Consider the following 56649-nt stretch of genomic DNA (forward strand, 5'->3'; position numbering starts at 1 on the left):
GGCCAAGGGCGCCTGGGGACGGACCAGCGTCGTGGAACGCGCGATCATCCTCAACAAGATCGCCGATCGCATGGAAGAGAACCTCGAGCGGCTCGCGATCGCCGAAACTTGGGACAACGGCAAGCCGATCCGCGAGACCCGCGCTGCCGACCTGCCGCTGGCGATCGACCACTTCCGCTATTTCGCCGGCGTCGTGCGCGGCCAGGAAGGCACGATCGGCGAGATCGATGATGACACCGTCGCCTACCACTTCCACGAGCCGCTCGGCGTCGTCGGCCAGATCATTCCCTGGAACTTCCCGTTGCTGATGGCCTGCTGGAAGCTCGCGCCCGCGCTCGCCGCCGGCAATTGCGTGGTGCTCAAGCCGGCCGAACAGACCCCTGCATCGATCCTGGTCTGGGCCGATATCATCGGCGACCTCCTGCCGCCCGGCGTCCTCAACATCGTCAACGGCTTCGGCCTCGAAGCTGGCAAGCCGCTGGCATCCAGCCCGCGCATCGCCAAGATCGCCTTCACCGGCGAGACCACGACGGGCCGGCTGATCATGCAATATGCCAGCCAGAATCTTATCCCGGTCACGCTCGAACTCGGCGGCAAGTCGCCGAACATCTTCTTCAAGGACGTGCTGGCCGAGGATGACGATTTCTTCGACAAGGCGATCGAAGGCTTCGTGATGTTCGCTCTGAACCAGGGCGAGGTCTGCACCTGTCCGAGCCGGGCTCTGATCCATGAGTCGATCTACGAGCGTTTCATGGAGCGAGCGCTCAAGCGCGTTGCCGCCATCGTCCAGGGCGACCCGCGCGATGCCGCGACCATGATCGGCGCGCAGGCCTCCGGCGAGCAGTTGGAGAAAATTCTTTCCTACATCGACATCGGCAAGCAAGAAGGTGCCAAGATCCTGGCCGGCGGCGCGCGTGCGAAGCTTTCCGGCGATCTTGCCGGCGGCTTCTACGTCCAGCCCACGGTGTTCCACGGTCACAACAAGATGCGGATCTTCCAGGAGGAGATCTTCGGACCGGTCGTGTCGGTCACGACGTTCAAGACCGATGAAGAAGCGCTGTCGATCGCCAACGACACGCTCTACGGCCTCGGGGCCGGCATCTGGAGCCGCGACGCCAACCGCTGCTACCGCTTCGGCCGCGCCATCCAGGCGGGCCGGGTCTGGACCAACTGCTACCACGCCTATCCCGCGCACGCGGCATTCGGCGGCTATAAGCAGTCGGGCATCGGGCGCGAGACCCACAAGATGATGCTCGATCACTATCAGCAGACCAAGAACCTCCTGGTCAGCTATAGCCCGAAGAAGCTCGGTTTCTTCTGATCGACTAGCAGGGCGGCGCAATCCATTCTCCCATTGCGCCGCCCTGCGTACTGGCGGGGCACGGCTCATGCACGACAAGGTCAGCGCCACGGACGCAGCGCTCGAGCTCCTGGCCGAGATCTGTGCGGATCACGGCCCCGTCCTATTTCATCAGTCCGGCGGTTGCTGCGACGGCTCGTCGCCGATGTGCTATCCGGCCGGCGAGCTCGTCATCGGTGAGACCGACGTACTGCTTGGTTATATCGGCGGCATGCCGTTCTATATCAGCGGCCCGCAATTCGAGGCTTGGAAGCACACCGACCTCATCATTGATGTCGTTGCCGGGCGCGGCGGAATGTTCTCATTGGACAACGGACGGGAGAGGAGGTTCTTGACCCGGTCCCGAATCTGTTCGCGCGGCGGCGGCGATTAGATTTGTTGCCCGATCAGCGCCAAAGATTTTCCAATATTTCGACCACGTTGCAGTGCGGCATAATGAAAGTCGTGCCATGTCGCCGCGGTGCTTTCCAAGGGCGTTTGACTTGGGTTAGAGAGGGCGAGAGTTTTCTCTGACCCGGAATTCCTATGGCCGCACCCAAGAAAGCCGCCGCAAGCACTCCACAGGACAAGACCGACGGCGGTTCGCCTCCAGAATTCACCAGGGAGCAGGAGCTCAAGGCGCTCCGCGACATGCTCCTGATCCGGCGGTTCGAGGAAAAGGCCGGCCAGCTCTACGGCATGGGCGCGATCGGCGGTTTCTGCCACCTCTATATCGGTCAGGAGGCCGTGGTGGTCGGCATGCAGATGGCCCTGAAACAGGGCGATCAGGTCATCACCGGCTATCGCGATCACGGCCACATGCTCGCCACCGGCATGGACGCCAACGGCGTCATGGCCGAGCTCACGGGCCGCCGCGGCGGCTATTCCAAGGGCAAGGGCGGCTCCATGCACATGTTCAGCAAGGAGAAGCACTTTTACGGCGGCCACGGCATCGTCGGCGCCCAGGTCTCGCTCGGGACGGGCCTCGCCTTCGCCAATCACTATCGCGGCAGCGACAATGTCAGCGTCACCTATTTCGGCGACGGTGCGGCTAATCAGGGCCAGGTCTATGAGAGCTTCAACATGGCGGAGCTCTGGAAGCTGCCGGTGATCTACGTCATCGAGAACAACCGCTACGCCATGGGCACCTCGGTCTCGCGCGCCTCGGCACAGCAGGATTTCTCCAAGCGCGGCGCGTCCTTCAACATCCCCGGCAAGCAGGTCGACGGCATGGACGTCCGCGCCGTGAAGGCTGCGGGCGAGGAGGCGGCGGCCTGGTGCCGCGCCGGCAAGGGCCCCTACATCCTGGAGATGCAGACCTACCGCTATCGCGGCCACTCGATGTCCGACCCTGCAAAATATCGCACACGCGAGGAGGTCGAGAAGGTCCGCCACGACCAGGACCCGATCGAGCAGGTGCGCAACCGCCTGTTGGCCGCCAAGGTCGGTGAGGCCGATCTCAAGGCGATCGACGCCGAGGTACGCGACATCGTCAACGCCTCCGCCGATTTCGCCCAGCATGATCCCGAGCCGGATGCCGCCGAGCTCTGGACCGACGTTTACCGCTGAACGCGCGCAAGCTTTCGTTTGGAGAAGATATGCCAATTCAAGTGCTGATGCCCGCGTTGTCGCCCACGATGGAGAAGGGCAATCTCGCCAAGTGGCTGAAGAAAGAGGGCGAGACGATCAAGTCCGGCGACGTCATCGCCGAGATCGAGACTGATAAGGCGACGATGGAGGTCGAGGCGACCGATGAGGGGACGCTCGGCAAGATCCTGATCCCCGAGGGGACCGCCGACGTCGCCGTGAACACGCCGATCGCGACCATCCTCGCGGACGGCGAGAGCGCGGCGGATCTCGCCAAGGCGCCCGCGCCGGCCCAGCAGGAGAAAGCCGCGGAATCGGCAGCCCCGGCCGCCGCAAAGGCCGAAGCACCTCGGCCCAAAGCCGCTCCCGCGCCGCAGGCCGTCGCTGAACCCGATCCGGAAGTGCCCGCTGGCACCGAGATGATCACGCAGACCATCCGTGAAGCGCTGCGCGATGCCATGGCCGAGGAAATGCGCCGCGATGCGGATGTCTTCGTGATGGGCGAGGAGGTCGCCGAATATCAGGGCGCCTACAAGGTCACGCAAGGGTTGCTCCAGGAGTTCGGCGCCAAGCGCGTCATCGATACCCCGATCACCGAGCACGGCTTTGCCGGCGTCGGCATCGGCGCCGCGATGACAGGCCTCAAGCCCATCGTCGAGTTCATGACTTTCAACTTCGCCATGCAGGCGATCGACCAGATCATCAACTCGGCGGCCAAGACGCTCTATATGTCCGGCGGCCAGATGGGCTGCTCGATCGTATTTCGCGGCCCGAACGGAGCCGCCGCCCGCGTCGCCGCCCAGCACAGCCAGGACTATTCGGCCTGGTACTCCAACGTTCCCGGCCTCAAGGTCGTCGCCCCGTTCTCGGCGGCCGATTACAAGGGCCTGCTCAAGGCCGCGATCCGCGACCCCAATCCGGTGATCTTCCTCGAGAACGAGGTGCTCTACGGTCACACCGGCGAAGTCCCCAAGCTCGACGACTTCGTGATCCCGATCGGCAAGGCCCGCATCGTGCGCTCCGGCAGCCACGTCACCATCATCTCCTGGTCGAACGGCATGACCTACGCGCTCAAGGCCGCCGACGAGCTCGCCAAGGACGGCATCGAGGCCGAGGTGATCGATCTGCGCACGCTGCGCCCGATGGACACCGAGACCATCGTCAACTCGGTCAAGAAGACCGGCCGTGCCGTGACGGTGGAAGAGGGCTGGGCCCAGAGCGGCGTCGGCGCCGAGATCGCCGCGCGCATCATGGAGAACGCGTTCGATTATCTGGACGCGCCTGTTACGCGCGTCTCCGGCAAGGACGTGCCGATGCCCTATGCCGCAAATTTGGAGAAGCTCGCGCTGCCCTCGGCGGCGGAAGTCGTCGAGGCCGCCAAAGCCGTCTGCTACAGGTAGATCATGGCGGGTCCGAAGGAGCAGCCACTGCCGCCCGACGTCATGACCCGCGAAGACGCGGTCGAGATTTTGCGCGTGTTCGTGCTGGATGGCGGGCTGTCGATGGCGTTCCAGCGCGCCTTCGAGGAGCCCGACATGTGGGGCCTGTTGCTGGTCGATCTCGCCCGCCACGCCGCGCGCGCCTATGCGCGCGAGAGCGAATATACCGAGGAGGACGCGCTGAACCGGATCCTGGAGATGTTTCAGGCCGAGATCGAGCGTCCCACCGACACCGGCACCACGACGCCGCGCGGCAAGGGGCACTGACCGTGGCGATCGAATCCCATCATTTCGATTTCATGCTGGAGGCGATCCGCGAGGCCGAGGCTTCGATCGCGCAAGGCGGACTGCCGATCGGCGCCGTGCTGACGCGCGATGGCAAGATCATCGCCCGCGGCCACAACAACCGTGTGCAGGAGAACAACCCGATCCTGCACGGCGAGATGAGCTGCCTGCGCGAAGCCGGCGCGATCTCGTTCCACGACACGATCATGTACACCACGCTGTCGCCATGCGCGATGTGTGCCGGCGCGCTCGCGCTGTTCAAGGTCAAGCTGGTGGTGATCGGAGAGTCCGTCACCTTCGCGGGCTCCAAGGACATCCTCGACAAGTTCGGCATCCCCTGGATCGACCTTGCCGACGACCGCTCCATCGCCATGATGAAGAATTGGCGTTCCATCCCCGCCAATGAGCGCCTCTGGCAAGGCGACATCGGCAACTAAACCTGGTCTGTTCGTCTTCGGCCGTCGAAGACGAATTTTTGCAAAGTTCTTCTTGAGGTCAGCATGCCCATCAACATCCTGATGCCCGCTCTCTCGCCGACGATGGAGAAGGGCAACCTCGCCAAGTGGCTGAAGAAGGAAGGCGACAAGGTCAAATCCGGCGATGTCATCGCCGAGATCGAGACCGACAAGGCGACGATGGAGGTCGAGGCCATCGACGAGGGCACGATCGCCAAGATCCTGGTGCCCGAGGGCACGCAGGACGTCCCGGTCAACGACGTGATCGCGGTGCTGGCCGGCGAGGGCGAGGACGTGAAGGCGGCAGGTAGCGCCAAGCCCAGCGCTTCGGCCGCGCCTCCGAAAGCTGCTGAAGCACCCGCTGCGGCGCCGGCTCCCGCGCCTGCGCCGGCCGTGCCTAAGGCGGCCCCGCCGCCCGCTGCTGCACCGGGGCCGCAGGCCGCTCCGGCCGCGCAGAGCAACGGCCATGGCGGCCGCGTATTCTCATCGCCGCTGGCGCGGCGCCTTGCCAAGGAAGCCGGCATCGACGTCGGCATGGTCACCGGCACCGGTCCGCACGGCCGCGTGGTCGCCCGCGACGTCGAGCAGGCCAAGTCGGGCAAGGGCCTCAAGGCGCCCGCGGCTGCGCCGTCGGGCGCGCCCGCGATCGCGCCGACCATGTCGGACAAGCAGATCCTGTCGCTGTTCGAGCCCGGCTCCTACGACATCGTCCCGCATGACGGCATGCGCCGCACCATTGCGCAACGTCTGACGGCGTCGATTCAGAACGTCCCGCATTTCTATCTCACCATCGACTGCGACATCGGCAAGCTGCTCGCCGCGCGTGAGGAGATCAATGCGGCAGCTCCGAAGGACAAGGAGAAGAAGCCGCTCTACAAGATTTCGGTCAACGACTTCGTCATCAAGGCGATGGCGGTCGCGCTGCAGAAGATCCCGAACTGCAACGTGAGCTGGACCGAAAGCGGCATGGTCAAGCACCATCATTCCGACGTCGGCGTTGCCGTGGCGATGCCCGGCGGCCTGATCACGCCCATCATCCGGAAAGCGGAGACCAAGACGCTCTCCATCATCTCCAACGAGATGAAGGATTTTGCCGCGCGCGCACGGTCCCGCAAGCTGAAGCCGGAGGAATACCAGGGCGGCACTACCGCGGTCTCCAACCTCGGCATGTTCGGCATCAGCCACTTCACCGCCGTGATCAATCCACCGCATGCGACCATTCTCGCGGTCGGCACCAGCGAGGAGCGGCCGGTGGTACGCGGCGGCAAGATCGAGATCGCGAATATGATGAGCGTGACCCTGTCCTGCGATCACCGCGCCATCGACGGCGCGCTCGGCGCCGAGCTGATCGGCGCGTTCAAGCAGCTGATCGAAAATCCCGTGATGATGATGGTCTGAGATGGCGCATGACGACGCGCTGGCCCTGGATCTCGATGCTGGTTTCGCTGATCCTCACGCTCAATCCATACGGCATCGAGATTATTGAGGCCGCCTTCTTTGCCGGCGAGGCGCTGTCGCGCAGCATCTGGGCGCCGATCGCACTCACCATCTTCGCCATCATGGCGGCGGTCATTCTCATGGAATGGCTGATCAGAATCTACATCTTCAGACGCCGCGCCCGCGGCGCAACGACCGCTTGAGTTGAACGGGAGCCGCCATGGCCGATACATCCTTCGACGTCATCATCATCGGCTCCGGTCCCGGCGGCTATGTTACCGCGATCCGCGCCGCCCAGCTCGGCTTCAAGGTCGCGATCGTCGAGAAATCCTATCTCGGCGGCATCTGCCTGAACTGGGGCTGCATCCCGACCAAGGCGTTGCTGCGCTCGGCCGAGATCTACCACTACATGCAGCACGCCAAGGATTACGGCCTGTCGGCGGAGAAGGTCTCGTTCGATCCGAAGGCCGTGGTGCAGCGCTCGCGCGGCGTCTCCAAGCGGCTCAATGACGGCGTCGGCTTCCTGATGAAGAAGAACAAAGTCAGCGTGATCTGGGGCGCGGCTTCGATCGACGCGCCCGGCAAGGTCACCGTGAAGAAGTCCAACGTCGAAGCTCCGAAGGGCTCGCTGGGCGAGGGGACCTACCAGGCCAAGCACATCATCGTCGCAACGGGTGCGCGGCCGCGCGTGCTGCCGGGGCTCGAGCCCGACAAGAAGCTGGTCTGGACCTATTTCGAGGCGATGGTACCGGAGCGGATGCCGAAGTCGCTGCTGGTGGTCGGCTCCGGCGCGATCGGCATCGAGTTCGCCTCGTTCTTCCACACCATGGGAAGCGACGTCACTGTGGTCGAGGTGCTGCCGCAGATCCTGCCCGTCGAGGACGCCGAGATCGCGGGCCTCGCGCGCAAGCGCCTGGAGAAGCAGGGCATCAAGATCATGTCCTCGACCAAGGTCACCAAGCTGGAGAAGAAGGCCGACAGCGTCGTCGCCACCATCGACGACGGCAAGGGCAAGCCTGTGACCACCGAGTTCGAGCGGGTGATCTCGGCGGTCGGCGTCGTCGGCAATATCGAGAATCTCGGCCTGGAAAAGCTCGGCGTCAAGACCGACCGCGGCATCATCGTGGTCGACGGTTACGGCAAGACCAGCGTTCCCGGTATCTATGCGATCGGTGACGTCGCAGGTCCTCCCATGCTCGCGCACAAGGCCGAGCATGAGGGCGTGATCTGCGTCGAGGCGATCAAGGGCCTCAAGCCGCATCCCATGGACAAGAACATGATCCCGGGCTGCACCTATTGCCAGCCGCAGGTCGCCTCCGTCGGCCTCACCGAAGCCAAGGCCAAGGAGAACGGCCGCGAGATCCGCGTCGGCCGCTTCCCCTTCGTCGGCAACGGCAAGGCCATCGCGCTCGGCGAGGACCAGGGTTTGGTCAAGGTCATCTTCGACAAGAAGACTGGCCAGCTGCTCGGCGCCCACATGGTCGGCGCGGAAGTGACCGAGCTGATCCAGGGCTACGTCGTCGCCATGAACCTGGAGACCACGGAAGAAGAGCTGATGCACACGGTATTCCCGCATCCGACCCTGTCGGAGATGATGAAGGAAGCCGTGCTGGATGCGTATGGAAGGGTGCTGAATATCTAACCGCCGCCGTCATTGCGAGCGAAGCGAAGCAATCCAGGCTGCCTCAACGGAAAGACTCTGGATTGCTTCGCTTCGCTCGCAATGATGAGCAGAGAGAGCTGTTTGCAGAATAAGAAGGAAACCACCCCATGCACGACAACGACAACCTCACCATCGAACGCCCGACCTTCGTCACCCATCTCGAATGTGCGATGGAGGGCGATCACTACGCCGCCGACCAGGTCCATAATCTCTCCAAGGCCGGCAAGCCGCTTCTCGTCCGCTACGATCTCGCCGGCGTGAAGAAGGCGCTGACCAAGGACGCACTCGCGCAGCGGCCCGGCGACATGTGGCGCTACCGCGAGCTGCTGCCGGTGCGCAAATGCAAGGACATCGTCTCGCTCGGCGAAGTCACGACGCCACTGATCCGGCTGCCGAAGCTCGGCAAGAAGCTCGGTGGCGGCGAGATCATCGTCAAGGACGAGGGCCGTTTGCCGACCGGCTCGTTCAAGGCGCGCGGTCTGGTGATGGCGGTGTCGATGGGCAAGGCGCTCGGCATCAAGCACATGGCGATGCCGACCAACGGCAATGCCGGCGCGGCGCTGGCGGCCTATGCGACGTCCTGCGGCATCAAGACCACGATCTTCTGCCCGGCCGATACGCCGGAGGTAAACGTCAGCGAGATCGAGTTGCAGGGCGCGACTGTCTACCGTGTCAACGGCTATATCGACGATTGCGGCAAGATCGTCGGCGAGGGCAAGGCAAAAGTTGGCTGGTTCGACACCTCGACGCTGAAGGAGCCGTACCGCATCGAGGGCAAGAAGACGATGGGCCTCGAACTCGCCGAGCAGCTCGACTGGGACGTGCCCGACGTGATCTTCTATCCGACCGGTGGCGGCACCGGTCTGATCGGCATGTGGAAGGCGTTCGACGAGCTGGAGAAGATCGGCTTCATCGGGAGCAAGCGCCCGCGCATGGTCGCGGTGCAGGCCTCCGGCTGCGCGCCGATGGTGCGGGCCTATGAGGCTGGCACCGAGCACGCCACGCGCTGGGAGGACGCGCACACTATCGCCTCCGGTATACGCGTGCCGCAGGCGATCGGCGATTTCCTCATCCTGCGCGCGGTGCGCGAGAGCAAGGGCTTTGCCATCGCCGTCGACGACGACAAGATTTCGGCGGCGCTGAACGAGGTCGCGCGCGAGGAGGGGCTGCTGCTGTGTCCCGAGGGCGCGGCCACTTACGCCGCCTACAAGGAAAGCCTGGCCGATGGCCGGGTCTCGAAGGGCGACCGCGTGATGCTGTTCAACTGCGCCACCGGCCTGAAATACCCGCTGCCGCCGGTCACTCGCACGCTCGACCGGCACAAGCCGATCGATTATTCCCAATTTTAGCGCGGCAATACGCCACGAATGATCCCTCTTCCCGTACGCGGGAAGAGCAAAAATAATATCGACATCGCTGGGGAGAAGACAATGAAAGCCGCCTGGGCTGCGCTGTTTGCTGTTCTCGCTGTGACCGGCGCCGCGCGCGCCGACGAGTTTCCCTCCCATCCCATCACCATCATCGTGCCGTTCGCGGCGGGCGGCCCGTCGGATGCGATGGCGCGCGTGCTGGCCGAGCGGATGCGCACCTCGCTTGGCCAGGCCGTCGTGGTCGAGAACGTCACCGGCGCGGGCGGCTCGATCGGCGTCGGCCGCGCGGTGCAATCGCCGCCGGACGGCTACACCATCTCGTTCGGCCATCTCGGCACCCACGTCGCCAACGGCGCCGTCTACAAGCTCAAATACGACCTCGTCGCCGATCTCGAGCCGGTGGTGCTGCTGCCGAGCAATCCGATGATCGTCGTCAGCAAGAATGCGGTGCCCGCGACCTCCCTGAAAGAGCTTCTGGAGTGGTTGAAATCACGGCCGTCGCCGCCGACAGCGGGCACCGCCGGTGCCGGCTCCGGCAGCCACATCGCCGGCGTCTATTTTGAAAGCGTTTCCGGCATCAAGCTGCAATATGTGCCCTATCGCGGCACCGCGCCCGCACTGAACGATCTCATCGCCGGCCAGATCGACGTCATCGTCGACCAGACCTCCAACTCGATCGCCCAGGTCCGCGCCGGCACCATCCGCGCCTATGCCGTCACCGACAGCAAGCGCCTGGCCTCGGCGCCCGACATTCCGACCGCGGAGGAGGCGGGCCTGAAGGGCTTCAACATGACGCTGTGGTCGGGAATGTGGGTGCCGAAGGGCACGCCGAAGGAGATCGTGACGAAGCTCAACGCCGCGGCCGTGGACGCGCTGAACGATCCCGCCGTGAGGAAGCAGCTCGAAAACCAGGGGCTGGAGATGACACCGAAGGATCAGCTCACGCCCGAGGCGCTCGGCGCCCGACAGAAGGCCGAGATCGCAAAATGGTGGCCGATCATCAAGGCGGCGAACATCAAGGTGGATTGACGGCCGGGCGATCACCCCCTGGTTTCGTCATCTGCCGCCAGCGCCCGGTCCAGGCATTGCATCATATCCGTAGGGGCGAACGGCTTGCCGAGAAAACAGGTTGCGCCGGCCTTGAGCGCGCGCGCACGCACGCTCTCGTCCGGGAAGCCAGTGATCAAGATGAACGGCGTAGCCGAGCCCTGCGCGCGCATCTGAGTCAGCAGATCGATACCGGTCATCAACGGCATCTGCACGTCGGCGATCACGCACGAGGTGTCGGTCGAATCGGTCGACCTCAGAAACTCCTCGGCGGAGGCGAATGTGTGGACGATGTATCCGCGGGATTTCAACAGGTTGTTGATCGCGGCCCGCACATAAGGGTCATCGTCAAGCACCGAAATGACCGAAGCCACTGACAAGACGTCCGCTCCTCGTCCCGGATTACGCTTGCCGTCGCCGCGGCTGTACATAAACACGCAAGGTGGACCTGCCAGTCACGATTGGAAACTCATACTTAGGTTTGTGCGTCCGGCTTGTTGGCCCCAATCCCGAGCGCCTCGCTCATTCTCACCAGATCGGCCAACGACTTCGCGCCCATTTTCCGCATGATCTGGCCGCGATAGATTTTGACGGTGATTTCGGCCAATCCGAGTTGGGCGGCCACTTGCTTGTTCATCAGGCCGGACGTCACCAGTGACAATACGTCTCGCTCCCGAGAGGACAGTGACTCGAAGCGTGATCTCACGGTCGAGACCGTCCTGTTGAGCTCGCGGCGCTTGCGGTCCCGCTCGATAGCGGCCTGAACTGCGTCCAAGATGTCCTGGTCGCGAACCGGCTTGGTCAAGAAGTCGATTGCGCCGCTCTTCATGGCCCGAACCGTCATGGGAATATCACCATGTCCCGTAATGAAGATGATGGGCGTGTGGATGTTCGCCTTGGCAAGATCCGACTGCAGGTCGAGGCCGCTGGTTCCGGGCAAGCGGATGTCGAGCACCAGGCAACTGGGGACTTCCGGGGGCTTGGCGTGGAGGAGTTGCAGTGCCGAGCCGAATGCTTCGACCTTGAGGCCGACCGACTCGAAAAGATTGGTGAGAGCGCGGCGAATCGACGCGTCGTCGTCGACGATGAAGACGATTGGCTGGTCGCCGTCCTGCTGCGGCGCAGGCTCCGCGCGCTCGGTCACGATGTTTCCTCTCGATGGAGGGGCAGGATGATCTGAAAAGTCGCACCTCGCTCCTGGCTCGGTGCGGCGGAAAGCTGTCCGCCATGGGCCTCGATGATGGATCGACAGATCGACAGTCCCATGCCCATGCCGGAGGACTTCGTCGTAAAAAACGGCATGAACAGGCGGTCTATCGCCTGTTCGCTGATGCCGAATCCGCAGTCGGAAACGCTCACCAACATCGCGCCATCACCGCTCGTCCCTGAACGGATCGTCAGCTCGCGCGGGCGATCGTTGACGTCTTCCATCGCCTCGATCCCGTTCATGATCAGGTTGATCAGCACCTGTTGCAACTGGATTCGATCGCCAAAGATCTTCGGCAGTGCCGACGACAACTCCATTCGCACCGATACGGCGTGGCTGGCCATCTCGCGCTGAACGAGCGCGACGGCCTCCCGTACGACCACGTTGGCGTCGAGTGGAACCATCTCGATGCCGGACCGCTTGGCGAGCGCCCGGACGTGGCGGATCACGTCGCTGGCACGCGTGCCGTCCTCGATGATCCACTCTACGGATCGGCGGGCCGCTTTGAGATCGGGCGGACTGCGCTGCAGCCAGGCGAGGCAGGCGTCGGCATTTGCGATGACTGCGGCGAGCGGCTGATTGATTTCGTGGGCAATGGAAGCGGTCAGCTCACCCAGTGTCGTGACACGCGTCACATGGGCGAGCTCGGCCTGGGCCCTCCGCAGCGCCTCTTCGGCCTGATTGGTCCGGATCGCGGCGGTCACGTCGGTGCAGACGCCACGATAGCCCAGAAAAACGCCGTCCGCGTCGAAGAACGGCTTGCCGCTGGTCCGGACGTAGATCGGCTTCCCGTTGCGGTCTTTGCTGCGATACACCAAGTCGCGAAACGGGACGTGGGCGTCGAGCGCCGCCCGATGCTTTTGCCATTTTTCCGGTTCGAGATCGGCATCCGGCGCGATGTCCCAACGCGTAAGTCCGATCAGGCCCGCGGGGGCGGCGATGGTATCTGAGTGTTCCGATATCTGGGTAACGCGATGGTCTGGCCCCGTCTCCCAGAACCAGTCAGAGGCGGTTTCGGCATAGTCGCGGAAGCGCTGCTCGCTGTCACGCAGTTTGCGCTCTGCCTCCTTGGTCGCCGTGATGTCGGTCACCGATCCGACGAATTCGACGTGACCGTTCGCATCCCGCATCGCCCGGGCTACCGCTCGGACGTACTTGATCGAGCCGTCGGGCATCACGAGCCGGTATTCGTGATCGAAAGCCTTTTCCTCGCGTGCCGCCCGACCCGTGGTCCGTTGCACCGCAAGCCGGTCCTCCGGATGGATACGCTCGAGCATGAGCGGGATCTCGGGCTTCGTCCCCTCCTCGAATTGGAAGATGCGATAGGTCTCCTTGGACCAGGTGATCTCGCCGGTCGCGGCCTTCCAGCCGAAACTGCCGGTGTGGCTCAATTCCTGCGCCTGGGCGAGATAGGCCTCGCTCTGTCGCAGCGCATTCTCCGCTTCCTTTCGCTCGGTGATGTTCTCGCAGGCCACCAGGACGATCGGTCCGCCATTGGCCCGCAGCATGGTCTTGGCGTTCTCGCGCACCCATAGCACCGAGCCGTCCTTGCGAACCTTCCGGATTTCCCAGGTGTGTGATTGATCAATGGTCTTAAGGCACAGCGCGACACACGTCCGGACGAAATCGCGATCTTCCTCGAAGAAGACATCCAGCACCGATCGGCCGATCAATTCCGCGGGCTTGTAGCCCAGCTGCGCCGCGCCGAACGTGTTCACGTTGATCACGGTTCCGGCCGGATCGACCATGAAGTACATGACCGGGTTGTGTTCGAAGACCTGCTGCCACTGCTTGACCGCCTCGAGCAGACCGGCGTCAGGCTCAGTGCGCGGCCTGGCGGTGACAACCTGCCTGACACAGCCGACGAGGAGTTGCGCGGCTGACTTCCCGAACGTTGCTGCCCGGCCCGGCTTCATCGCAGACGCTCCCGGCGCTCTCTGCGTGAACACGAGTAGAGCACGTTGCCGCGAGGGGAGCAATTCCGGCCAAAGTCGGACGGGCAATCATGGCGTGCGCCTCTGAACCGACCGCTGCGCTGTCCATTGCGGCGCACCGAGTACGCCATGCCGGCGGGATCTTCACGGTGACCGTGCATCCGGAGCATGGTGCGCCGTCTCGTTGAACATGAGCCGGGGGAGCCCTGAGCGAGTACGGGACAAACCTAGGTATAGGGCCTCCATGCCTAATCATATCGGCCATTTACCTCCGTACAATTGAGCATCTCGTGCCCGGCGAACTAGCCTCATGACCAATCGGGAGTGTCGACCAGCCGATCGCAGCGAGCGCACGAGAACCGGTCTGAAGCTTGCGGCCGAGATGTTTGACCGACAGGCAACGACCGGGGGCAAACCGCCGCAATTCTCGAGATGCAGCCGCCGCCGCGACAATGCACGACCCGCATGAGGTCGAAGCGAACGAACTGGCAAAGCGCAAGCAATCAAGCGACAGAGGGAGATAACAATGTGCGATACATCAGTACTTCCTGAGCGTGGCCTATCCCAGTCCGAACGTTGCCCTTCAGTCAATGGCTGTGCGGTGTGCGGCGGCAAGTTCGGTCTGATCCGCTACTATTCCTGGCGCACCGCGCTCTGCTCCAAGAGGTGTGTCGATCGCTTCCGTACCCGTCGCGAACGCGACCGCCGGTGGTTGTTCCGGGTACAGGTTGCCTGAGGCCGAATTAGAGAACTGACATCGTTCCGAAGGTCTGACCCGGGAGCCCGTGCGTTGAAGCGCTCATGCAAGCTCTTGTGCTCGCTAGTCCTCCTCGGCTCCGCTGCGGTCCAGGCACAGGAGACTGGACAAGGTGCCGTTCATCGCCAGCATCCACCCCAGGACCAGGCGCTGCACGAGAAATTCTATTCGACCTGGCACATGCCGGACAATCCGAGCCTCAGTTGCTGCAACAGCGCTGACTGCTATCCGACCGACATCAAATACGTCGACGGCCAGATCTATGCTCGGCGCCGGGAGGACGGGAGATACATTCTGATCCCACCCCAGAAGGTGGAGCGAAACAGGGATAATCCGGACGGCCGAAACCATCTTTGCGCTCCACCACCCGCACTGTCTCCGTTGGACAGCGTTTACTGCTTCGCCTTGGGAGGTGCCACATGAGATTCGCCTTCGTGCTCGTGAACGACCGGACCCCGTTCCGGCACACCTGGTGCATGCAGTGCTGTGAGCCGATCAGCGGCGGCTATCTCCGCGAGATCGCGACCCGTCTGCCTTACTGCGACTATCAGTGCTACGCGCTGTTCTGCGAGGCGCTCGCGACAGATGGCGTGAGGGCGGCGTCATGAAATTCGTGGTGGTCAATCACGAGCCCCCGTTGCGCGCGGCCACGTGCAGCACCTGCTCGCGGTCGCTCCGCTCCGGCTATGTCCGGCATGCGCGCACACAGCGCCGTTTCTGTGACTACGATTGCTACCGGCGCGGCGAACTCGTCACGTTCTTCACGCAATGGTCGATGCCTGGGCGCACAGAGCCGGCCGCCGCGAACGTCGAGCTTGCCGCTCGCAACATGATCGAGACGATGGCGGTCCTGGGGGCGGTCTGGTGCTGGAGCTGCACGATGCACGCTTGGATCTTCGCAAGAGCTTTGACCGGCGCATCCTTGGAAGGTCGCGATCTGATCACGATGGAAGGAGGTGACATCTAGCTGCGCGACTGCACTCGCGTGGAAGCCGCAGCGACGCAACCTTGCAGGCGCCGGTGTCCAGCCCCGGCGGCGTCGACTAGGGAGCGGGCGCTGCGGCCGCCACGGGTGCCGTTGCTCCGGCCTCGTGCGTGACGACGCGCTGATCGCTCTTGCCGGCGACCATGCCGCTGCCCTCGAGCCTTGCGCGGTAGACCAGCACGTTCTCCATCACGCGCTGGACGTAGTTGCGCGTCTCCGACAGCGGGATGCGCTCGACCCAGTCGACCGGATCGACCTTGGGATCCCTGGGATCGCCGCGCGCCTGCACCCATTCGCGCACGCGGCCGCGGCCGGCATTGTAGCCGGCGAAGGTCATGATCTGGTTGCCGCGATATTCCGACAGCAGCGCGCTGAGCTCGGCCGCGCCCATCTGGGTGTTGTAGACGGGATCGGAGACCATCTTGTCCCAGTCGTAGGTCAAGCCGAAGCGTTTTGCGGTATCGCGCCCGGCTTCCGGCGTCACCTGCATGAGGCCGACGGCATTGGCGGCCGACTTGTCGCGCTGGTCGAACGAACTCTCGGTGCGCGCCACCGAATAGATCACGCTGGTCTCGATCGCCGGCGCGACCTGCTTGTGTTCGGGGATGCCGATGGTGGGGAAGGCGTAATGGTCGAGCGCGAGTCCGCGCGCCAGCGCCGTCTTGCCGACCTCCAGCATGACGCGCGCATCGTTGCGCTGGCCGGCGAGCTCGCCGAGCGCTTCAAGCGCTGTAATATCAGTGCTCTCCTTGGCAAAGTCCTCGGCGTAATAGAACACCACGTCGCGCTCGCCGATGCCGTAGAGCATGTCGGCGGCGCGCACGCGCTCGTCCGCGGGCGGCGTCTCGGCGGCGGCCAAGACGGGCGAGGGCGGACGCAACTCGATGCGGTCGAGGCCAAGCCTTGCACGCGCCAGCTGGCCGTAATAGGCCGTCGGATAGCGCGATGCCGCCCGATAGCTCATGCGCGCATCGGCAGTCGCGCCCATCGCCTCGGCGGCGCGGCCGCGCCAGTAATGGGCGCGCGATAGCGCGATCGGATTGGCCGAGCCTTCGTCGACGGCGGCGAAGTGCGCCATCGCCGTCTTGGGATCGTTCAGAAAGCGCAGCGCGATCCAGCCGCACATGAAATGATAGTCGACGCGATAGACTTCCTTCTCCGGCACCGCGGCTGTGCGCACCACGTCATAGGCGGTCCTGGACTTGCCCTGGTCGAGCAGCTTGCGGGCGAGCAGGCGGCGCTCGCGCCACCAGGCATCGGTATCCTGCGCCGCCATGGTCTCGGGCGCTGCGGCCAGGATCACCTCGGCGGCGTCGTCGATGCGGTCCTTCTGCAGGTGCCATTGCGCGCGGCACAGCACATAGCCGAGATCGCGGCGCGCTTCGCTCGGCACATCCTCGAGATAATCCTTGGCCTTGCTGGCCTTGCCGGTCACGGCGGCGCAGGCCTTGACGATCGCAAGCGCGTCCTCGCCGAGCCGTTTTGCGGCGCGCCGCGCGCCGGCGTAGTCCTTGGCGCCGATCCGCTTGTCCATGCGGGCGCGATGATCGTCCGCGGTGAGGAGATCGCGGAACGCCTCGTAGGAATCCTCCTCGCTGCGCTCGGACAATTCATCCGTGCGCCAGGCCTCGCGCACCAGCCGCGTGGCCCGGTCGGTGTCGCCTTCGGCGAGCAGCACGCGGGCGAGCGCGAACTTGCCCTTGGCGCTGGTCGGACGATCCATCGTGAATTTGTGCACAATGGCGGCGTCGCTCTTCTCCTGCCACAGCCGCGCCTCGGCACGGCGGCGCAGCAGCGCGCGGCTCGGCCAGTCCGGATTGGCCGTGAGGAAGGCGGCGTAGCGCTTGAAATTCGCGGTGCTCTCGGAATGGCGCAGCATGAACCAGTCCGCGAGCTTCTGTCCGGCGGGATCGATGATGCGGTCGCGCGCCGCGCTCGCGTCATCGCTCTTGCCCTTGCGCGCGAGGTCGATCGCGTCCTTCAGCGCGGCGAGGTCGCCGGTCAGCGCCGGTGCGGCCGGCCTGTCCGCAGGCAAGTCGTCGGTCTTCTTCGACCTGCGCTTGGCCTCGGCATGCTTGCCGTGGCGCGATTTTGCCGAGGACTTGGCCGCCGCATGACGCGGCTTGCCGGCTTTCGCCTCATGCGACTTCTTCGGCGCGGATGATTTGTGGCTGCTCTTGGCCGCCAGCTCGGTGGGGAGGAGGGCCAATGCGGAAACGGCAACGACACACGCGAGCGAGCGTAGGCACTGGTTCATTCGATGGTCCCCCTGCGAAACCACTACAAACCAAGGTCCGCGACGACATGCGGCTTGAGAATCAAAGACGACACCAAACGATGCCACGGTATCGTCTCGCATTCCTCACGCTGTCGCAACAATGCGGCAAAATCCGGATTGGAACTCGGGAACTCACCAAGTGTCGGCACAGGCAATTCTTTAATCTTTTGTTAACGTATTGGGCCCGCGCGCCGCGCCAAACGGCTCCCGGCGTCACGGAGGCACAGATGCACGTGTTCCGGCGGCCAAATCAGGTGTATTGAGTTCCCTAGTTCCGTCCTTTCAGCCTTTGCTCCCGTACCTATGCCGATTTTCAACCAGTCGATCCGGCGCAAGATCGTCGGCATCGCCCTCGGATTGATCGTCCTGATGCTGGTCACCTCGATCCTGTCGATGGTGATGTCGAGCCAGGTCGGTGTCCTGCTCGACGAGCTGACCAACCGCTACATTCCGGCCTATAGCCATCTGGCCCGCGCCAACATCCGCTCGCTGGAGCGGGGGCTGGCGCTGCGGCGGATGGTCATGACCAGGATGGAGGCCCCGTCGGACGAGGAGGCCTATGCGGCGCGCCTTCGCGACTTCGAGGAATCGGACCGCAAGATCGAGGAGGAGGCCGAGGCCGCGCGTACCCTCGTCAACGCGATCATCGACGACCCCAGAACCTATTCCGACAATGCCGCGCTGGGGCGGATCGATATCCGCATCGAGACCGCCGTCACCGAGCTGCGGCGCGATCTCAACGAGGACCATGCAAGGCTGCTCAAGCAGGTCGATGCCAAGCAGATGGCGGAGGCCCGCGGCACGCTGGAACACATCGACGTGCTGCGCGATCAGTTCAACCGGAAGGTCGATGCAATCCGCGCCGACATGCTGACGCAGGTGTTCTTCTCGACCTCGCAGGTGATCAGCCGCCAGCATCAGGCGATCGTCGTTTCGGGCGTCGTGACGTTGCTCGCGGCGATCGTCGGCTTTGTCTTTGCCCTTCTGGTGTCCAGCGGCATCACGCGCCCGGTGCGGCTGCTGCTCGCCGGCACCCGCGAGGTCGAGGCCGGCCGCTTCGACAAGACCATCACCGTCTCCACTCAGGACGAGATCGGCGAGCTCGCCGCGGCCTTCAACCGCATGACCGAGCAGCTCAGGCACAACGAGCGCATCCGCGAAACCTTTGGCCGCTACATCGATCCCAAGGTGGTGCAGGGGCTGATCGACCGGCCGGAGGTCGCGATCGACGGCGAGCGCCGGGTCATGACCATCATGTTCTGCGACATGAGCGGCTTCACCTCGATGAGCGAGGGCATGACGCCGCGCGGCCTCGTCAAGGTGATGAACCACTATTTCACGGTGATGTCCGCCCCCATCAGGAGCAATCGCGGCATCATCGACAAGTATATCGGCGATGCCATCATGTCCTATTGGGGCCCGCCCTTCATCGAGGATGACGAGCAGGCGCTCCTTGCCGGCATCGCGGCGATCGAGATGGCCGACCAGGTCCCCGCGCTGCAGCGCCAGCTGCCCGACCTGCTCGGCATCCGCGCCATGCCCGCGCCGTGCGACTTGCGGATCGGCATTGCCACCGGCGAGGTGCTGACCGGCAGCATCGGCTCCGAACTGATGATGAGCTTCACCGTGATGGGCGATGCCGTGAACCTGGCCTCGCGGCTGGAAGCCGTCAACAAGGTCTATGGCACCCGCATCCTGATCTCACAGGCCACCGCCGAAGCGATCGGATCGCGGCTCGAGCTGCGCGAGATCGATCGTCTGGCCGTCGCCGGCCAGACCGCGCCGCAGGCGATCTTCGAGGTGATGGCGAGGGCGGGCGCACTCACCGATGCGCAGGACAGCTTGCGTATGCACTATGTCGAAGCGCTCGCCGCCTATCGCGCCCGGCGCTTCGATGCGGCGCGTGCTGCCTTCAACGCGGCGCTCGAAGCCGTCCCCGGCGACGGCCCCTCGCTCACGATGCTCGGGCGCGTCGCGCAGTTCGAGGCGAGCCCGCCGGGCGAGGGATGGGACGGCGCCTGGCGCCTCGACAGCAAATAGGCTGCCGCACCGGAAAAATTGCTTCTGCTCGATAACGATGTTCGCCGTGACCTATTTCCCGGGCTTAGGTTGGATGTCCTTGAGGCGTCTGATGGGGACACGCCGATGCCAGAACTTCAGGATAGGCTGGAACGGTTCGAGACACTCACCGCCGAATGCGAGCTGATCGCCAAGCTCGCCACCGACAGCACCAAGCGCGAGTTCTATCTGAAGCTTTCGGAGCAGTACCGTCAGCTGGCGGTGGACATGCGGCAGGCGATCGCGACCAAGGCTGCGGCCTGAGGCCGGCAGCAATCCGTTCTTAAGATTTGACGCGCATCCTTAGGCATGCGGGCGTCGCTGATCGGCGATGCCAGCGGTGGGAAGGCCGGGGCTCGCTGCAATGCAACGTGCCTCGTGAGTGCCATTTGCCATGCCTGACAGGGCGATTCCATGCGCCTCGTTGCCGTGATCATCATCGCGCTCATGACGGCGGCCTGCGACCAGGAGCAGGACATCACCGGCTCGACGCCGGTCTGCGCGCTGCGGAACTACAGCTACAACCCCCGCGACATGAACCAGTGCGTCAACGCCTGCAAAGCATGCGATCACGGCACCACCGTCACCTGCTCGACCTCCTGCACCCTCAAGGGCGCGCGCTGAGATCCCGACGCCTGCGGCGGCGGGAACGCGAGCCCGAGGTCGCCGGCTGATCGGGCGGAACTGACGGTGCTTGGGCACCGGAACGATTCACTTGGATTAATCATTGAAGGAGGCGGCAGGACGCGGAGTCCGATGGAAATGGGTATGCTCGATCCAGGTCGATTTCTGGTGTCGTGCTCGCATTGCGATGCCTGGCCGATGGCGGCCAATGTGAAGCGGTCGAACTGGTCGGCATCCCCGCATGAGGTCCGTTTTGTCTGCACGCGCTGCCGGCGCGAGGAAACCGCGATCGTCTCGGCCTCCGGCGAATTGACCCCGATCAAGCGCGTCGATGTTCCGCCACGCGATGTCGCTGTCGCCTGGGCGCAGGCCCAACGTTTGCGAGGGCGAACCTGAGCGGCCGGCACCCGTTTCGTGGACTTGCATTGGCCGGTGCGTCGATGCCGGCTCGCGGCGCCGACATCGATCGACCACTCGATTGACTCTCCGGTGGAACGACACGTAAATGATCGCGACGGTTCTCCCCATGGAGATCAAAAGGGAATGTGGTGCGGGAGGTCCCAACGCCGGGATTTGTCTCAACGCCACGGCTGCCCCCGCAACTGTAAGCGGTGAATCTTTCGTCCTGTGCCACTGGGAATCTCGGTCCTGGGAAGGCGACGCAAGGTAATGACCCGCGAGCCAGGAGACCTGCCGTCAGCCGTGGTCACACGCGAAGATGTCGGTCGGGGAGTACAGACATTGGCTTCACCGGAGCGGTTCATTGCTCCGCCGTGAAACCTCGTTCGCTGTGACGTGCCACTGACGTCATACCGAGGTTACAACATTGTCCCGTTTCGTCTCTGCCGTCCGGCGCCTCCGCGCTGGCCTGTTCGCGTCTGTCTCACTCCACTCGCTCGATCTATCCTCCGCCTCCGCCCAGCAGGCTCTTGCCGAGCAGTTGCCGCCGATCGAAGTGAGCAAGCCCGACGATCAGAACCGCACGCGGGCCAGAGCGATCGGTGAGGGCGACGCGACGAGGCCGCGGCGAACTGTGAATCTCGCGCCGGCAGGCGATGGCACCGGCTCATCCGGCTCGGAAGCTGTTGCCGCCAACAGCGGCATCATCGGGACCGCCACGACCGTCATCACGGCCGCGGATATCGCGCATTCGCCGTCGCAGACGCTTGCCGAGATCATCGCCGCGCAGACCCCGGGGGCCCAGATCACGACGTTCTATGGCGGCCAGATCGGCGCCAAGACCAGCGTGGACCTGCGTGGCTTCGGCGCCTTTGCCACCGCCAACACGCTGGTGCTGGTCAACGGCCGGCGGCTCAACGACGTCGACATGGCGCAGGTGGACCTCTCCACCATCCCGCTCCATTCGATCGAGCGTATCGAGGTCACGCGCGGAAATTCCGGAGCGGTGCTCTACGGCGACAACGCGGTCGGCGGCGTCATCAACATCGTCACCAAGACCGGAATCGGCGGACCGCCCGTGACGGCGCGCATCGAAGCCGGCTTCGGCTCGTTCAACACCAAGCTCGGCAACGTCTCGACCTCGCTCAATTCCGGTCCGTGGTCGACCTCGTTCTACGGTAATGCCGTCAGGACCGACGGCTATCGCGACAACAATCGCTATTCCCAGGAGAACGGCGTCGGCAATCTCAACTACACCACATCAGGCCTGACCGCTTTTCTTACCGTCACCGGCGACAATCAGGAGTTGCGACTGCCGGGCGGCCGCACCGTCGATCCCTCCATCGGCCTCGATGAGCTCAAGAGCAACCGCCGAGGGACCAGCACGCCGTTCAACCACGCCAACCAGCAGGGCTTTGGCGCGACAGCCGGCTTCGCCAAGACCCTGGTCAACGGCGTCGATCTCATCGTCGACGGCGGTGTGCGCGACAAGAAGCAGCAGAGTGCGTTCTTCTCCAGCCCGACGCCGGTTCCGACCTTCTTCACGTCGACTTATGTCGATTCCAATCTGACGACATGGTCGATCACGCCGCGGCTCAGTGTGAAGAGCCTGCTGCTCGGCATGCCATCGCAGCTCCTGACCGGCATCGACTATTACGATGCGAGCTTTCAGCAGAACCGCGGCGCGGGGCAGGGGCTCGCCGCTTGGCACAATTACGACCTCAGGCAGCAGACGGTCGCGGGTTATGTCCAGCACACATTGGGGGTGCTGCCCACGACCGATGTCTCCTACGGCGCACGTGTGCAGAATGTCCGTCTTGAGGCACGCGACAATTTCGACGCGGCGGCGCCGTTCAACGCCGACATCGGCGCGCTACCGCTGACGAGCGACGAGACCCAATATGCGCTGCATCTCGGGGCCGAACATCGCCTCAATGACACGGTCTCGCTGTTCGGCCGCGCCGCGCGCGCGTTCCGCACGCCTGACGTCGACGAGCGCCTGTCCTCGGGGCCTTCCTTCGATCCCCTGACCTTCGCGGCGATCCCGCAAACGTTCCAGCTCAAGACCCAGACCTCGCACGACATCGAGGGCGGTCTGCGCATCAAGGGCGGGGGGCTGCAGCTGCAGAGCAGCCTCTATCTGATGGACCTCACTAATGAGGTCCATTTCAACCCGGTCCGGTTCTACAACACCAATCTCGATCCGACCCGGCGCTACGGCTCGGAGACCAGCCTGTCCTATCGCGTCAACGAGGCCCTGCTGCTGCGCTCCGGCATGGCTTATACCCGCGCCGTCTTCCGCGAAGGCGTCTGGGCCGGCAATGACGTGCCGCTGGTGTCGCGCTACACGGCGAGTGCGGGTGTCACCTGGAACATCCGGCAGAATTATCTGGTGCTCGATGCCACCGCGCGCTTCTGGAGCGAACGGCGCATGGACAACGACCAGGCGGGCACCCAGAAGCCGATCCCGGCCAATGGCACGATCGACCTCAAGCTCAGCGGTCAGTATGAGCGCTATTTCTGGTCGCTCAGCGTCAACAATGTGCTGAATGCACTTTACTACGACTATGCCATCGCCAGCACCTTCACGGACGGCCGTTTCAGCGCCTATCCGCTGCCCGGCCGCACCTATCTGCTCAAGGCCGGCGCTACGTTCTGATCAAGGCTTTCACCTCGCCAGGGCCGTCGCACGCCCTCAAATGGACTGGAATTCGAAGAAGGAAATCACTCATGCCTCTTAGCATCATGACTCTTAGCATCATGACTCGCGGCATCCTGCCGTCTCGCGGCGACGGCTGCCGGATTCACCCGGTCGCGCCGCGCCTTGCGCCGATGTTCTGCTTTGCGCTGCTGACCGCATCATGCGCGCGTGCAAGCTTCGCATTTGCCTGTGCGACGCCGTTTGCGGCCTTCGCGGTCGTTGCCGCGGCGATGCTGCCGCTGCGCCCGGCGCTGCTCGTCGTCACCGGCGCCTGGCTGGTCAACCAGACCATCGGTTTCAGCGCGCTGCATTATCCCATCGACGGCAGCACGATCGCCTGGGGCCTCGTCATCGGCGCGGCTGCGCTTGTGTCGACCGCCGCGGCGTCGGCCGTCCTCCGCATGCTGCCGCAGGGCCGCACGCCGCCGATGATGATGGTCGCGCTCGCCGCCGCCTACGGGACTTACGAGCTCGCGCTGCTTGCCGCGACGCCGGTCCTCGGCGGAGAGGGCGCTTTCACCCTCGCCATCGTCTTGCGCATTGGGCTGACCAGCGCCGTCTGGCTGGCCGGCCTCGTCGCCGTCTGCGAGATCGTCCGCCTGATCGATCCGTTCGGGCGGAAGGGCGCAATGTCGGCCTGAGCGATCTGCAGTTACACACGTGGTGTCATCGCCCGGTTCAACCGGGCGATCCAGTATTCCAGTGGCGCCAGCGATAGAACCGAGAGGCCGCGGCGTACTGGATTCCCCGCCTTCGCGGGGAATGACAGCGTCACTTGGAGAAGCAAGCTGACGCCTCAAACGCCGTCATTGCGAGGAGCCCTTGCGACGAAGCAATCCAGAATCCCTCCGCGGAAGGATTCTGGATTGCTTCCGCCTTTGCCAAGGCTTCGGCGGACAAGTCGCTTCGCTCGCAATGACGAGCAGGAGAAAGCGCGCGGCCACTCTCCGCTCCCGTGCCCCGAACGCAGCGGGGCGCTTCTTCAGCGGTGCACTGCAGAGCCGGGGCCCATTCTTGCAGCGCGCCGGGCCGCTCCTGGGTCCCGGCTCTGCGCAGCAACGCCAAGAGGCGTTGCGGCGCGTCCGGGACACGAGAGTGCGGCAGAGGTGCCGACTCACTTGCGTGCCTCTCGTCAGTAAGCGCGAAGCCGGGCGCGCCCCTCGCATTGTGAAATCAAAGGTTGTGGAACGTCATCTTCGTGAGGTATCAAAGTAAGGTGCCCCGTGTCTTCCCGGTAACGATTGTGCCGTCTACGCAACACTCGGTTCCGATTTAACCGTCATCACCGGCGGTTCGCATCACCGCCGCTTTTTGGCCACACCCAAACATGAATAAAATCGCTCACATGTTTTAAGGGCAGCGGCGGTCCTCGACGTCACGGAAATCCCAAGGTCGATTCAAATCTTGGCTCTGATTTTTCGGGTCTGAAAGGGTTGACCGGGGAAACTGGTTTGCGATGGGCGCGAAGATTGACAAGCAGAGGCTGCCGAGCCGTCACGTGACGGAAGGCCCTGCGCGCGCGCCTCACCGGTCTTATTTTTATGCCATGGGTCTGACCACCGAGCAGATCCACCAGCCCTTTGTCGGCGTCGCCTCCTGCTGGAACGAGGCCGCTCCCTGCAACATCGCGCTGATGCGCCAGGCCCAGGCGGTGAAGAAGGGCGTGGCGTCGGCCGGCGGCACCCCGCGCGAATTCTGCACCATCACCGTGACCGACGGCATCGCCATGGGGCATGACGGCATGCGCTCCTCGCTGCCGTCGCGCGAATGCATCGCCGACTCGGTCGAGCTCACCGTTCGCGGCCATGCCTATGACGCCCTGGTCGGGCTCGCCGGCTGCGACAAGTCGCTGCCCGGCATGATGATGGCGATGGTTCGTCTCAACGTGCCCTCGATCTTCATCTATGGCGGCTCGATCCTGCCCGGCACTTTCCGCGGACAGCAGGTCACCGTGCAGGACATGTTCGAGGCCGTCGGCAAGCACTCGGTCGGTGCCATGTCGGACGAGGACCTCGACGAGATCGAGCGCGTGGCGTGCCCCTCGGCGGGCGCCTGCGGCGCGCAATTCACCGCCAACACCATGGCGACCGTCTCCGAGGCGATTGGCCTTGCCCTGCCTTACTCGGCTGGTGCGCCGGCGCCGTATGAAATCCGCGACGCCTTCTGCATGACCGCGGGCGAGAAGGTCATGGACTTGATCGCGTCCAACATCCGGCCGCGCGACATCGTCACCCGCAAGGCACTGGAGAATGCGGCTGCCGTGGTCGCAGCCTCCGGCGGCTCGACCAATGCTGCGCTGCACCTGCCGGCGATCGCGCATGAGTGCGGCATCAAGTTCGACTTATTCGACGTCGCCGAAATCTTCAAAAAGACACCATATGTCGCGGATTTGAAGCCGGGCGGCCGTTATGTCGCCAAAGACATGTTTGAAGTAGGTGGCATACCGCTTCTGATGAAGACGCTGCTCGACAACGGCTTCCTGCACGGTGATTGCCTTACCGTCACGGGCCGCACGATCGCCGAAAACCTCAAGAGCGTGAAGTGGAATCCGCACCAGGACGTGGTGCACCCGGCAGACAAGCCCATCACCGTGACAGGCGGTGTGGTCGGTCTGAAGGGCAATTTGGCGCCAGAAGGTGCGATCGTGAAAGTCGCGGGAATGTCCAACCTCAGGTTCACCGGTCCGGCCAGGTGCTTCGACCGTGAGGAGGATGCTTTCGAGGCGGTCCAGAACCGCACCTACCGCGAAGGCGAAGTCATCGTGATCCGCTACGAGGGGCCGAAGGGCGGCCCCGGCATGCGGGAAATGCTCCAGACTACCGCGGCGCTGACCGGCCAGGGCATGGGCGGCAAGATCGCGCTCATCACCGACGGCCGCTTCTCCGGCGCCACCCGCGGCTTCTGTATCGGCCATGTCGGGCCGGAAGCCGCCATTGGCGGCCCGATCGGGCTGCTCGAGGACGGCGACATCATCGAGATCGACGCAGTCGCCGGTACCCTTAACGTAAAATTGAGCGACGCCGAGCTCGCCCAGCGCAAGACCAAATGGAGCGCTCGCGCGACTAACCACACGTCGGGTGCGCTCTGGAAATATGCTCAGCAGGTTGGACCAGCGGTCGGGGGGGCAGTGACCCATCCGGGCGGCGCGCACGAGAAACAGTGCTATGCGGACATCTAGGCGTGCCATAGTTGCGTTTGTGTTGGGGGCCGCTGCGCTGGCCGCGCCGGCGCTTGCCTTCGACGGCGCTCCGGTCAACCCGAAGGACGCGGCCATCCCGGTCGTGACCACCCTGCCGGGGACCGCGGCGACCGTGCGCGGCAAGATCGCGCCGGCGGCCGTGCCTCAGGAGACCTCGCTCAGTGCGCTGCAATATGCCGCCGAGGGTGGCCACCCCATCGCGCAGTGGAAGCTTGGCCGCATGTACGCCAACGGCGACGGCGTCGCCCAGGACGATCTGCGCGCCTTCGAGTATTTCAGCCGGATCGCCAACGCGCATGCCGAGGACAGCCCGTCTGCGCCGCAGGCACAGATCGTGGCCAACGCCTTCGTCGAGCTCGGCCGTTACTATCTCAGCGGCATCCCGAACTCGAAGATCAAGTCGGATCCAGAGCGGGCGCGGGAGATGTTCTCCTATGCGGCGTCCTACTTCGGCAATGCCGACGCGCAATACGATCTCGCCCGGCTGTACCTGAAGACCCCGGACGCCTCGCGTGAGGATTTCCGCTATGGCGCGCGCTGGCTCGGTCTTGCCGCGCAGAAAGGCCAGCACGAGGCGCAGGCGCTGCTTGGCCAGATGCTGTTCAACGGCGACCGTCTGCCGCGACAGGCCGCCCGCGGCCTGATGTGGCTGACCCTGGCGCGTGACAGCGCCAGCACGGAAGAGACCTGGATCAAGGAAAGCTACAACCGCGCCTTCGCCAAGGCCTCCGACGACGACCGCGCCATGGCCCTGCAATTGCTGGAGCAGTGGGTGCAGGGCGCCGGCAATAGGCGCTAAACGCAGGCACTGTAAGGTGGGCAAAGCGCAGCGTGCCCACCAGTTCGGCGTAGGCTAGGCAGCCTCCAGATCGAGATCCGCCCACACCGGGACGTGATCCGATGGCTTCTCCCAGCCGCGCACATAGCTGTCGATTCCGACATTGGCGAGCTTGTCGCTGGCCTGCGGCGACAGCAGCAGATGGTCGATCCGCAGACCCTGGTTCTTCTGCCAGGCGCCGGCCTGGTAGTCCCAGAAGGTGTACAGCCCGCCCTCGTCGGTGACGGCCCGCAAGGCGTCGGTCAGGCCGAGGCCGAGCAGGGACTGAAAGCTCTCCCGCGTCTCGGGCTTGAACAGGGCGTCCTCGGTCCAGGCGGCCGGATTGTGCACGTCGCGGGCATGCGGGATGACGTTGAAGTCGCCTGCGAGGATCAGCGGCTCCTCGGTCTTGAGGCGCTCCTTCGAATAATCAAGAAGCCGGGACATCCATTTGAGCTTGTAGGGATATTTGTCCGTCCCGACCGGATTGCCGTTGGGCAGATAGAGGCAGGCGATGCGCAGCACGCCGGACTTCAGCGTCACCACCCCTTCGAGGAAGCGGGCGTGAGCATCCTCGTCGTCGCCGGCGAGCCCCGACTTGGTCTCGTCGAAGCGGAGCTTCGAGAGCAGGGCGACGCCGTTGAAGGTCTTCTGGCCGTGCGTCACCACGTTGTAGCCGAGGGCCTCGATCTCCAGCCGCGGAAAGGCCTCGTCGACGCATTTGATTTCCTGGAGGCAGACGATGTCCGGCTGGCACTCCTTCAGCCACGTCAGCAGCAGGTCAATCCGCTGCCGGACCGAGTTTACGTTCCAGGTGGCTACTCTGATGGTCATGACGGCGGGGCTCCGGGCAGGGGCCATGGTTAGAACAAACTGCAAACGCGCCCGTCAAGGATGCCGCAAAATCTCCCACAAAATTAACCCGGCTTAAGCAGGCGGCAGGCCATTGATCGTCAAAAGGTTCCTCGGATGGGATGGCCGGACAAGTCGATGAAGCGAACTGAGCCGCGTGCCGGCCTGATCGGCGCGTTCCTGTATTGGCTCGGCGGCTTCGAGATCGAGGACGGCCTGACCGCCGGTCTCAGCGAGCGCGAGATCCGCCGTATCCGCGCCAAGCAGATCGACGCCGTGACGCAGCTGATCCCGGTGACGATGGCGGTGACGATGCTCAACGTCGCCATCGTGCTGATCCTGTTCTGGGGCCGGGGCTGGAACGACTTCCTCGCGATCTGGGGCCTGACGCTCGCCACCACCGCCTCACTCGCGGTGCGCGCATGGCGGAGGTCGCATCAGAACCCGCCGCAGGAGGCCTCACCCCGCGCCGCGCGGCAGATGCTGCGGCAGGCGGCCTTCCTCGCCGCGATCTGGGGCGCGCTGCCGCTCGCTCTGTTCAGCCGCATCGAGCCGACCAGCCAGCTGATCCTGGCCTGCCTGATGGTCGGGATGATGTCGGGCGGCGCTTTCATGCTGTCGACGTTCCCGCGCGCCGGCCTCGTCTATCTCGCCACCATGACGGTCGCCTGCGCCGGCGCGCTGCTGCTCTGCGGCACCGGGCCCTATCTGGTGACGGCGGTGCTCCTGCTGCTGTTCGCATTTTTCATGGCGCGCAACATCGTCTCGCAGGGCAATCTGTTCCTCGGCAATCTCAAGGCCCAGCTCGAGCTCGAGCGGCAGACCGAGATCATCTCGCTGCTGCTGAAGGACTTTCAGGAGAACGCCAGCGACTGGCTGTGGCAGACCGATGCCGAAGGGCGTCTGGTCGACGTGCCCGACCGCTTCGCCGACGTCGCGCAGGTGCCGCTGTCTCTGCTGAAGGGATCGTATTTCGCCGACGTGCTCGACATGCTCTGCCCCGAGGACGAGAGCGCAGCCTACAACGTCGTTGGTCTGATGGAGCAGAACGAGCCGCTGCACGAGATGAGCCTCAAGGTCGTCGCCGGCGGCGAGGCGCGGCTGTGGTCGCTGACGGCCAAGCCCGCCTATGACCGCGAGGGACAATTCCTCGGCTATCGCGGCTTCGGGCGCGACGTGACCGAGCGCTGGCGCGCGGAAAAGGCCGAGGCCGAGAGCCGCGCCAAGTCGGACTTCCTGGCGGTGATGAGCCACGAGATCCGCACGCCCATGAATGGTGTGCTCGGGCTTGCCAGCATGCTGCTCGAAACCAAGCTCGATCAGGAGCAGCGCGAGGCCGTCACCACGATCCGCGAATCCGGCGACAACCTCCAGCGCATCCTCAACGACATCCTCGACCTGTCCAAGCTCGAGGCCGGACGCTTTCAGTTCGAGGCGATTGATTTCGCCCCGCAGACCTTGGTCGAGACTGTCGCAAACGTCGCGCGCGCGAGCGCCAAGAGCAAGAGCAAGGAATTGGCAATCAAGGTCGAGCTCGATCCAAACTTGCCGCCGACGCTGCGCGGTGACGCCGCGCGCATCCGCCAGGTGCTGCTCAACCTCGCATCGAACGCGGTGAAGTTCACCGATGAAGGCGAGGTGACGATCTCTGCGACCTGCCAGACCCGCCGCGACCTGCTGGCGACCGTCGAATGGACGGTCACCGACAGCGGCATCGGTATCGCCCCCGAAAAGCTCGGCCAGCTTTTCAGCGACTTCGCGCAGGCCGATGCCTCGATCAGCCGCCGCTTCGGCGGCACTGGCCTCGGGCTTGCGATCAGCAGGCGCATCATCGAACAGATGGGCGGCACCATCGGCGTCACCTCGACGCCGGGCGAGGGCTCGGCCTTCCGTTTCACGCTGGTGCTGCCCTGGAGCCAGGCGCAGGCATCCGACCAGGCATCCGGTCGCGACGAGGCCGACGAGCTCAAGGGCCGTATTGCCGGCCTCGATCGGCCGTTGAAGGTGCTGGTCGCAGAGGACGATGCGGTCAACCGCATGGTCGTGAGCAAGATGTTAGGGGCCTTCGATGTCGAGCTCCGTGTCGTCACTGACGGTGTCGAGGCCGTCGCGGCGGTCTCCGAGGGCGACTATGATGTCGTGCTGATGGACGTGCGCATGCCCGATATGGACGGGCTTGCCGCCACGAGGGCGATCCGTGCCGCGGGTGGTGCCTTCGCTGTACTCCCGATCATCGCGCTGACCGCCAACGCTTTCCCGGAAGATGTCCAGATCTGCCGCGAGGCGGGCATGTCCGACTTCCTGGCAAAGCCCTTGCGCAAACCGGCCCTGGCCGCCGCCCTGCTGCGTGCGCTGGATGACATGGCAGCAAGCGATGCACCCCTCCAACCGGAGCAGGAGCCGCCCGCCGCGCGGGTGCTGCGATCAGCATTTGGGCATCCGGGGGATGTCCTCGGCTGTCCGGTGGAATCCGATTCGTGATTGCTGTGCGCACATTGGCCGCGCCGTGATGCAAGCCGTGTTCCTCACTTCCCGCCGAGGGCGAGCAACCTTTTCACATACTTCGACGCGTCGCTGCCCATTTGGTAGAAGTCGTCAACTGCCGCCGCGAAGATATTGTCTGCTTTGAAGTAAGCTAAGGCGTCCTTGAAAAGCGTCGCCTTGTCAGCGCGCCCCTTCTTGTCAGCTCCGCCGAACTTGAGATTGCTGGTGGCCCGATAAGTGGGGGTGGCTTCGATACGTTTCACCAGATTGGCATAAGCTTCGGTCCAGGCCCTATCCATTCGCGCGGCGCTTCCGTCGAGGATCAACTCTTTGGCCGCTGTTTGCTCGGCCTTGTACTCCAAAAAGCTATAGTCGGGATTCGCACCGAGCGCGGCAACGGCACCCGCGATATATGCGTCAGCTTCAATGAACTTGACCGTGGAGTCGAGGTTCCGCCAATCTTGGATCGCGTGCGTGACTTCATGCACGATCATCTCGGCGCGAGCCGCAGGCGCCGCTCCCTTATACAAAACTATGCGATTGAGATCACCGCGGTAGTTGCCGAGCCGCGTGAGCAGCAGTGCCGCGTCTGCCTCGAAGACCCGGATCTTTCCGGCGTATATGAGCCCTCGGATCGCATTGTAGAGATCAGGGGCGTATGTCATTCCTGTTCCTGGACTGGTGAAATGGATCTTGCCGACATTCGCCATTCCCAGCGCGGCGTCGATTGGTTGCAAGTCGTCGCGCGTGATCAGCGGCTTCGCCGAGCCCGCGAAGAAAATATCATTGTCGTAGGCGGCGATGATGGCCGTGACCATAAAAATCCTGGCCTCGGTGTTCAATCCTTCGGTGTGGAACACCATTGCCAGAGCCTGTGCCTGACTTGCCGTGACCTTTTTGGTTAGCAGAACCGGAATAACGATCGCTTCGACCGCTTTCTCTCCAACTCTCGCGCTGAGCCTTCCTCCCGTCGCACGTTTCCAACGATCCGCTATGCCCCGATCGAGGCTCGCGAGTTTCGTAAAGAATTCGCGGTCGTCCAACGCAAATCTCCCGGGATGTCGGCTCAAGGCATGAGACGCACCGAACTTCACGCAGGCTCGATGACTAAGGCGCGCGTCGCTAAGTAGTTTAACCCGACCAAGTGGCTATGGCGTCATTCGATCGGAGGATGGGGCCGACGTGTTCGTGCGCATCAGCGCAGTTGGCAAGGTGGGCCACGCCGGAGAGCGGGCTCCACGATCGAACGTGTGACCGGGGCGCGCTAGAGGTGCGCGATGCCTATCTTCGTCGCTTCAAGAATGGACTGCGCCGTGGCTGAATCTCCGTCAGCCATTGTCGCCCAACCTCACATTCGAGTTTCTGACCGGCCGGATTGTCGCGCCAGATGCCCAAGAGCGCTCCGCCGCAGATTCCATCCCGCGCATCAGGCTCGCGTCAACGGCATGCGCGTTCGCCGATACGTGCTGAATGGCGCCGCTGATCGGATTCGAACTTTCTGGATCGCGGTGACAACGCACTTAACTGAGGCTTCCGAGCCTGAATGCACCGTCACCGTAAGTTCTGATCGGAGCACCCGTAGAGCTTACTCGGCTTCCGTAGCAGTTAACCGAGGTTAGCTTCAAATTTGGTTGCTTGCTGCGACCAGCAAGAGCGTGGCGCCAATCGCGATCATCGCGAGGCCGGGCCAATTCGATTTGATGCCAAAGCCGCCAGCGAGCCTGTCAGGTTCCAACGGGTCACTGGGTAGGCCGGCGCGATGTGGCCTTCTACCCCCTGGTCGGCCTCCCCAGATTGTCTGAAGCGTGATGTACAGCACGCCGCCGACAACCAGGAACGCGCCAAGCAATATTTGTATCACGCCCGTCTCCTGCATCGGTGAATGGCCCGAGAGGCTGTTTTCCGCCGAGAGCGCCGGTCCCTTCTGGTTGATTGCTAATTCAACGTCCGACCGGTGCTTTCGTGCCATATGTCCCAGTCCGAGTTCCAATCGGCCTAAAGACGGGCAGCCCCCTGATGGCTTTTCGTTCCCGTATTCCGAAGTGGCGCGCTGCGGCCGATGAAAATGGGCACCACTCTTTCGTTGTGGCGCCATGATGTTGTGGCCGGGGACACGATCCGGTCACCAACGCGCGGCCAGCCTTCGATTTTGCACCACGCGTCATCGGGCGATCTCCTCTCAGGCCCGGCTCCGATAAGCGCCCCGCCAGGGAACGGCATGTACGCGGTTCGCGGGACGGCGTATAATCGTGGGGGCCTTCCCGCAGGGCGATCAAGATGACGTGGAGGTGACCATGAAATATGTGCTGCTTGGTAATCTGAGCCCGGAGTGGGCAAGCAAGCAGTCGGAGCGGATTGGCAAGGCCAAGGCAAAGCTCGACAAGCTGGGCATCAAGATCGAATCGATCCACTACACGCAGGGCTACTACGATTTCATCGACATCGTTGAAGCCCCGAATTCGGAGGCGATGCTCGCATTCTCGGTCTGGTACTCGACCCACGGTCTGGGGCGGATCCAAACTATGCCGGCCTTCGACGCAAAGACCTTCGAAACCGCGATCAAACACGCCGCCGGCTAAGTGCCGCGTGGTGGCTCACAATTGTCGCGTCACGCAAGCGTGCGACCTCGCTCACGTGAACGGCATGCTTCGGCTCGCGCTTTGAGACATTCCCGCCGGACGATAACTCAATCAACCAGCACATCATCGAAGTCGAGTGGCGCGCCTGCCGACGCAAACCACTCTTTTCGGGCGGCGGCCCTGCGGCGGACACGCTCAGTGATCGGCAGGTTCAGGAGGCCGATCAGATCGCGCACCTCTTGTTGGGCCAAACGGTGTGACTGTCCTGGTTTGGTGCCGAGGGTCGCTTCGTCCAGCGCATCGAGGGCCGTGAGGCCGGAGAGGAAAAGCTGGCGATACACGATGCGCTCGGCACAGCCTTGAATATCTCTGAGCCCCAGCCTTATGCCGAGTTCGGCAATGTTGGGATACGGCAGTCGGCCGCGCGCCGAGCGATTACGGAGGACGACCCAATCGGTCTGGCATTGATCGAACTGGCGCCGATACCTGCGAGCTTCGCACACCATCTCAGCGTAGTGACCAGTTCCCGTCATCTCATGCGTGATGGGGTCGACCAAGGCCAGCGTGCCGAAATCAAGAAAACTATCAGTGACGGGCGTCACCAGCGTATCGGCTACCAAGTGAGCAAGGCGCATCAGATAAGTGTCAGTCGAGGGGGTATCGATCACGACGAAATCGACGGACTTTTTGGTATTGGAAACAGCCGCCTCGAAGGCGGCGAGTTCCTCGACTTCGTTGTCCTCCAGGTTCGTGCCCTCGGCGCGCCGGACCAAGCGGTGCAACGGCAGTTCTAGTTCGATCCGCCGATGCCAGGCCCAGATGCGCCGGTTTTCAATGTAGCGCGTTAGAGCTCCCTGATTGCTATCGAGATCGATCGTCCCGACCCGGTGGCCCCCTTTCAGAAGTGCGACGGCCAGATGCATGGCCATCGTTGTCTTCCCCGAGCCACCCTTCTCATTGCCGATGACGATGACATACGGCGATCCTGCCCCTGCGATTGGTGGCGCGTGCAGCATCGCAGGCCTTCTAAGTACTGGATTCCTCTACGGTGCTAATGCGGTTGACCCACGCCCGGTTCCAAGCCGACGTCGTTGCCGTTTGCAGACGTCGCCAACCAGAAATCCGCGCAGCAACGGCTCGAGGTCTCGGACGCCGTTGACGAACCGGTGAAAGCGCCGTCGCGAGCTCGCGCCGACGCCGTCGCAGAAGGTCTCCGAATGGCGCGCCACGGCCGATGAAGATGGGCACTACTGCTTCGCCGTGCTTGCCCTATGGGATGCACGAAGGCTCTGCCGGCATCATCGCGCATCGGCCAGGGCCTTCGGCTCGACCAGCAGGCCTTGCCGTTCATAACGGCCGCGGGTCTTGCTGAAGCGCACGACGACGGCATATCGGGGACTCCTTGCCTTCAGGCGTCGCGTCAGCATGGCATCGCCCGCCGGCAGAAATTCGAGATCGTCGAGGCCAACGCAGCGCAGGCATGCCGGGCCGGGACTGTCCATCATCAGGAGGTCGCCGGTGCCGCCACACCGATGGCATGTCCACTCCGCGTTCAATGGCCGGATAGCCACCAACTCCGGGGCTCGGCTTTGCTTCGCCGACAGACGTCACGCTTCTTTTCGGAAAGCGCAGGTGAGACCCAATGGGTGCGATATGACTCCTCGATCGCCGGATCTCCGCTACGGCTGAAACGCAGGGTCTGGCGATGCGGCGTGCGTGCGACATATTCCGTCCGGCTGCCGAGCAATCCTTGCGCGGTCGACCAGGACCGGAAGAGCCGCAGCGCTTCGGAGGTTCGCGGCACGTCGATCCGGACGACTTCCTCCAGGCATTCGACTTGCCCGCGGCGCCAACGCTCCGCCGCTTCAGGGTCAAGCCAGCCAATCCCGACAAGGATGTCGATGGCGCTCACAAACTGCTCGGCGTCAAGCGCGGCTTCAGCCGCCCTGGCGACGCGATCGGCAAGCGGAACCTTGTTCTTCCGGCCCATTGACGCGCTCTCCCGAATTCTGCCGACCCAACAGCAGCCCGATGGCTCAAGTACGTCGCGCCGGCTTGCCGGCTACTGTGCATGGGGTTGTTCTTCAGATTTTGAGTCGGATTAGATCGAGAAGCTGGTGCCGCAGCCGCAGGACGCCGTCGCGTTGGGATTGTTGACGCGGAACGAGGCGCCGATCAGGTCGTCGACGAAGTCGACCTGTGAACCCGCAAGGAACGGCTGGGAGGCGGAATCGACCAGCACCACCGCATTGTCCTGCTCGATCACGAGATCGTCGTCGGTGCGGGCACGGTCGATATCGAACTTGTACTGGAAACCGGAGCAGCCGCCGCCCTCGACCGAGATGCGCAGCATCGCGCCCGACCCTTCGCCCTTGAGGATCTCCCCAATCCGGCGTGCGGCGCGGTCACTGATGGTCACGTCGGTCGTCATGGCTCGTCTCCGATAGTCCCGCGGTCATACCAAATTCATTTGCCCATTTCATTTGGTATCCCGCGTCCGGCATAGTTAAGTGCAAGGATACGCAGAATCAAATGGATAGGGACTAAATTCGTCGTGTCCGTCGGAATGGCAGCCCCCCGCGCGCCCTATGCCTGCGATCCCGATCGCAGCCGCGGCCGGCTGGTCGCCGAGCCGCCGAGCCGGACCCGCAGCCCGTTCCGGCGGGATTGCGACCGGGTGATCCATTCCACCGCGTTCCGCCGCCTCAAGTACAAGACCCAGGTGTTCGTGTTCCACGAGGGCGACCACTACCGCACAAGGCTGACCCATTCGCTGGAGGTGGCGCAGATCGCCAGGGCCTTGGCACGGCAGCTTGGGCTGGACGAGGACCTCACCGAGACCTTGGCGCTCGCCCACGATCTCGGTCATCCCCCGTTCGGCCATGCCGGCGAGCGGGCGCTGGATGCCTGCTTGAAGGAGTTTGGCGGTTTCGACCACAACGCCCAGACGCTCCGCGTCGTCGCTGCGCTGGAGCACCGCTATCCCAAGTTCGACGGTCTGAATCTGACCTGGGAGTCGCTGGAGGGCATCGTCAAGCACAATGGCCCGCTCGCCGACCGCAGCGGCGCGCCGGTCGGGCGCTATCGCGAACACGGCATTCCCGTCGGCATCGCCGACTACATCAAGACCTACGACCTCGAATTGTGGAGCTTCGCCTCGCTGGAGGCGCAGGTCGCCGCCATCGCCGACGACATCGCCTATGACGCCCACGACATTGACGATGGCCTGCGCGCCGGCCTGTTCCATCTCGACGACCTCAAGGTGATGCCGCTCACGGCTGAGATCATCGCCGAGACCTCTGCGCATTATCCTCACCTCGAAGACCTCAGGCGCGGCGCCGAGCTGGTGCGCGAGCTGATCTCGCACCTGATCGGCGCGGTGTTCGCGGAGGCGCAGAAGAACCTCGCCGCGGTGAGGCCGCAATCGGCCCAGGACGTGCGCCGGCAGAGACGGGCCCTGGTCGCGTTCCCGGCAGAGGTCGCGGAGGAAGAGGCTGCCATCAAGGCCTTCCTCTATCAGCACATGTACCGCCACAAGCGGGTGATGCGGGTGATGGGGGAGGCGGAGCAGATCCTGTTCGACCTGTTCGCGAAATACCTGCAATCCCCTGGCGAGCTGCCGCCGGAATGGCTGCTCGGGGCGGAGGCGGACAACGAGGGCGACCGGGCGCGCCGGATCGGCAATTTCATTGCCGGAATGACCGACCGTTTCGCCCTGACCGAGCACCAACGGCTCTTTGACTCGACCCCGGATTTGCGTTAGGCGGCGGCCATGCCCCAGACATCCTCATCCCTGCATTTGTTCGCCGACGTGCTTGCACGCGTGCATGCCGCCTGCCGCGCGCTTGCGGCGGAAGCCAACTGGCCCGAGGGCATCGATTTCGCGCGCGTGGTGGTCGAGCCGCCGCGCGATGCCTCCCATGGCGACATGGCGACCAACGCCGCGATGGTGCTGGCGAAAGAGGCAAAGGCAAAGCCGCGCGATCTCGCCGAGCAGATTGCCGAGCGGCTGCGCGCCGACGCGCTGATCGCCAAGGTCGACGTCGCCGGTCCCGGCTTCATCAATCTGACCTTGAGGCCGGCCGCCTGGGCCGAGGCGCTACGGACGGTGCTGCGCGAGGCCGCCGATTACGGCCGCGTCCGCGGCGGCTCCAAAGTGAATGTCGAATACGTCTCGGCCAATCCGACCGGGCCGATGCATGTCGGCCATTGCCGCGGCGCCGTGTTCGGCGACGCGCTGGCGAGCCTGCTCCAGTTCGCAGGCCACGACGTCACCCGCGAATATTACATCAACGACGCCGGCGCGCAGGTCGACGTGCTCGCGCGCTCCGCTTTCCTGCGCTATCGCGAGGCGCTCGGCGAGGACATCGGCGCGATCCCGGAAGGGCTCTATCCCGGCGATTACCTCAAGCCGGTGGGGCAGGCCCTTGCGAAGGAGCACGGCGACAAGCTCCTCGCAAAGAGCGAGGCCGAGTGGCTGCCGGCGGTGCGCGCCAAGGCGATCGCGATGATGATGGACGAGATCAAGGACGATCTCGCCGCGCTGAACATCCGCCACGACGTGTTCTTCTCGGAGCGCTCGCTGATCGAGATCGGCAACAACAAGGTTGCCGAGACCATCGATTTCCTGAAAGCCAAAGGCGACATCTACGAAGGCCGCCTGCCGCCGCCGAAGGGCGCGCCGGTCGAGGATTGGGAAGACCGCGAGCAGTTGCTGTTCAAGGCGACCGCTTACGGCGACGACGTCGATCGCCCGCTGATCAAGTCGGACAATTCCTACACCTACTTCGCCTCCGACATCGCCTACCACAAGAACAAGTTCGACCGTGGTTTTGCGGAGATGATCGACGTCTGGGGCGCCGATCACGGCGGCTACATCAAGCGCATGCAGGCGGCGGTGAAGGCGACGACGTCGGGCAAGGGATCGCTCGACGTCAAGATCGTCCAGCTCGTGAAGCTGTTGCGCAATGGCGAGCCGGTGAAAATGTCCAAGCGGAGCGGGGACTTCGTCACCCTGCGTGAGGTGGTGGATGAAGTCGGCCAGGACGCCGTCCGCTTCATGATGCTCTACCGCAAGAACGATGCGGTGCTCGACTTCGACCTCGCCAAGGTCATGGAACAATCGCGCGACAACCCGGTGTTCTACGTGCAGTACGGCCACGCCCGCGGCCACTCGATCTTCCGCAATGCGCGCACTGAGGTGTTCCCGGAGCTTCCCGAGGATACCGGCGAACGGCTCGCCTGGCTCAGTGAGTCGGCGGTGGAACGGTTGTCGGACCCGGCCGAGCTTGAACTTCTCAAGCGCCTCGCAATATATCCTCGTATGCTCGAAGCCGCCGCCGCGGCCCACGAGCCGCACCGAATTGCCTTTTATCTCTATGATTTAGCCAGCGAGTTTCATGCACTTTGGACGAAGGGGCGCGATTTGCCCTATTTACGCTTCATTATCAATAATGATGCACATCTAACAAAGGCGCGGCTGGCCATGGTCCAGGGCGTCGTCTCGGTTCTGGCATCGGGCCTCGCCATCCTCGGCGTCCATGCCCCGAACGAGATGCGGTAGTTTGGGGCGAACTACTTAAGGGGAATTCGGGGGTAACCGGCAGAAGCCGGATCGCTTAGACTTGGTTGAAAGCCTTGTGGGTCGAAAGCCGTGCCTTGGTCGAGGGGCGCGCGGCTTTCCCGAAGGGACGCATCATCACGATGGCCGAACGATATCAGGACAGACCGTTTCCTTCCGATGACTATGGTCGCGGTGGCGACCAGCATGGCAGGGCGGAAAGCGATCCCTTGGCTGAGCTCGCCCGCCTGATCGGACAAACCGATCCTTTCGCCGCGCAGTCCCGCCCCGGCGCGCGCCCGCCGGCAGCGTCGCCGCCCGCACAGAATTATCAGGACGACGATTATCGGCAGGACGATGATCAGCAGGACTACGCCGAGCAGGCTCCGCCGACGCCGCCCGGGCCGCCCTCATGGATGCGGCGCGCCAATGTGCAGCCGCAGCCGGCGCCGGCCCCCGAGCCTGACTATCCGGTGACCGTCAATCCGGTTCATCCGTTGCATCGCTATTCGGCCCCGTCCGCCGCGCCGGAGCTTGAGCTTCGTCAACCGCATGCTTATCAGGATCACGGCTATCCGGGACAGGCTTACCAGCAGCAGGATCAGGCCTACCAGCAGCCGGCCTATCAGGAGCCGTATCACCAGCAGCCCGATCCGTCGCGCTACGACGATGCGCTCTATGGCCGGCTCGAGGCGGGCGAGCAGGACTATCAGCGTGAGCCGGCCTATCCGGACGATCCCTACGCCTATCAGAGCGACTATCCCGAGGAAGTCGAGGAGCCGAAGAAGCAGCGCGGCGGCATGATGACGGTCGCGGCGATCCTGGCGCTGGCCGTGGTCGGCACGGGTGCGGCCTTCGCCTACAAGACCTATGTCGGCTCGCCCCGCAGCGGTGAGCCGCCGATCATCAAGGCTGACAACACCCCGACCAAGATCGTGCCGGCGCCGACGGATTCCTCAGCCAAGGTGCCGGATCGCATGGTCACTGGCGATGGCACCGAGAAGATCGTGCCGCGCGAAGAGGCGCCGGTCGACGTCAACGCCAAGGCGGGCGGTCCCCGCGTGGTGTTTCCGCCGCTGAACCAGAATGCGAACCCGCCTTCGGTCGCGAGCGTGTCGCCGTCCACGGTGCCGCCGCCGGGCGCGAGCAACGGCACCATGCCGAACAACTCGCCGCGCCCGATCAGAACTGTGGCCGTGAAGGGCGATCAGACCGATAGCGCCACGCCGCAATCAGCCGCTGCTGCCAAGCCCGCTTCTGCGCCGAAGCCTGTTGCAGCACCGGCTGCGCCGCGCAATCCGCCGACTTCGGCCAATGCCAGCGCCAACCAGCCGATGTCGCTGGCGCCGCAATCGGTTCCGGCGGCCGAGCCGCCACAGCGGATGGCGGCGACCACGCCGACTCAGGTCGCGCCCGCCAGCAGCGGCGGTGGCGGCTACATCGTGCAGGTCTCCTCGCAGCAGAGCGAGGACAGCGCCGCCGCGTCCTACCGCGTGCTTCAGAGCAAGTATGGCAGCGTGCTCGGCTCCCGCTCGCCGGTGATCAAGCGCGTCGACCTCACCGACAAGGGCAAGGGAATCGTCTACCGCGCCTTCGCTGGGCCCTATGCCTCGGCGGAGGAGGCGACGCACGCCTGCAACAGCCTGAAGTCCGCCGGCTTGTCCGCCTGCTTCGTCCAGAGGAATTAACGGCGGTTTCCTTGACCCCCTCGCGGGTCAGGGTTAATCGGCCGTTATGAGCACGCGGGCCTTCATTACCGGCGTATCCGGAACGGAACTGACCGCCGTCGAGCGGGAGTTTATCCGCGACCAGCGCCCATGGGGTTTCATCCTCTTCAAGCGCAATGTCGCAACGCCAGCTCAAGTCGCTGCATTGGTTGCAGAATTGCGCAGCGTGGCAGGGGCTGCCGACGCGCCCGTCCTGATCGACCAGGAAGGCGGCAGAGTGCAACGGCTGGGTCCGCCGCATTGGCCGATCTACCCGCCGGGCGCCGTTTTCTCGACCTTGTACGACACTGATTCGGCGCTCGGGCTCACCGCGGCGCGCCTGTCGGCCCGGCTGATCGCCGCCGATCTCGCCGATCTCGGCATTACCGTGGATTGCCTGCCGCTGGCCGACGTTCCGGTAGCGGGCGCCGATGCCGTCATCGGGAACCGGGCCTACGGCACGGAGCCGGCCAAGGTCGCGGCGATCGCGCGCGCTGTCACGGAAGGGCTGGAGCAGGGCGGCGTGCTGCCGGTCCTCAAACACATCCCCGGCCATGGCCGGGCCACCGCGGATACCCATTTCAAGCTGCCGACGGTGGATACGCCGCGGGATGAGCTGGAACGGACCGACTTCGCCGCGTTCAAACCGCTGTCGGACCTGCCGATGGCGATGACTGCACATGTTGTGTTTAGCGCGGTCGACCCCGCCCATCCGGCGACGACATCTGCGACAATGATTGCTGACGTGATTCGCGGCGCAATCGGGTTCCAGGGTTTGTTAATGAGTGATGACGTGTCGATGAACGCGCTGTCGGGAAATATCGCCGAACGGACCCGCGCGATCTTCGCGGCCGGTTGCGACATGGCCCTGCATTGCAACGGCAATATCGAGGAGATGCGTGCGGTTGCCGGTCAGACTCCCGAGCTGTCGGGCCGAGCACTGGAGCGGGCGAAGGCCGCGCTCGCCGCGCGCAAGCCGCCGCAGCCGTTCGACCGGGCGGCCGCGCGCGCGGAACTGGACGCATTGATCGCACGGGCAAACACGGCTTCCGCATGACCGCAGAAATTCTATCTTTCGAAACCGGGCGGCCCGCAGAGCTTGCCGAGGGTGAGCCGGCGCTCGTGGTGGACGTCGAGGGCTATGAGGGCCCGCTCGACCTGCTGCTCGCGCTGGCGCGGCAGCAGAAGGTCGATCTCGCCAAGATCTCGATCCTGGCGCTGGCCGACCAATATCTCCACTTCATCGAAGCCGCGCGGAAGATCCGGCTCGAGCTTGCCGCCGACTATCTCGTCATGGCGGCGTGGCTCGCCTTCCTGAAGTCGCGCCTGCTGCTGCCGGAGCCGCCGAGCGCGGAGGGCCCGAGTGCGGAGCAGATGGCGACAGCGCTCGCCAACCGCCTGCGCCGGCTGGAGGCCATTCGCGAAGCCGCCAACCGGCTGATGAACCGGCCGCAATTGCAGCGCGACATCTTCCCGCGCGGCGAGCCCGAGCAGATCGCCGAGATCAAGCATCCGAAATATACCGCGACGCTGTACGATTTGCTGACCGCCTATGCCTCGCAGCGCCAATCGCGCGTGCTGGCGAGCGTGCATCTGGCCAAGCGTACGGTGTGGTCGCTCGCCGAGGCGCGCGCCACGCTGGAGCGGCTGGTCGGCAGCCTCAACGAACAGGATGACTGGGGCGTGCTGGACGATTTTCTGATCCGGCATGTCGCCGATCCCACGCAGCGCGCGACGGTGTTCGCCTCGAGCTTTGCCGCCGCGTTGGAACTGGTGCGCGAAGGTCAGTTGGAACTGAATCAGAAAGAGGCGTTTGCGCCCATCTATTTCCGGAAGGGGCGCCCAAAACCGGTCCCGGACGCAGCTCCTGCGCCTGATGCGCCGGTCGCTTAAGTGCAAGAAGGAGAATCTGCCATGGCAAGCCTGGCTGAAGTGCGGGTAGAAGAGGCCGAGCCGATGGAGAACGAATCCCAGGCACGTCCCGAGGAATTGCGGCTGCTGGAAGCGCTGCTGTTCGCTTCGAATGAGCCGCTGGACACCGCGACGCTGGCCAAGCGCATGCCCGAGGGGGTCGACGTCAAGGCTGCGCTGGAACAGCTCCAGGCCGACTATGCCTTGCGCGGGGTGAATCTCGTCCGCGTCGCCAACAAATGGACCTTCCGCACGGCCGGCGATCTCGCCTGGCTGATGACGCGGGAGAGCACCGAGACCCGCCGCCTGTCGCGCGCGGCAATCGAGGTGCTGGCGATCATCGCCTATCACCAGCCGGTGACGCGTGCCGAGATCGAGGAGATCCGCGGCGTCGTCACCTCGAAGGGCACGCTCGACGTGCTGCTGGAGACCGGCTGGATCAAGCCGCGTGGCCGGCGCAAGACGCCGGGCCGCCCGCTAACCTTTGGAACCACCGAGGACTTCCTGTCGCAGTTCACGCTCGAACAGCTCGGCGATCTGCCGGGCCTCGAGGAGCTGAAAGGCACGGGCCTCCTGGATTCGCGCCTGCCGACCGGGTTCAGCGTGCCGACGCCGTCGGACGATCCGACGCTGCGTGAGGATGAGGATCCGTTGGAACCGGGCGAGGACCTCGATCTGGCGCTGGCGCCTGCGGTCGAGCCCGAGACTTCGGAAGCGGCGCCGGAAGGCGGCAATGACGATGGCGGCGACGGTGGCGGCGACGGCGGCACCGAGGACTGACGTACCGTCCGCTCAACGGCCCCTGCGACCGGTTAACACTGGCAAGATTACGTAGCGCCCACAGCGAATTGGCGCTGCCTTGGTCCTTGTTTTTGCGACCTGCCAAGCCTAGGTTTCGGTGAAGATCGGCCGGGTCCCCGGCCATGCGCGTTTGGAGGGTTGCAGGATGGGTTCACTCAGCATTTGGCACTGGATCCTGGTGATCGCAGTGGTCCTGCTGCTGTTCGGCCGCGGCAAGATTTCGGATCTGATGGGCGACGTGGCGCAGGGCATCAAGGCATTCAAGAAGGGTATGCAGGACGACGACAAGCCTGCCGAGAAGCCCGAGCCGGCCAAGTCCATCGAGCACAACAATACGCCGACCGCGGCGCGGTCCGACGTCGGCAGCAAGGCCGTCTGAGCCGAAAGAAGCACGCCAGACGCGGGAAGCGGTCCCGATCCTGCGCGCAAGGGATTGGGCCGGTCGCGGCTTCGCGTGAACGGAAGACCTCATGTTCGACATCGGGTGGAGTGAACTGGTCCTCATCGGGGTCGTGGCCCTGATCGCCATCGGCCCGAAAGAGCTGCCGGGCGTGCTGCGCATGGTCGGACAGTGGATGGGCAAGGCGCGCAAGATGGCTGCCGAATTCCAGGGCCAGTTCCAGGAAGCGATGCGCGAGGCCGAGATGGCCGACCTCAAGAAGAGTTTTGATGAGGTCAAGGAAGCCGCGACCGGATTCAATCCGCTGACTTCGCTCCAGAAGGACGTCAGTGACGCACTGCGCGTCGATGCGCTGGACAAGCCGGCCGAGACGTCCGCGACGACTGCTGTCGAACCGCCGGCGACTTCAAGTGGAGCGCCGGCGACTTCGAGTGAAGCGCCGGCAACGCCGACCACTCCGGAGGCCCCGACGCCCGCGACTTTCATGGAGGCCGAAGCGCATGCGGCTGCGAACGAGCCACTTGCGATCACCCGTGAGGTCGAGCAGGCAAAGGTTGCGCAGGACACCGCGCCATCCGAAGCGATCAAGGACGCCAAAGCGTCATGACCGACGCCGATATCGAGGCCAGCAAAGCCCCGCTGATGGACCATTTGATCGAGCTGCGCTCGCGGCTGATCAAGGCGCTGCTCGGCTTTGGCGTGGCCTTCATCTTCTGCTTCTTCTTCGCCAAGCAGATCTACAACGTGCTGGTCTGGCCGTTCGTGTGGGTCGCAGGTCCCGAGAATTCGAAGTTCATCTACACGGCGCTGCTGGAATATTTCATCACCCAGCTCAAGCTCGCGCTGTTCGGGGCCGGCTTCATCTCGTTCCCGATCGTCGCGACGCAGATCTACAAGTTCGTCGCGCCCGGCCTCTACAAGCACGAGAAGCAGGCCTTCCTGCCGTATCTGGTCGCGACCCCGTTCTTCTTCGTGCTGGGCGCCGCGCTGGTCTATTTCGTCGTGCTGCCGATGCTGGTCCGCTTCTCGCTCGGCATGCAGCAGGCCGGCAGCGACGAGACCGCGCAAATCCAGCTCTTGCCCAAGGTTGGCGAATATCTGTCGCTGATGATGTCGCTGATCTTCGCCTTCGGCATCGCCTTCCAACTGCCGGTGATCCTGACTCTGCTCGGCCGGATCGGGATCGTCAGCTCGAAGATGCTGCGGGAGAAGCGTCGCTATTTCATCGTCATCGCCTTCGTGATCGCTGCCGTGCTGACCCCGCCCGACGTGCTCAGCCAGTGCTCGCTCGCCATTCCACTGCTGGCGCTCTACGAGGGCTCGATCATCGCGGTAGCGATGGTGGAGAAGAAGATGGCCGCGGCGCAGGCCACCACCGGTACCGACGTGTCGACGCCGGCAAATCCCGCGGAGTAGGGCGCTTTCGCTCTATCATAGAGCTGTTCAGCCCATGATTCGTCGTGCCCGGGCTTGACCCGGGCATCCACGACTTGATCTAAGGCGGCAGATACGTGGATGGCCGGGATAAACCCGGCCATGACGGGAAGACAGCCATGCACGACATCAAATCGATTCGCGACAATCCGCAAGCCTTCGACGCCGGTCTCGCCCGGCGGGGTCTGAAGCCGCTGTCGGCCTCGCTGCTCGCGATCGACGAGAAACGGCGGGCGGCGATCCTGGCGTCCGAGCAGGCGCAGGCGCGACGCAATGCGGCCTCCAAGGAGATCGGCGACGCCAAGAAGGCCAAGGACGAGGCGCGCGCGGCCAAGCTGATGGCCGAAGTTGCCGAGCTCAAGACCACGATGCCGGAGCTCGAAGCCGCGGCGAAAGCTGCCGACGAGGAGCTAGCGGAGGCACTGTCGGCGATTCCCAATTTGCCCCTTGGCGAAGTGCCCGATGGCATCGATGAGCACGGCAATGTGGAACGCCATGTGTTCGGCAACCGCCGCAATTACGCGTTCGCGCCAAGAGCCCATGACGAGCTCGGCGGCGCGCTTGGCGAGATGGATTTCGAGACGGCGGCAAAGCTCTCCGGCGCGCGCTTCGTCGTGCTGAAGAAGGGCCTCGCGCGGCTCGAGCGCGCGCTCGGCCAGTTCATGCTGAATCTGCACATCGACGAGCACGGCTATACCGAGATCAATCCGCCGCTGCTGGTGCGCAACGAGATCATGTTCGGCACAGGACAATTGCCGAAATTCGAGGACGATCAGTTCTGGGCGATCAAAGGCGAATTACTCGCCGCGCCCGATCTGGGACAATTGCGGACCGAGCGTCTCGGCATCATTCCGACGGCCGAGGTGGCGCTCACCAATTTGGTCCGCGAGTCTATCCTCGACGAGAAGCAATTGCCGATGCGACTGACTGCGCTGACGCCGTGCTTCCGTGCAGAAGCCGGTGCCGCAGGGCGCGATACGCGCGGCATGATCCGCCAGCACCAGTTCACCAAAGTCGAGCTGGTCTCGATCACGACGCCGGAGACAAGCAAGGACGAGCACGAGCGCATGCTTGCGTGCGCGGAGGAAGTGTTGCGGCGGCTCGACCTGCATTACCGCGTCATGACGCTGTGCACCGGGGATATGGGTTTTTCGTCGCAAAAAACCTATGACATCGAGGTCTGGATGCCGGGCCAGGGCGAGGGCGGGGCGTTCCGCGAGATCTCGAGCTGCTCGGTCTGCGGCGACTTCCAGGCCCGGCGCATGGATGCGCGCTCCCGTGGTCCGGACGGCAAGCCGCGCTTCGTCCACACGCTGAACGGCTCGGGCACCGCGCTCGGTCGCGCGCTGATCGCGGTGATGGAGACCTATCAGCAGGAGGACGGCTCGATCGCGGTCCCCGACGTGCTCCGGCCCTATATGGGCGGGGTGAAGGTGATCGGGCGCGACTGAAGCATTTTTGAGTGAAGTGGATACCGGTTCGCGTCAAGAGACGCGTCGAGACAAAAATCGCGTCGCCCGTCTGAAATGCCGGAAACGATCGGTTGCGAAGATCGGGCGGCCGGCTATCCTGCCGGCCCCGCAACGCGAACCCTCCGTTCATGGCCTTGCACCGCGACATCTTCTGGGTCGGCAGACAATGGGCGGTGACGGGTGCCGGCATCCAGGCCGTTGATCAGCGCCTGCGCGGCGTGCTCGACATCGACATCGCGCGGCTCTGGGACGACGATCTCGTGCAGAGCCGGCGGGCCAAGCCCGGTGTGAATGCAGCTGATTTCGACAAGGCGCTGTCGGTGGCACGCGAGCGCTTTCCGCAGGGGCCGGCGTCGAATCCGCTGGTTGCGCAATTGGAGGCGCTCGGCGTGATCGAGGCGCCAGTCGTCAGTCCGGCCGTGCCGGCGATGAAGCTGCGTGCGGAGGGGCGGCTGGCGCGCTTCCTGCCGCAATGGCGCATCCGCCGCTGACAGGACCAGGCCGGGAACCCGCCGCCAGACCGCAATCAGCCGGTTTGCCTGATTGGCTGGAGCCGGATAAGACGGCTCGACCCCCACTTTTTGGAATCGAACCTTTCGCATGCGCATTCTCTGCACCAATGACGACGGCATCCACGCCCCCGGCCTCAAGGTCGTCGAGGAGATTGCGCGCGCGCTGTCCGACGACGTCTGGGTCGTTGCACCCGAGCTCGACCAGTCCGGCGTGTCGCATTCGCTGTCGTTGAACGATCCATTGCGCCTGCGCGAAGTCGGGCCGCGGCACTTTGCCGTGCGGGGCACGCCGACCGACTGCGTCATTATGGGCGCGCGCCATATCCTTGGGGTCAAGCTGCCCGACGTCGTGCTGTCCGGGGTCAACAAGGGCCGCAACGTCGCCGAGGACGTGGTCTATTCCGGCACCATCGCCGGCGCACTGGAGGGCACCATTCTGGGCCTGCCGTCGTTCGCGCTGTCGCAGGAGTTCAGCGTCGAGACCCGCGACCGCCTGCCGTGGGACACCGCGCGCAAGTTCGGGCCGGACATCCTGCGCAAGGTGATCGCTGCGGGCATCCCGAAGGACACCGTCATCAACGTCAACTTCCCGTCCTGCGCTCCAGAGGATGTGCTCGGCATCCGCGTCACGCGCCAGGGCAAGCGCAATCTCGGTTTCTTGCGGATCGACGAGCGCAAGGACGGTCGGGGCAATCCCTATTTCTGGATCGGCTTCGAGCGCACGGCGATGATGGACACGCCCGCCGACGGCACCGATCTGGCGGCACTGCGCGAGCGCTACGTCTCGGTCACGCCGCTCAGGCTCGACCGCACCAATGAGGCGTTTTCGGAAGAGCTCAGCGCGACGCTGAAATAGCGCCTAGGTGCCGCGGAGCGCGGCTTCGATGGTCTTGCCGAGCGCGTCGAGCTGAAAGGGCTTCTGGAGCGCCGGCCGGTCGCGGTACTGCTCGGGCAGGCCGGAGGAGCCGTAGCCGGTGGCAAAGATGAATGGGCAGCCCTTGGCCTTGATCACGTCGGCGACCGGCGAGATGACCTTGCCGTTGACGTTGACGTCGAGAATGGCGATGTCGAACTCGGTCGCCTGGGCGAGCCGCATGGCCTCGTTGATGTCGCCCGCCTCGGCTGCGACCTTGTAGCCGAGCTCTTCGAGCATGTCCGCGACCATCATCCTGATCATCACCTCGTCCTCGACGAGGAATACAGAGCGGCCGGAAAGCCCTGTCGCGGTCATAGTGGAGTCCTTGCCCATTGCCAAAAACGTTCGCAGATAACACGAATCGACGCAATGCGCGTTTCGACGAACGGATGCCTGAAAATGGTCATCGCGGCTTGCCCGTGGCAAGCCAATTTGTGGTCTAATGCTTCAGGCGAAGACTATCATGAGTTCCTGAGCAGGAACACGATTCTCGCGCCCCGGCTTGACGCCCACCGGGTCCGCCAAGACAGCACAAGCAGGCAATGACCTCCCATCAGCACCCGCCGGAAAAGATGATGTTTCAGCTCACGCTGAGGCGTCGGGGCATCAGCGATCAGGCGGTGCTGCGAACCATGGAGGAGGTGCCGCGCGAGCTTTTCGTCGACGAGGCCGATCGCGACGGCGCCTACCGCGACAGCGCGCTGCCGATCGCCTGTGGGCAGACCATCAGTCAGCCCTTCGTCGTGGCCTACATGACCGAGCAGCTTCAACTCCAGAAGCAGCACCGTGTGCTCGAGATCGGCACCGGTTCCGGCTATCAGGCCGCCGTGCTGTCGCGGCTCGCCGGCCAGGTCCTGACGGTCGAGCGCTACCGCAAGCTTGCCGACACGGCACGCGCCAGGCTCGAAAAGCTCGGTTGTCACAATGTCGAGGTGATGCTTGGCGACGGTCTCAATCTGCCGCCCAATATCGGCCCGTTCGATCGCATCATCGTCACCGCAGCCATGGAGCAGATTCCGGAGAATCTGGTCGAGCGGCTGGAGGTTGGCGGCATCCTGATCGCGCCGGTCGGCCCGCATCAGGGCGTGCAGACGCTGATCCGCCTGACCCGCAGCGCGACCGGGATCGAGCGCAAGGAACTCGTCGATGTCCGCTTCGTGCCGGCACTGCCCGGGGTGGCGCGGGAGCTGTAGAATTCCGGATCGGCTGTGCGGCCAACATCTTATTGGGAGGGTTAAGCCGTTATTTACTCGGCGCGTGTTTACTTAAAACACCAGTTCTGTTGCGTACGAGTGAGTAACCATGTCCGCTGTCGCCGAGTTGCTTTACTCGCGCCGCGTGCCGCAGGTCGCGGTGCTGGCGCTGATTTCCTTCAGCTTCGCAGGGTGCAGCGCCGACATGTCGTCGCGACTGTCCCAGTCGAACTTCTCCAATCCCTTCGCGTCGGACCAGACCGGCTCGGTGCAGCAGGCACCGCCGCCGCAGCGCGAACTGCCGCAATATGCGCGGCCGCAGACGCAGCCCGGCTCTTATCAGTCGCAGCCCTTGCCGCCGCCGGCGGTCTCCGCGCCGCAATCCTATCCCGTTGCGGCAGGTGGCGGGGTGTCCGGAGGCGGGCGCGGCGTCAGCTCCTACGCGCCGCCGGCGCAGCCGCATCTGGAGACCACGGCCACCGTGCCGCCGCGCTCGGTCGCGGCTGCCCAGCCGGCCGGGGGGACCAAGATCATCGTCGGCACCAGCGATACGCTGGAGGTGCTCGCCAAGCGTTATCACGTCACGCCGCAGGCGATCCTCGCCGCCAACGGTTACAAGGGCCCGCGCGCGCTCTCGCCCGGCCAGCAGCTGATCATCCCGCATTCGGCCACGGCCGCCGCACCCGCGCCTGCGATGGCCCCGGTTGCGGCAGCTCCGGCTGCGAAGCCGGTTGCGGCCATGGCCGCACCGTCGAGCACGCACTTCGTCAACCACGGCGATACGCTCGCCAGCATTGCCCGCAAGAATCATATTTCGTCGGCCGAGCTTGCCCGTGCCAACGGTCTGGATCCCGCGGCCAAGCTCAAGCTCGGTACCAAGCTGATCGTGCCCGGCGCCAAGACCGCTGCCGTCGCGGCGCCGGCTGCCGCAGCTCCGGCCATGGCCGCTCCGGTTGCGGGGACGCTACAGCCCGTCGCAGCCGCTCCCGCACCCGCCGTGAAGATGGCCGCGGCCGGCGCGCCCGTGCAGAGCGCGCGCCTCGCCCAGGCCACCGCCAATGTCGAAGAGAAGCCCGCCGAGGCTCCCGCGAAAGCCGCGGAGACCACCAGCGCGCTGCCGACCTTCCGCTGGCCAGTGCGCGGCAAGGTGGTCACGAGCTACGGCGCCAAGACCAACGGCAAGTCCAATGACGGCATCAATCTCGCGGTGCCCGAGGGCACGCCAGTCAAGGCGGCCGAAGACGGCGTCGTCGCCTATTCCGGCAACGAGCTGAAAGGTTACGGCAATCTGGTCCTGGTTCGGCACTCCAACGGCTACGTCACCGCATATGCCCATGCGAGTGAGCTGTTGGTGAAGCGCGGCGACACCATCAAGCGCGGTCAGGTCATTGCCAAGTCGGGTCAATCCGGGGAGGTGGCGTCGCCGCAGCTCCACTTCGAGATCCGTAAGGGATCGAGCCCGGTTGACCCGCTTCAATTCCTGAACGGGGCGTGAGGCTAAAGTTGCCTCGACATTGACGCTGTCGTCGCCCGGCTCGACCGGGCGACCCAGTATTCCAGAGACAATTATTGTTGAGCCGATAAGCCGCGGCGTACTGGATTCCCCCTTTCGCGGGGAATGACAGCGGTGGGCGGGAAATAGCTTCCGCTACATCGCCGTCAGCTTCACGCCAAGCCGCCCCGCCAGCTCCTGCACGAACTGCCAGGCGACGCGGCCGGAGCGTGAGCCGCGGGTGGTCGACCATTCCAGCGCCTCGCGCTCCAGCGCCTCATCGTCGATCTTGACGCCGAAATGGCTGCAATAGCCGCGCACCATCGCGAGATATTCGTCCTGGCTGCAGCGGTGGAAACCCAGCCAGAGGCCGAAGCGATCCGACAGTGACACCTTCTCCTCGACGGCTTCGCCGGGATTGATCGCGGTCGAGCGCTCGTTCTCGATCATGTCGCGCGCCAGCAGATGACGGCGATTGGAGGTGGCGTAGAGGATGACGTTCTCGGGCCGGCCCTCGATGCCGCCTTCGAGCACGGCCTTCAGCGATTTGTAGGACGCGTCATTGCCGTCGAAGGAGAGGTCGTCGATGAACACGATGAAACGGAAGCTGGCGTCGCGGAGCTTCTCCATCAGCATCGGCAGTGTTTCGATGTCCTCGCGGTGGATCTCGATCAGCTTGAGCTTGTCGGCGACCTTGCGGTCGGCGTTGATGGTGGCGTGCGCGGCCTTCACCAGCGATGACTTGCCCATGCCGCGTGCGCCCCAGAGCAGGGCGTTGTTGGCAGGCAGGCCACCTGCGAACCGCTCGGTGTTCTCCATCAGGATGTCGCGCATCCGGTCGATGCCCTTCAGCAGGAACAGCTCGACGCGGCTGACCCGCGGCACCGCCGACAGGCGGCCGTCGGGATGCCAGACATAGGCGTCCGCCCGTTCGAACGACTCAGCGGAGACGGCCGGCTGGCCCTGCGCGGCGAGGTGCGCCGCAATGGTCTCCAGCGCGCGGACGATGCGCTCCTGGGAGAGGTCCGGAATGGCCTTGAGGGTTGCCCTGGCGGTCCCCTTGGGAGTCTCCTTGGGGCGTTTTGCCGCGACGCGAGCGGGCATTCTGGCAGGGGTACGGGGGCCTTTGCCGGCCGGGCTTTTACTTGGTTTTTTGGGCATGTCCGAAGTTCCTGAGAACGCAGCCTTATCGGGCCTGAGGGGCCGCCGCAAGGTGGCTAAAAGGGCGGTCTGGCAGCGTTGCAATTGGGGCAATGGCCGCTATAGTCCGCGCGAATTTGACCGAACCGGTCGCCTTTGAGGGCCTGACCGGCTTCCCCCGTTCTCACGAGGATCGTCCGAATGCTGATTACTCCTGCGTATGCCCAGGCCGCGGGCGCCGGTGACACCAACAGCATGTTGATGTCGCTGCTGCCGTTCGCCCTGATCTTCGTGATCATGTACTTCCTGATTCTGCGCCCGCAGCAGAAGAAGGTGAAAGACCACGCCGACCTCGTGAAGAACATCCGCCGCGGCGACACCGTCGTGACCTCGGGCGGCCTCGTCGGCAAGGTCACCAAGGTCGTCGACGACGACCAGATCGAGTTCGAGATTTCCGACGGCGTGCGCGTGCGGCAGATGCGCCAGATGATCTCCGGCGTGCGCGCCAAGGGCGAGCCGGCCAAGGAATCCAAGGAAAGCGCGAAGGAAGCTGCCAAGGACGACGCCGCGTCGAAGTGAGCGCGTCCGCGAGCATCTCAAGTCTCCTGATCTGACAGGTCCAGTCGATGTTGTATTTCACGCGGTGGAGAGCGCTCGGGATTGTCCTGACGGCGCTGATCGTGTGCCTCTGCGCGGTCCCGAACTTCTTCCCCGAGGCCCAGGTCAAGACCTGGCCCGCCTGGGCGCAGCGGCGGCTCGTGCTCGGCCTCGACCTCCAGGGCGGCTCCTCTCTGCAGCTCGAGGTCGATTCCAACTACGTGAAGAAGGAAAAGCTCGACCAGGTTCGCGATGACGTACGTCGCGTGCTGCGCGAGGCCAAGATCGGCTTCACTGGCGGCGTTACCGTGCGCAACGACGCGGCCGAGGTTCGCATCACCAAGGACACCGACCTTCAACCGGCGCTCGCCAAGTTGCGCGAGCTTGCGCAGCCGATTGGCGGCCTGATGGGATCTAGCGGTCAACGCGACCTTGAAGTCGCCGATGCTGGTGGCGGATTGATCCGCCTCAGTATTCCGGAGACCGCGATGATCGAGCGCTTGCGCAAGACCATCGAGCAGTCGATCCAGATCGTCGAGAAGCGCGTCAACGAGCTCGGCACCGTCGAGCCTATCATCCAGCGTCAGGGTAACGACCGCATCCTGGTGCAGGTGCCGGGTTTGCAGGATCCGACCCATTTGAAGGAACTGCTGGGCAAGACTGCGAAGATGGAATTCCGCATGGTCGATCCCTCAGTGCCGCCGGACCAGGCGCAGCAGGGCAGGTTGCCACCGGAATCCGAGCTCATGCCGGCCGCCACGCCGCCGCCGTCCAACTACGTGGTCAAGAAGCAGGTGCTGGTTGCGGGCGGCGATCTGATCGATGCCCAGGCGACCTTCGACCAGCGTACCAACGAGCCGGTCGTCAGCTTCAAGTTCAATACCTCGGGCGCGCGCAAGTTCTCGCAGGCCACGCAGGAGAATGTCGGGCTGCCCTTCGCGATCATCCTCGACGGCAAGGTGATCTCGGCGCCGGTCATTCGCGAGCCGATCACCGGCGGCCAGGGCCAGATCTCCGGCAGTTTCACCGTGCAGTCGGCCAACGACCTCGCGATCCTGCTGCGCGCCGGCGCGCTGCCTGCGCCGCTGACCGTGGTCGAGGAACGCACCGTCGGTCCGGGCCTCGGCCAGGACTCGATCGACAAGGGTGAGCTGGCGGCCTATGTCGGCTCGATCCTCGTCATCGTCTTCATGCTCGTGACCTATCGGCTGTTCGGCGTGTTCGCCAATATCGCGGTGGCGATCAACGTCGCCATGATCTTCGGCCTGTTGTCGCTGCTCAGCGCCACGCTGACGCTGCCCGGCATCGCCGGCATCGTGCTCACCGTCGGCATCGCGGTCGACTCCAACGTGCTGATCTATGAGCGCATCCGCGAGGAGTTGCGCGGCGGGAGAAGTCCGATCTCGGCGATCGATGCAGGCTTCAAGCGGGCGCTTGCGACCATCCTCGATTCCAACATCACCACCTTCATTGCCGCTGCCGTGCTGTTCATGATCGGCACCGGACCGGTTCGCGGATTCGCTGTAACGCTCGGTATCGGCATCATCACCACTGTGTTCACCGCCTTCACCATGACCCGCCTGATCGTGGCATGGTGGGTGCAGTGGAAGCGGCCGAAGACTGTGCCGATTTGATCATTCGAGGCCGGCTGTGACCACTACTCAACTCGTTCTCATTTCTCTCGGCGTCCTGATTGCCGTTCTGACCGTGGTCAGCGTGCTCGGTCTGCTGCCGTCGCTGCGTATCGTGCCAGACGATACGCATTTCGACTTCACCCAGTTCCGCCGCATCTCGTTCCCGATCTCGGCGACGCTCTCGATCGTTGCCATCGTGCTGTTCTTCACCCATGGCCTGAACTTCGGCATCGACTTCAAGGGCGGCACCTTGATGGAGGTGCGGGCCAAGTCTGGCTCCGCTGATCTTGCGCAGATGCGCACGACCCTTGGCGGCCTCGGCCTCGGCGAAGTCCAACTGCAGCAATTTGGCGGCCCCGCCGACGTGCTGCTTCGCGTTGCCGAGCAGCCGGGCGGCGACAAGGCGCAGCAGGCAGCCGTGGACAAGGTTCGCGGCGCCCTCGGCGAGTCCGTGGACTATCGCCGCGTCGAGGTGGTGGGCCCGCGTGTCTCCGGCGAGCTGCTGGGTTGGGGCATGGCCGGCCTGATGCTCGCGATCGGCGCGATCCTGGTCTATCTCTGGTTCCGCTTCGAATGGCAGTTCGCGCTCGGCGCCATGATCGCCAACGTGCACGACATCGTGCTGACGATCGGCTTCATGTCGATCAGCCAGGTCGATTTCGACCTGACCAGCATCGCCGCGCTGCTCACCATTCTCGGCTATTCGCTCAACGACACCGTCGTCATCTACGACCGTATCCGCGAAATGCTGCGGCGCTACAAGAAGATGCCGATGCCGCAGCTGCTCAATGAGTCCATCAACTCGACGCTGTCGCGCTCGATCATCACCCACGTCACCGTGACGCTGGCCCTGCTGGCGCTGCTCCTGTTCGGCGGCCACGCGATCCACAGCTTCACCGCGGTGATGATGTTCGGCGTCGTGCTGGTCGGCACCTACACCTCGATCTTCATCGCGGCTCCGATCCTGATCTATCTCGGCGTCGGCGAGCATCGCGAGGATGCGCCCGATACGGCACCGCCGGCGAAGAAAAGCAAGGTATGATCCGAACCGCATGCCCTCGCACGAGTTGGCGAGGGCAGTAAGCTCATTCGGACCAAGCTGATGGCCGGCGATCCCAACGCACCCCATTTCCCGCGCTCGGCGCCGATCGAGGCTTACGGCAAGGGCGGCTTTGCCTTCGCCGGCATGTCGCATCGGGGTTCGCTGCTCTGCCTGCCCGAGGCGATCTGGGCCTGGGACGTGACGGACCCCGCGAGGATCGACCGCTATTCGCTGGACCGGGTGTTCGCAGCCGCCAACGGCATCGACACGCTCCTGATCGGCACCGGAACCGGGCCCTGGCTGCCGCCGCCGGAGCTCCGCCAGGCGCTCAAAGCGGTGAGGGTGGTGCTGGACACGATGCAGACCGGCCCCGCCGTGCGCACCTACAACATCATGATCGGCGAACGGCGGCGGGTCGCGGCTGCGCTGATCGCGGTGCCATGAACAGCACATGAGCAGCGCCGCGCCGTCGCCCGATTCCATCGCCTTCTGCGCCGATCTCGTGCGCAGCCATGACTTTCCGCGCTATGCCGCGACGCTGTTCGCGCCCGCCGCCGAGCGCCGGGCGCTGCTCGCGCTCTACGCCTTCAATGTCGAGATCGTCCGCGTCCGCGACCAGGTGAGCCAGCCTTTGCCCGGCGAGATCCGTTTTCAATGGTGGACCGATCTGTTTTCGGGTCTCGTCCACGGCAGTGCCGAGGGCAATCCGGTCGCAGCCGAGCTGCTGCGCGCGATCCGTGATTTCGACCTGCCCGTCGAGCCGCTGTCGCTGCTCGTCGACGAGCACCAGTTCGACCTCTACAACGACCCGATGCCGACGCTGGCGGCGCTGGAGGGCTATCTGGCCGCGACGTGTTCGGCGTTGTTTGGTCTGGCGGCCCAGATTCTGGCGCCGCCGTCGGATGCGGTCGAACATCTCGCCCGTCATGCGGGGCTGGCGCAGGGAATCGTGCAGGTCATCATGAACCTGCCGCGCGATGCGTCGCACCGGCAGCTGTTCCTGCCGCAGCAGGTGCTGGCGAGCCATGGCTGCCAGATGGAAGACGTGTTTGCCGGCAAGCAGACGCCGGCCTTGCGGGCCGTGCTGGACCAGCTCGCGGGCGAGGCGCAGCAGCATTTGACCAGGGCTTTGTCGCTGCTGGCGGACGTGCCGGCCGCGGTGCGTCCGGCGTTTCTGTCCCTGAACCTGGTCAGGGCCGATCTCAAGCGCCTGGCGCAGCCCGGCCGCAATCCGTTCGCGCTGCAGCCGACGTCGCGGCTGCGCACGCTCTGGACGCTGTGGCGGGCTTCACGTTCCCGGGAATTTACCAAATAGCGGCTGGCTTGTCGCCTCGAACCGCCGG

At 64.4% G+C, this 56649-nt stretch carries 55 protein-coding genes and 1 riboswitch (1 of these 56 cut by a window edge); of the genes, 42 read left to right on the top strand and 13 right to left on the bottom strand.

Annotated features, from left to right (window positions below):
- The 11 genes from adh to XH84_RS28160 all read left to right on the top strand — a co-directional run.
- On the top strand, positions 1-1321 hold the 3' portion of the coding sequence (gene adh / locus XH84_RS28110) for an aldehyde dehydrogenase (protein ID WP_128919389.1). The gene continues 197 nt to the left of window position 1, outside the view; the window shows 1321 of its 1518 coding nt (coding positions 198-1518); the start codon falls outside the window, past its left edge; the stop codon is at positions 1319-1321.
- Positions 1322-1388: 67 nt separating this feature from the next.
- A complete protein-coding gene (locus XH84_RS28115) occupies positions 1389-1733 on the top strand; it encodes a DUF779 domain-containing protein (protein WP_128919390.1) in 345 nt (114 codons plus the stop codon).
- Positions 1734-1885: 152 nt separating this feature from the next.
- Positions 1886-2908: a pyruvate dehydrogenase (acetyl-transferring) E1 component subunit alpha gene (pdhA, locus tag XH84_RS28120; RefSeq protein ID WP_128919391.1), complete on the top strand. Its 1023-nt coding sequence runs from the start codon at positions 1886-1888 to the stop codon at positions 2906-2908.
- Between the two features lie 29 nt (positions 2909-2937).
- Positions 2938-4326 (top strand): pyruvate dehydrogenase complex E1 component subunit beta, encoded by a 1389-nt coding sequence (locus XH84_RS28125; protein ID WP_128919392.1) that lies wholly within the window; start codon positions 2938-2940, stop codon positions 4324-4326.
- Positions 4327-4329: 3 nt separating this feature from the next.
- The gene (locus tag XH84_RS28130; RefSeq protein WP_092181243.1) at positions 4330-4632 is read left to right on the top strand and encodes a DUF5076 domain-containing protein; all 303 of its coding nucleotides are present in this window, start codon (positions 4330-4332) and stop codon (positions 4630-4632) included.
- Between the two features lie 2 nt (positions 4633-4634).
- Entirely contained in the window at positions 4635-5087 is a 453-nt protein-coding gene (locus tag XH84_RS28135) for a nucleoside deaminase (protein ID WP_128919393.1), read from the top strand.
- A gap of 63 nt (positions 5088-5150) precedes the next feature.
- Positions 5151-6503, top strand: coding sequence for a pyruvate dehydrogenase complex dihydrolipoamide acetyltransferase (locus XH84_RS28140; protein WP_128919394.1), 1353 nt, complete (start codon positions 5151-5153; stop codon positions 6501-6503).
- A gap of 8 nt (positions 6504-6511) precedes the next feature.
- A complete protein-coding gene (locus XH84_RS28145) occupies positions 6512-6745 on the top strand; it encodes a hypothetical protein (RefSeq protein ID WP_128919395.1) in 234 nt (77 codons plus the stop codon).
- 17 nt (positions 6746-6762) lie between these two features.
- Positions 6763-8184: a dihydrolipoyl dehydrogenase gene (lpdA, locus tag XH84_RS28150; RefSeq protein ID WP_128919396.1), complete on the top strand. Its 1422-nt coding sequence runs from the start codon at positions 6763-6765 to the stop codon at positions 8182-8184.
- 128 nt (positions 8185-8312) lie between these two features.
- On the top strand, positions 8313-9554 hold the full coding sequence (locus XH84_RS28155) for a threonine synthase (protein ID WP_128919397.1): 1242 nt from the start codon (positions 8313-8315) through the stop codon (positions 9552-9554).
- A gap of 81 nt (positions 9555-9635) precedes the next feature.
- On the top strand, positions 9636-10604 hold the full coding sequence (locus XH84_RS28160) for a tripartite tricarboxylate transporter substrate binding protein BugD (RefSeq protein WP_164936249.1): 969 nt from the start codon (positions 9636-9638) through the stop codon (positions 10602-10604).
- Positions 10605-10615: 11 nt separating this feature from the next.
- On the opposite strand, the gene XH84_RS28165 is transcribed toward XH84_RS28160, so the two are convergent.
- The 3 genes from XH84_RS28165 to XH84_RS28175 form a co-directional block, all read right to left on the bottom strand.
- Positions 10616-11002, bottom strand: coding sequence for a response regulator transcription factor (locus XH84_RS28165; RefSeq protein ID WP_164936250.1), 387 nt, complete (start codon positions 11000-11002; stop codon positions 10616-10618).
- 95 nt (positions 11003-11097) lie between these two features.
- On the bottom strand, positions 11098-11766 hold the full coding sequence (locus tag XH84_RS28170) for a response regulator transcription factor (RefSeq protein ID WP_128919399.1): 669 nt from the start codon (positions 11764-11766) through the stop codon (positions 11098-11100).
- A complete protein-coding gene (locus XH84_RS28175) occupies positions 11763-13745 on the bottom strand; it encodes a PAS domain S-box protein (protein WP_128919400.1) in 1983 nt (660 codons plus the stop codon). Before XH84_RS28175 ends, XH84_RS28170 begins: the two co-directional genes overlap by 4 nt.
- A gap of 1194 nt (positions 13746-14939) precedes the next feature.
- On the opposite strand from XH84_RS28175, the gene XH84_RS28190 reads away from it, so the two are divergent.
- Positions 14940-15128, top strand: coding sequence for a hypothetical protein (locus XH84_RS28190; protein WP_128919403.1), 189 nt, complete (start codon positions 14940-14942; stop codon positions 15126-15128).
- A complete protein-coding gene (locus XH84_RS28195; protein ID WP_128919404.1) occupies positions 15125-15487 on the top strand; it encodes a hypothetical protein in 363 nt (120 codons plus the stop codon). Before XH84_RS28190 ends, XH84_RS28195 begins: the two co-directional genes overlap by 4 nt.
- A 76-nt stretch (positions 15488-15563) precedes the next feature.
- Here the strand turns inward: XH84_RS28195 and XH84_RS28200 are convergent, their stop codons facing one another.
- Complete coding sequence (locus XH84_RS28200; protein ID WP_128919405.1) at positions 15564-17762, bottom strand: lytic transglycosylase domain-containing protein; 2199 nt, start codon at positions 17760-17762, stop codon at positions 15564-15566.
- A gap of 324 nt (positions 17763-18086) precedes the next feature.
- Here XH84_RS28200 and XH84_RS28205 point away from each other — a divergent pair, with 324 nt between their 5' ends.
- From XH84_RS28205 to XH84_RS28235, 8 genes are all read left to right on the top strand, one after another.
- The gene (locus XH84_RS28205) at positions 18087-19823 is read left to right on the top strand and encodes an adenylate/guanylate cyclase domain-containing protein (RefSeq protein WP_128919406.1); all 1737 of its coding nucleotides are present in this window, start codon (positions 18087-18089) and stop codon (positions 19821-19823) included.
- Between the two features lie 105 nt (positions 19824-19928).
- Entirely contained in the window at positions 19929-20105 is a 177-nt protein-coding gene (locus tag XH84_RS40070) for a hypothetical protein (protein ID WP_164936251.1), read from the top strand.
- A 150-nt stretch (positions 20106-20255) separates the two neighbouring features.
- Positions 20256-20465 carry a hypothetical protein gene (locus XH84_RS28210; RefSeq protein WP_128919407.1) on the top strand — a complete coding sequence of 70 codons (210 nt, stop codon included), beginning with the start codon at positions 20256-20258 and terminating at the stop codon, positions 20463-20465.
- Between the two features lie 144 nt (positions 20466-20609).
- Positions 20610-20861 (top strand): hypothetical protein, encoded by a 252-nt coding sequence (locus tag XH84_RS28215; RefSeq protein WP_245471875.1) that lies wholly within the window; start codon positions 20610-20612, stop codon positions 20859-20861.
- Positions 20862-20963: 102 nt separating this feature from the next.
- Positions 20964-21177: riboswitch (cobalamin riboswitch) on the top strand.
- 114 nt (positions 21178-21291) lie between these two features.
- Entirely contained in the window at positions 21292-23523 is a 2232-nt protein-coding gene (locus tag XH84_RS28220) for a TonB-dependent receptor (protein ID WP_128919408.1), read from the top strand.
- Positions 23524-23624: 101 nt separating this feature from the next.
- Complete coding sequence (locus XH84_RS28225) at positions 23625-24206, top strand: hypothetical protein (protein WP_128919499.1); 582 nt, start codon at positions 23625-23627, stop codon at positions 24204-24206.
- A gap of 815 nt (positions 24207-25021) precedes the next feature.
- Positions 25022-26743, top strand: a complete 1722-nt coding sequence (gene ilvD / locus XH84_RS28230; protein ID WP_128919409.1) for a dihydroxy-acid dehydratase — start codon at positions 25022-25024, stop codon at positions 26741-26743.
- Positions 26730-27563 (top strand): tetratricopeptide repeat protein, encoded by an 834-nt coding sequence (locus XH84_RS28235; RefSeq protein ID WP_128919410.1) that lies wholly within the window; start codon positions 26730-26732, stop codon positions 27561-27563. The genes ilvD and XH84_RS28235 overlap by 14 nt, the downstream gene beginning before the upstream one ends.
- A gap of 54 nt (positions 27564-27617) precedes the next feature.
- Here the strand turns inward: XH84_RS28235 and xth are convergent, their stop codons facing one another.
- On the bottom strand, positions 27618-28415 hold the full coding sequence (xth, locus tag XH84_RS28240; RefSeq protein ID WP_128919411.1) for an exodeoxyribonuclease III: 798 nt from the start codon (positions 28413-28415) through the stop codon (positions 27618-27620).
- Between the two features lie 135 nt (positions 28416-28550).
- Here xth and XH84_RS28245 point away from each other — a divergent pair, with 135 nt between their 5' ends.
- On the top strand, positions 28551-30914 hold the full coding sequence (locus XH84_RS28245) for a hybrid sensor histidine kinase/response regulator (protein ID WP_245471876.1): 2364 nt from the start codon (positions 28551-28553) through the stop codon (positions 30912-30914).
- A 44-nt stretch (positions 30915-30958) separates the two neighbouring features.
- On the opposite strand, the gene XH84_RS28250 is transcribed toward XH84_RS28245, so the two are convergent.
- Complete coding sequence (locus XH84_RS28250; RefSeq protein ID WP_128919412.1) at positions 30959-31960, bottom strand: hypothetical protein; 1002 nt, start codon at positions 31958-31960, stop codon at positions 30959-30961.
- 578 nt (positions 31961-32538) lie between these two features.
- A complete protein-coding gene (locus XH84_RS28255) occupies positions 32539-32886 on the bottom strand; it encodes a hypothetical protein (protein WP_245471877.1) in 348 nt (115 codons plus the stop codon).
- 325 nt (positions 32887-33211) lie between these two features.
- On the opposite strand from XH84_RS28255, the gene XH84_RS28260 reads away from it, so the two are divergent.
- Entirely contained in the window at positions 33212-33496 is a 285-nt protein-coding gene (locus tag XH84_RS28260; RefSeq protein ID WP_128919413.1) for a GYD domain-containing protein, read from the top strand.
- Between the two features lie 107 nt (positions 33497-33603).
- Here the strand turns inward: XH84_RS28260 and XH84_RS28265 are convergent, their stop codons facing one another.
- The 4 genes from XH84_RS28265 to erpA all read right to left on the bottom strand — a co-directional run bounded on the left by XH84_RS28265 (position 33604) and on the right by erpA (position 35927).
- Entirely contained in the window at positions 33604-34512 is a 909-nt protein-coding gene (locus XH84_RS28265; protein WP_128919414.1) for a division plane positioning ATPase MipZ, read from the bottom strand.
- 282 nt (positions 34513-34794) lie between these two features.
- Entirely contained in the window at positions 34795-35001 is a 207-nt protein-coding gene (locus XH84_RS41005) for a hypothetical protein (protein ID WP_245471878.1), read from the bottom strand.
- Between the two features lie 47 nt (positions 35002-35048).
- Positions 35049-35486 (bottom strand): hypothetical protein, encoded by a 438-nt coding sequence (locus XH84_RS41010; RefSeq protein ID WP_245471879.1) that lies wholly within the window; start codon positions 35484-35486, stop codon positions 35049-35051.
- Positions 35487-35597: 111 nt separating this feature from the next.
- A complete protein-coding gene (erpA, locus tag XH84_RS28275; protein WP_128919415.1) occupies positions 35598-35927 on the bottom strand; it encodes an iron-sulfur cluster insertion protein ErpA in 330 nt (109 codons plus the stop codon).
- Positions 35928-36062: 135 nt separating this feature from the next.
- Here erpA and XH84_RS28280 point away from each other — a divergent pair, with 135 nt between their 5' ends.
- The 12 genes from XH84_RS28280 (at position 36063) to surE (ending at position 48148) form a co-directional block, all read left to right on the top strand.
- Positions 36063-37259, top strand: coding sequence for a deoxyguanosinetriphosphate triphosphohydrolase (locus XH84_RS28280; protein ID WP_164936252.1), 1197 nt, complete (start codon positions 36063-36065; stop codon positions 37257-37259).
- Between the two features lie 9 nt (positions 37260-37268).
- Positions 37269-39059, top strand: a complete 1791-nt coding sequence (gene argS / locus XH84_RS28285) for an arginine--tRNA ligase (RefSeq protein WP_164936253.1) — start codon at positions 37269-37271, stop codon at positions 39057-39059.
- Positions 39060-39199: 140 nt separating this feature from the next.
- A complete protein-coding gene (locus tag XH84_RS28295) occupies positions 39200-40744 on the top strand; it encodes an SPOR domain-containing protein (RefSeq protein WP_128919501.1) in 1545 nt (514 codons plus the stop codon).
- Between the two features lie 46 nt (positions 40745-40790).
- Positions 40791-41819 (top strand): beta-N-acetylhexosaminidase, encoded by a 1029-nt coding sequence (gene nagZ / locus XH84_RS28300; protein ID WP_128919418.1) that lies wholly within the window; start codon positions 40791-40793, stop codon positions 41817-41819.
- Positions 41816-42655: a segregation and condensation protein A gene (locus XH84_RS28305; RefSeq protein WP_028136235.1), complete on the top strand. Its 840-nt coding sequence runs from the start codon at positions 41816-41818 to the stop codon at positions 42653-42655. Before nagZ ends, XH84_RS28305 begins: the two co-directional genes overlap by 4 nt.
- Positions 42656-42676: 21 nt before the next feature.
- A complete protein-coding gene (gene scpB / locus XH84_RS28310; RefSeq protein ID WP_164936254.1) occupies positions 42677-43453 on the top strand; it encodes an SMC-Scp complex subunit ScpB in 777 nt (258 codons plus the stop codon).
- Positions 43454-43619: 166 nt separating this feature from the next.
- A complete protein-coding gene (locus XH84_RS28315) occupies positions 43620-43853 on the top strand; it encodes a twin-arginine translocase TatA/TatE family subunit (protein ID WP_128919420.1) in 234 nt (77 codons plus the stop codon).
- A 91-nt stretch (positions 43854-43944) separates the two neighbouring features.
- Positions 43945-44481, top strand: coding sequence for a Sec-independent protein translocase protein TatB (gene tatB, locus XH84_RS28320; protein WP_128919421.1), 537 nt, complete (start codon positions 43945-43947; stop codon positions 44479-44481).
- The gene (tatC, locus tag XH84_RS28325) at positions 44478-45290 is read left to right on the top strand and encodes a twin-arginine translocase subunit TatC (protein ID WP_128919422.1); all 813 of its coding nucleotides are present in this window, start codon (positions 44478-44480) and stop codon (positions 45288-45290) included. Before tatB ends, tatC begins: the two co-directional genes overlap by 4 nt.
- Before the next feature lie 137 nt (positions 45291-45427).
- Positions 45428-46759, top strand: coding sequence for a serine--tRNA ligase (gene serS / locus XH84_RS28335; protein WP_128919424.1), 1332 nt, complete (start codon positions 45428-45430; stop codon positions 46757-46759).
- A 149-nt stretch (positions 46760-46908) separates the two neighbouring features.
- Positions 46909-47271 carry a hypothetical protein gene (locus XH84_RS28340; protein WP_128919425.1) on the top strand — a complete coding sequence of 121 codons (363 nt, stop codon included), beginning with the start codon at positions 46909-46911 and terminating at the stop codon, positions 47269-47271.
- 109 nt (positions 47272-47380) lie between these two features.
- Complete coding sequence (gene surE / locus XH84_RS28345; RefSeq protein ID WP_128919426.1) at positions 47381-48148, top strand: 5'/3'-nucleotidase SurE; 768 nt, start codon at positions 47381-47383, stop codon at positions 48146-48148.
- Positions 48149-48151: 3 nt separating this feature from the next.
- On the opposite strand, the gene XH84_RS28350 is transcribed toward surE, so the two are convergent.
- Positions 48152-48523, bottom strand: coding sequence for a response regulator (locus XH84_RS28350; RefSeq protein WP_128919427.1), 372 nt, complete (start codon positions 48521-48523; stop codon positions 48152-48154).
- 227 nt (positions 48524-48750) lie between these two features.
- On the opposite strand from XH84_RS28350, the gene XH84_RS28355 reads away from it, so the two are divergent.
- Entirely contained in the window at positions 48751-49401 is a 651-nt protein-coding gene (locus XH84_RS28355; RefSeq protein ID WP_128919428.1) for a protein-L-isoaspartate(D-aspartate) O-methyltransferase, read from the top strand.
- Positions 49402-49510: 109 nt separating this feature from the next.
- Positions 49511-50896 carry a LysM peptidoglycan-binding domain-containing M23 family metallopeptidase gene (locus XH84_RS28360; protein WP_128919429.1) on the top strand — a complete coding sequence of 462 codons (1386 nt, stop codon included), beginning with the start codon at positions 49511-49513 and terminating at the stop codon, positions 50894-50896.
- Positions 50897-51049: 153 nt separating this feature from the next.
- On the opposite strand, the gene XH84_RS28365 is transcribed toward XH84_RS28360, so the two are convergent.
- Positions 51050-52054, bottom strand: coding sequence for an ATP-binding protein (locus XH84_RS28365; RefSeq protein ID WP_128919430.1), 1005 nt, complete (start codon positions 52052-52054; stop codon positions 51050-51052).
- 180 nt (positions 52055-52234) lie between these two features.
- Between XH84_RS28365 and yajC the strand changes: the two genes are divergently transcribed.
- From yajC to XH84_RS28390, 5 genes are read left to right on the top strand one after another with little or no spacing between them, the layout of a single operon-like run.
- Positions 52235-52612: a preprotein translocase subunit YajC gene (yajC, locus tag XH84_RS28370; RefSeq protein WP_128919431.1), complete on the top strand. Its 378-nt coding sequence runs from the start codon at positions 52235-52237 to the stop codon at positions 52610-52612.
- 47 nt (positions 52613-52659) lie between these two features.
- Positions 52660-54264, top strand: a complete 1605-nt coding sequence (gene secD, locus XH84_RS28375; protein WP_128919432.1) for a protein translocase subunit SecD — start codon at positions 52660-52662, stop codon at positions 54262-54264.
- A gap of 16 nt (positions 54265-54280) precedes the next feature.
- Positions 54281-55306, top strand: a complete 1026-nt coding sequence (gene secF, locus XH84_RS28380) for a protein translocase subunit SecF (protein ID WP_128919433.1) — start codon at positions 54281-54283, stop codon at positions 55304-55306.
- Between the two features lie 60 nt (positions 55307-55366).
- A complete protein-coding gene (locus XH84_RS28385) occupies positions 55367-55750 on the top strand; it encodes an Mth938-like domain-containing protein (RefSeq protein ID WP_128919434.1) in 384 nt (127 codons plus the stop codon).
- A 7-nt stretch (positions 55751-55757) separates the two neighbouring features.
- Complete coding sequence (locus tag XH84_RS28390; protein WP_128919435.1) at positions 55758-56621, top strand: phytoene/squalene synthase family protein; 864 nt, start codon at positions 55758-55760, stop codon at positions 56619-56621.
- The last annotated feature ends 28 nt before the right edge of the window (positions 56622-56649 follow it).

The organism is Bradyrhizobium nanningense, assembly GCF_004114535.1.
GTDB classification, from domain to species: domain Bacteria; phylum Pseudomonadota; class Alphaproteobacteria; order Rhizobiales; family Xanthobacteraceae; genus Bradyrhizobium; species Bradyrhizobium nanningense.

What these genes read in the sequence shown, in the direction of transcription:
- XH84_RS28280 (WP_164936252.1), top strand. Translation starts at nt 36,063, where the DNA reads ATGGCAGCCCCCCGCGCGCCCTATGCCTGCGATCCCGATCGCAGCCGC.
- XH84_RS28160 (WP_164936249.1), top strand. Translation starts at nt 9,636, where the DNA reads ATGAAAGCCGCCTGGGCTGCGCTGTTTGCTGTTCTCGCTGTGACCGGC.
- XH84_RS28225 (WP_128919499.1), top strand. Translation starts at nt 23,625, where the DNA reads ATGACTCGCGGCATCCTGCCGTCTCGCGGCGACGGCTGCCGGATTCAC.
- tatB (WP_128919421.1), top strand. Translation starts at nt 43,945, where the DNA reads ATGTTCGACATCGGGTGGAGTGAACTGGTCCTCATCGGGGTCGTGGCC.
- XH84_RS28215 (WP_245471875.1), top strand. Translation starts at nt 20,610, where the DNA reads ATGCTCGATCCAGGTCGATTTCTGGTGTCGTGCTCGCATTGCGATGCC.
- XH84_RS28295 (WP_128919501.1), top strand. Translation starts at nt 39,200, where the DNA reads ATGGCCGAACGATATCAGGACAGACCGTTTCCTTCCGATGACTATGGT.
- XH84_RS28385 (WP_128919434.1), top strand. Translation starts at nt 55,367, where the DNA reads ATGGCCGGCGATCCCAACGCACCCCATTTCCCGCGCTCGGCGCCGATC.
- xth (WP_128919411.1), bottom strand. Translation starts at nt 28,415, where the DNA reads ATGACCATCAGAGTAGCCACCTGGAACGTAAACTCGGTCCGGCAGCGG.
- surE (WP_128919426.1), top strand. Translation starts at nt 47,381, where the DNA reads ATGCGCATTCTCTGCACCAATGACGACGGCATCCACGCCCCCGGCCTC.
- XH84_RS28245 (WP_245471876.1), top strand. Translation starts at nt 28,551, where the DNA reads ATGGGATGGCCGGACAAGTCGATGAAGCGAACTGAGCCGCGTGCCGGC.
- nagZ (WP_128919418.1), top strand. Translation starts at nt 40,791, where the DNA reads ATGAGCACGCGGGCCTTCATTACCGGCGTATCCGGAACGGAACTGACC.
- XH84_RS41010 (WP_245471879.1), bottom strand. Translation starts at nt 35,486, where the DNA reads ATGGGCCGGAAGAACAAGGTTCCGCTTGCCGATCGCGTCGCCAGGGCG.
- XH84_RS28305 (WP_028136235.1), top strand. Translation starts at nt 41,816, where the DNA reads ATGACCGCAGAAATTCTATCTTTCGAAACCGGGCGGCCCGCAGAGCTT.
- XH84_RS28175 (WP_128919400.1), bottom strand. Translation starts at nt 13,745, where the DNA reads ATGAAGCCGGGCCGGGCAGCAACGTTCGGGAAGTCAGCCGCGCAACTC.
- argS (WP_164936253.1), top strand. Translation starts at nt 37,269, where the DNA reads ATGCCCCAGACATCCTCATCCCTGCATTTGTTCGCCGACGTGCTTGCA.
- secD (WP_128919432.1), top strand. Translation starts at nt 52,660, where the DNA reads ATGTTGTATTTCACGCGGTGGAGAGCGCTCGGGATTGTCCTGACGGCG.
- XH84_RS28115 (WP_128919390.1), top strand. Translation starts at nt 1,389, where the DNA reads ATGCACGACAAGGTCAGCGCCACGGACGCAGCGCTCGAGCTCCTGGCC.
- XH84_RS28235 (WP_128919410.1), top strand. Translation starts at nt 26,730, where the DNA reads ATGCGGACATCTAGGCGTGCCATAGTTGCGTTTGTGTTGGGGGCCGCT.
- XH84_RS28210 (WP_128919407.1), top strand. Translation starts at nt 20,256, where the DNA reads ATGCGCCTCGTTGCCGTGATCATCATCGCGCTCATGACGGCGGCCTGC.
- pdhA (WP_128919391.1), top strand. Translation starts at nt 1,886, where the DNA reads ATGGCCGCACCCAAGAAAGCCGCCGCAAGCACTCCACAGGACAAGACC.
- XH84_RS28140 (WP_128919394.1), top strand. Translation starts at nt 5,151, where the DNA reads ATGCCCATCAACATCCTGATGCCCGCTCTCTCGCCGACGATGGAGAAG.
- XH84_RS28265 (WP_128919414.1), bottom strand. Translation starts at nt 34,512, where the DNA reads ATGCTGCACGCGCCACCAATCGCAGGGGCAGGATCGCCGTATGTCATC.
- XH84_RS28205 (WP_128919406.1), top strand. Translation starts at nt 18,087, where the DNA reads ATGCCGATTTTCAACCAGTCGATCCGGCGCAAGATCGTCGGCATCGCC.
- XH84_RS28390 (WP_128919435.1), top strand. Translation starts at nt 55,758, where the DNA reads ATGAGCAGCGCCGCGCCGTCGCCCGATTCCATCGCCTTCTGCGCCGAT.
- lpdA (WP_128919396.1), top strand. Translation starts at nt 6,763, where the DNA reads ATGGCCGATACATCCTTCGACGTCATCATCATCGGCTCCGGTCCCGGC.
- XH84_RS41005 (WP_245471878.1), bottom strand. Translation starts at nt 35,001, where the DNA reads ATGATGGACAGTCCCGGCCCGGCATGCCTGCGCTGCGTTGGCCTCGAC.
- yajC (WP_128919431.1), top strand. Translation starts at nt 52,235, where the DNA reads ATGCTGATTACTCCTGCGTATGCCCAGGCCGCGGGCGCCGGTGACACC.
- XH84_RS28315 (WP_128919420.1), top strand. Translation starts at nt 43,620, where the DNA reads ATGGGTTCACTCAGCATTTGGCACTGGATCCTGGTGATCGCAGTGGTC.
- XH84_RS28355 (WP_128919428.1), top strand. Translation starts at nt 48,751, where the DNA reads ATGACCTCCCATCAGCACCCGCCGGAAAAGATGATGTTTCAGCTCACG.
- XH84_RS28255 (WP_245471877.1), bottom strand. Translation starts at nt 32,886, where the DNA reads ATGGCACGAAAGCACCGGTCGGACGTTGAATTAGCAATCAACCAGAAG.
- scpB (WP_164936254.1), top strand. Translation starts at nt 42,677, where the DNA reads ATGGCAAGCCTGGCTGAAGTGCGGGTAGAAGAGGCCGAGCCGATGGAG.
- XH84_RS28125 (WP_128919392.1), top strand. Translation starts at nt 2,938, where the DNA reads ATGCCAATTCAAGTGCTGATGCCCGCGTTGTCGCCCACGATGGAGAAG.
- XH84_RS28365 (WP_128919430.1), bottom strand. Translation starts at nt 52,054, where the DNA reads ATGCCCAAAAAACCAAGTAAAAGCCCGGCCGGCAAAGGCCCCCGTACC.
- XH84_RS40070 (WP_164936251.1), top strand. Translation starts at nt 19,929, where the DNA reads ATGCCAGAACTTCAGGATAGGCTGGAACGGTTCGAGACACTCACCGCC.
- ilvD (WP_128919409.1), top strand. Translation starts at nt 25,022, where the DNA reads ATGGGCGCGAAGATTGACAAGCAGAGGCTGCCGAGCCGTCACGTGACG.
- XH84_RS28190 (WP_128919403.1), top strand. Translation starts at nt 14,940, where the DNA reads ATGAGATTCGCCTTCGTGCTCGTGAACGACCGGACCCCGTTCCGGCAC.
- XH84_RS28130 (WP_092181243.1), top strand. Translation starts at nt 4,330, where the DNA reads ATGGCGGGTCCGAAGGAGCAGCCACTGCCGCCCGACGTCATGACCCGC.
- XH84_RS28260 (WP_128919413.1), top strand. Translation starts at nt 33,212, where the DNA reads ATGAAATATGTGCTGCTTGGTAATCTGAGCCCGGAGTGGGCAAGCAAG.
- serS (WP_128919424.1), top strand. Translation starts at nt 45,428, where the DNA reads ATGCACGACATCAAATCGATTCGCGACAATCCGCAAGCCTTCGACGCC.
- erpA (WP_128919415.1), bottom strand. Translation starts at nt 35,927, where the DNA reads ATGACGACCGACGTGACCATCAGTGACCGCGCCGCACGCCGGATTGGG.
- XH84_RS28155 (WP_128919397.1), top strand. Translation starts at nt 8,313, where the DNA reads ATGCACGACAACGACAACCTCACCATCGAACGCCCGACCTTCGTCACC.
- XH84_RS28340 (WP_128919425.1), top strand. Translation starts at nt 46,909, where the DNA reads ATGGCCTTGCACCGCGACATCTTCTGGGTCGGCAGACAATGGGCGGTG.
- XH84_RS28200 (WP_128919405.1), bottom strand. Translation starts at nt 17,762, where the DNA reads ATGAACCAGTGCCTACGCTCGCTCGCGTGTGTCGTTGCCGTTTCCGCA.
- XH84_RS28350 (WP_128919427.1), bottom strand. Translation starts at nt 48,523, where the DNA reads ATGACCGCGACAGGGCTTTCCGGCCGCTCTGTATTCCTCGTCGAGGAC.
- XH84_RS28360 (WP_128919429.1), top strand. Translation starts at nt 49,511, where the DNA reads ATGTCCGCTGTCGCCGAGTTGCTTTACTCGCGCCGCGTGCCGCAGGTC.
- tatC (WP_128919422.1), top strand. Translation starts at nt 44,478, where the DNA reads ATGACCGACGCCGATATCGAGGCCAGCAAAGCCCCGCTGATGGACCAT.
- XH84_RS28195 (WP_128919404.1), top strand. Translation starts at nt 15,125, where the DNA reads ATGAAATTCGTGGTGGTCAATCACGAGCCCCCGTTGCGCGCGGCCACG.
- XH84_RS28145 (WP_128919395.1), top strand. Translation starts at nt 6,512, where the DNA reads ATGACGACGCGCTGGCCCTGGATCTCGATGCTGGTTTCGCTGATCCTC.